The following is a 57671-nucleotide window of genomic DNA, read 5'->3' as shown; positions in this document are numbered from 1 at the left end:
CGCTGGCAGACCGCCCCTTGCAGCCCACCGCCGCCACCCTGCCCGAGTGGCCGCAAGCCATGGCGCTGGCCCGCAGCTTCTGGAGTGCCGCCGCGGCCGATGCGCGCATATCGGCTGGCTTCAGGGCGCTGTGTGCGGGCCACTTGGCCCAACTGGGCGCCTGAAAAGCCACACTTAATTTGCTCCGCGCGGAGCACTTTGTGTGTGCTATGCTCCGGCCCATGTTGTTCACTTTCTGCCCTTACCCACTGCGCCTGAGCGCGCACGCCCAGCCGGGCGGGGCAGCGGTGCACCGCATTACCACCATTACCACCACGGCCACCTGAGTCGTGCAGGTGGCCGTTCCGGCTGCCACCTGGTGTACCTCCCGCAGAGCGAACCGGCCCCGGCAGCCGGGCCCGCAACTGTTCCGGAAGACACACCATGTACCAAGACCATTTCTCCCTTTCTGCCAGCAGCCCCGCCAGTGCCGCGCCCCCAAACATGCCAGCGCCTTTGCGCGTGGGCCTGCTGGGGCTGGGCACCGTGGGCGGGGGCACCCTGGCGGTGTTGCTGCGCAATGCCGACCTGATTGCAGCGCGCGCCGGGCGCCGTATCGAGGTGCGGATGGTGGCGGTTCGCAATCTGGAGCGGGCGCGCTCGGTGCTGGGTGCACACGCTGCCTCGCTGCACCTCACTGACGACGCGCAAGTGCTGGTTCACAGCCCCGAGGTGGATGTGGTGGTCGATGTCATGGGCGGCACCACTCTGGCGCGCACGCTGGTGCTGCAGGCCATTGCGGCGGGTAAACATGTGGTCACCGCCAACAAGGCCTTACTGGCCGAACACGGCAGCGAGATTTTTGCAGCCGCCCAAGCCCGTGGCGTGGTGGTGGCCTATGAGGGCGCGGTGGCGGTGAGTATTCCCATCATCAAAACCCTGCGCGAGGGGCTGACGGCCAACCGCATTGAGTGGGTGGCGGGCATCATCAATGGCACCAGCAATTTCATTTTGTCGGCCATGCGCGAGCGGGGCCTGGGCTTTGCGGCGGCCCTGACCGAAGCGCAGGCTCTGGGCTACGCCGAGGCCGACCCCGCTTTTGATGTGCAGGGCACCGACGCAGCCCACAAGCTCAGCCTGTTGGCGGCCAACGCGTTTGGCACCCTGCCGCAATACGCAGAGGTGCAGGCCGAGGGTATTGAAGACCTGCAAGCGGCCGATGTGGACTTTGCCGCCCGCCTGGGCTACTGCGTCAAGCTGCTGGGTATTGCCAAGCGCCGGGGCCAGGGGCTGGAGCTGCGGGTGCACCCCACTTTGCTGCCCGCAGGCCACTTGCTGGCGCAGGTGCACGGCAGCATGAATGCTGTCATGGTGCAGAGCGATGCAGCCGGCACCACCTTGTTTTACGGGGCGGGGGCGGGCGCGGAGCAAACGGGTTCTGCAGTGATTGCCGACTTGGTGGACCTGGCCCGCAGCGCCAGCCTTTTGCCGCACCAGCGGGTGCCGGCACTGGGCTTTGCCCGCGGTGTGCAGGCCGGTTTGCCGGTGGTGGGCGCCGATGAGGTGGAGAGCGCTTTTTATGTCCGCCTGGACCTGAGCCGCCCTGAGCTTGCTGCGCCCCGGGTGTTGCAGCAACTCGCGGCAGACGGTGTGCGGGTGGAGCGCATGGCGCAGTACCCGCACCCTGCGGACCCCGAGCTGCAGTGCCTGGTGCTGCTCACCGCACCGGTGCGCCTGCGCACCTTGCGGCCCGCGCTGCAAACCGTGGAAGGCTGGCCCGAGGTCATGGGCTTTGCCAGCCTGCTGCGGTTGGGGTTTTAGGCTTTAGGTGGGCGGAACAGGGCGCAGATTTTGTTGCCGTCCGGGTCCCGCAGGTAGGCCAGATAGAGCTGGCCCGAGGCCGCGGTGCGCCAGCCCGGCGGGTCTTCGCAGGTGGTGCCGCCGTTGGCGACACCGGCCGCATGAAACGCATCGGCCTGCTCGGTGCTGCTCATGGCAAAGCCGGTTGTGCTGCCATTGCCGTGGCTGGCCGGCTCGCCATTGATGGGGGTCGTAATGCCAAAGAGCCCGGTGGCCGTGCGGTAGAAGTAGCGGCCGGCCTCGCCGTTGTGGTTGTGCACACCGGGCTTGATACCCAGGGTGCCCAAGAGCGCGTCATAAAACTTGCGCGAGGTTTCAAGATCGTTAACGCCAAGGATCACGTGACTGAACATGGGAGCTCCTGTAAGAGGGGGTTGCGTCAAGGGTTCTACCAGAAACCGCAGTGCAGTGCATCGAGGGGCGCGAGGTGCTATTGAAATAGGAGCTGCTAGCGCAAGCAACATCTGGGCAGAGTGCCAAATCGGCTTACATAGCCATTTTGTATAAAAAGCTTGACTTATATTTCCATGCGAATATAATCAGGGCCAGGAACACGGTGCTACCCCAACACACCCCGTTCCACGGAATCGCCAAGAGATGCTTCTTGATGTCGGTTACCGGCTTATTCGACACCTGTCGACCGCGTTGATCTGCAGAGCAGCAGCCAACCGAATATTTTTGTGCTCACGCCGGCCTCCTAACGTGGCCCGCACCTCTCCCCTTACATGAATCAGTTTTTCGAATCCGCTATCCCCATGGGCAACTACATCGTGTCGCCCGCTACCCAGGAAACCGACACCGGACGGTTCCGTGCCTCCATTGCCGTGCAGCGCAGCCAGAGCAAAGGCGCCTACTGCCGCGTCTTTAACTTCACCAGCGAGTTCGCCTCCCGCGAAGCCGCCCGTGTGTACGCCATTACCCAAGGTTGGCTGGAAACCGGTAGCGCCAATGCGCAAACCTGCTGAAGCAGGCCGCACGCACCTGGCAACCGACATCACCCCATTCCGCCGCCCGCAAAGGCAGCAAACCCGCGCACCCCAGCCCACCGGGCTGACAGCGCACTCACTGAAAGGCTCTCCATGAGCAGCAAAATTTATGTGGGCAACCTGCCCTACTCCGTCGATGACCAAAGCCTCTTGAGCAACTTCTCCGAGTTCGGCGAAGTCACCTCTGCCAAGGTCATGATGGACCGCGACACCGGCCGCTCCAAGGGCTTTGCCTTTGTCGAGATGACCACGCCTGAGTTCGCCCAAGCCGCCATCAATGGCCTGAACGGCCAATCCGTAGATGGCCGCTCCATCGTTGTCAACCTGGCCCGCCCGCGTGAAGACCGCGGCAGCTCGGACGGCTACCGCGGCGGCCGTAGCAGCTACTAAGCGCTCAACGCCCACAAAAAAGCCGGCTCTGGTAGCCGGCTTTTTTGCGTTTGGGGCTTGGCGGGCGGTGATGGGGAGTGGGGCCTTCGTCACAAGCACCCGATAAACTGTGGGAATGACTTTTGAAACGTTGACGATAGACGGCGCGCCAGCCGTTCGCCTGCAGGGTGCCCATGGGGACTCGGTGACTGCTTTGCTGCGAGGCGGGCAGGTGATCTCTTGGATAGACAGCACGGGCGCCGAGCGCCTGTATTGCAGCCCCAACTCCCCGCTGGCCGGTCCGCAGGCCGTGCGGGGCGGTGTGCCGGTGATTTTTCCGCAATTCAGCGGTCGTGGTCCTTTGATGCGCCATGGCTTTGCCCGCACCCGCGACTGGGCGGTGGCCGACTCGCCCGCCGGAGCAGCGCACCCCATGCTGGTGTTGCGCATGCAGCATGCCGCTGCGGAAACCGCCCTGTGGGCCCACGACTGTGTGTGCACCTTGACCGTGACTTTGTTGCCGCACGCGCTGGACATGACCCTGCAGGTGGAGAACACCGGCACCAACTCCCTGGCATTTCAGGCGGCCCTGCACACCTATCTGGAGGTGGGGGCGGTCCAGCGTGCCACGCTGACGGGTGTGTTGCCGGAGGGTGGCATCTTGTCCCTGGAGCAGCCTATCGACACGGTGTTTGAAGCCGTGCCCGGCCCCATGGCGCTGCACAGCCCTGCGAGCCGTCTGGCGCTGGCGCAGACGGGCTTTGCCGATGTGGTGGTCTGGAACCCCGGCCCGCAGGCCGTGTTGGCAGACTTGCCGGCCGGCGACTTTGCCCGCTTTGTGTGTGTAGAGGCAGCCGCTATCGCCGTGCCGGTGGTGCTGGAGCCCGGCGCGCGGTGGCAAGGCAGCCAGGTGCTGCAGGCGCTTGCTTAAGGCCATCGCCACATTTTTTACAATCCGCCCGCGTCACTCTTATTACTGAACCTATTAATGACAACCCAAGACCCCCACTCCAAGACGCCTGCACTGCGCCCCTTGCCCCGTTTTATTTTTGCGAGCCGTTGGCTGCAACTCCCCCTGTACATCGGGCTGATTGCGGCGCAGGGCGTGTATGTATTCCATTTCTGGCTGGAGCTGGTGCACCTGTTGGAAGCGGCCTTCGGCAGCCAGACGGCCCTGCAGGCCTTGGTCACCAGCATTGGCTACAAGTCCGATGCGCCGGTGCCCGCGCTAAACGAGACCATCATCATGCTGGTGGTGCTCGCGCTGATTGACGTGGTGATGATCTCCAACCTGCTGATCATGGTGATCGTGGGCGGCTACGAGACCTTTGTGAGCCGCATGGACCTGGACGGCCACCCTGACCAGCCCGAGTGGCTGAGCCATGTGAACGCTTCGGTGCTGAAAGTGAAGCTGGCGACCGCCATCATCGGCATCAGCTCCATCCATTTGCTCAAGACCTTCATCAACGCCGCCAACTACGACGAGAAGGTGCTGATTGCCCAGACGGCCATCCACATCACCTTCTTGTTCTCGGCGATCGCCATTGCCTACACTGACAAGCTGCTCAACAGCAGCCACCAGAACACCCGCCACTAAGGCGGTTCGGTTTGCAGGCCACAAGGCAGTGGCTTGCTTCTGTTCATTGGGTTTTTGTGTCAAATAGACTTCTAGCCCATATGGAATATGCGCAAGCAGCTACTAAAAACATAGCAAAGTAGCCTCACCAAGGGACGGCAAAGCATGATTCAAGTTCGGGATCTGGTGTTCGATTACCTGGGCCACCGGGCGCTGCACGGGGTGTCGGTCGACATTCCTGCGGGTACGGTGACCGCGCTGGTGGGGCCCAACGGGGCGGGCAAATCCACCTTGATGCGCTGCATGGCGGGGCTGGATACGCCGCTTTCCGGGAGCATCACCGTCGGCGGTATCGATGTTCAGGAACACCCGCGCGAGGTGCACACCCAACTGGGCTATCTGTCCGACTTTTTCGGGCTCTACCAGGAGCTCACCGTCCAGCAGTGCCTGAGCTACGCCGCGGCGTCTCAGGGCATTGCCGATAAACATATTGCCAAGCGGGTGCTGGACGTTGCCCGCTTTCTGAACCTGAGCGACAAGCTACAGAGCCTGGCCAGCAACCTGTCGCGCGGCCAGCGCCAGCGGGTGGCGATCGGTCAGGCGATTGTTCACATGCCCCGAGTGCTGCTGTTGGACGAGCCTGCCAGCGGCCTTGACCCGGAAGCCCGTGCCGACTTGTCTGTCCTGTTCCGGACCTTGCAGGCCAAGGGCATGACGCTGGTGGTGTCCAGCCACATCCTGAGTGAGCTCGACGAGTATTGCACCCACATTCTCTCGATCCGCGAAGGGCGGGTCAGCCGCTTTGCCAGTTTGGCGGCGACCGCCACCGGTAGCGAAGGCGTGGTCAAGGCGCTGCTGCAGGTGCAGCTGGCTGCGCCCGCGCCGCAACTGGCCCAAGCGCTGGCCGCTTATGAAGTGGCGCACTTGGATGCGAGTGGCGCCACACCCACCACGGTCTACCTGCCTGCCGGCGACCTGGCCGCACGCGCGGCCTTGCTGGCCAAACTCACAGCAGCGGGTGTGCCCGTATGTGCCTTTCAGGAAGTACGCACCAGCCTGCAGATGAGCTACGGCCAAGCCGATCCCCACCACGCCTCGGGAGCTGCACCATGAACCCGGAATTCAAGCGCAACCTCTGGTTGGAAATTTCGCCCGCCCGCCTCGCCCTGATGCCCGGCGTGCTGACCCTGATCGCCCTGCTGGCCGTCGCCATGAGCGAGCACAACCCGCGGGACAACCTGTTTATTGCCTGCACGGTGTTGTTCACCGGCCTCACCGTGGGTTGGGGCAGCCTGTTGGTGATGTCCAGCATCAACAACGAAGTGACAGAGCGCACCTGGGACCAGCAGCGCCTGAGCGCACTCACCCCCTGGCAGATGGCCTGGGGCAAGCTATTCGGCAGCACGGCCTACGCCTGGTACGGCGCTCTGCTGTGTGCTGTGGTGGCGGTGCTCGCGGCCTCGACCCTGCCGGGTTTCTTGAGCCGCTGCGTCTGGATGCTGGCAGGTGCCATTGGCGCAGTCGCCCTGCATGCCTGGCTGATGGCCAGCCGCTTGCATACCCTAGACCTGCGTACCGAAAAGTCCAGCAGCACGGCAGGCCGTCTGTTCGGCTTGTTCATGGCCTTGCAGACGCTGCCCATGGTGTTCATGGTGCTGCGCAGCCCGACCGACGAGGTCTTGGCCTCCGGCGGCTGGTGGAGTCTGGGGCTGCCACTGCCTGTGCAGTCGCTGGTGCTGGCCGCCTTGATGCTGGCGCTGGGATTGCTGGCCTTGTGGCGCAGCATGGGCAAGCAGCTGATGGTGCGGTCTACCCCTTGGGCCTGGGCGCTGGGCGTGTTGGCGGTGGGCTGGATGCTGGCCGGCTTCATGCCGGAAGACGCCCGCGATGCCAACCTGATGGTGCCACTGGCCGGTGTGGCGCTGTTGGCCACGTATGCGGCCTTGTTTACCGAGAGCAACAACCGCCTTGTCTGGCAGGCCGTGCTGTTTCACCATGCCCACAGCCCCCGCCGCCGCATGTTGCAGGCCCTGCCTTTGTGGCCGGTGAGCTGGGCCATGGCGGCGCTGTTTGTGCTGCTCTATGGCGTGATGGGCATCAATCCCGACCAGCACCTGGCGTCCTTGGGGAACGTGATGTGGCTGGCCTTGTTGCATTGCTTGCGGGACTGCGGCATCTACCACTTCTTTGCGCTGCGCAACACCACGCGCAAGCCGGCCGGCATGACGCTGCTAACGCTCTTTGTGTTGGGGGTGGTGCTGCCCGGCTTGGTGGCAGGGAGCGCGCCGGAGTTGGCGACCTGGTTTGAACCCTTGTTCGGCCTGCAGCAACTGGTCAAGGGTGGCGCATCGCTGGGTCTGGCGCCCTGGCTGGCCATGGCGGTCCAGCTTGCGGTGGTGGCTGTGCTGCTGGCCTGGCGTTGGGCTGCGGGCGCCAAGCCCGCCCAAACCGGCTAAAGCGGTTTTTGCAGCTTGCTCAGACCACCGGCTGGTGGTCGGCGTCCGGCCGGTGGGCCGGGTCCACGTGGGTCATCAGGTTGAGGACCCGGTGGCGCTTGAGCACGGCGTTGCGCGCGGCCACGGCGATGTTGTGCCCCTCTTCGACGGTGAGTTTGGCGTCCACTTCAATGTGGGCGTCGGCCACCACCATGTCGCCCATCTTGCGGGTTCGCACATCGTGCACACCGGCCACACCGGGGGTGGCCAGCAGGGTCGCGCGGATGGCTTGCACCTCGGCCTCGTCCAGGCCGCGGTCCATGAGATCGTGCAGAGCATCCCACGCAAAGCTCCAGCCCATTTTCCCGACCATAAAACCCACAATCAGCGCGGCAATCGGGTCCAGCAAGGGGTAACCGGCCATGCTGCCCAGAATGCCCAGGCTCACCACCAATGACGAGGCGGCATCCGACCGCGCGTGCCAGGCGTTGGCCACCAGCAGGCTGGACTTCACCGCTTTGGCAGTGCGCAGCATGTAGCGGAACAGCAGCTCTTTGGTGACGATAGCCCCCAGCGCCACCCACAGGGCCGTGGTGTGTGCAGGGGCGATGGTGTCCGGCGACTCCAGCTTTTGCAGTGCCGACCACACCATGCCGCCGCCCACCGCCAGCAGAATCAAGCCCAGTGCCAGCGAGGCTGCGGTTTCGAACCGCTGGTGGCCATAGGGGTGGTCTTCGTCGGCATCTTTCTTGGCATGGTGCCCGGCGAACAGCACCACAAAGTCCGACACGAGGTCGGACAGGGAGTGAATGCCGTCGGCAATCAGCGCCTGGGATTTGGTGAGGGTGCCCACCACCACTTGCGCGGTGGCCAGCACCACGTTCACCACCACACTGACCCAGGTGCTGCGGCTCGCGGCCGCCGCCCGCTCGGCTGCGCTGTGGGGGGCGTGTTCGTCATCTTGATCAGTGAATTGCATGGGGTGCAGTGTGCCTGTCCAAGATGAAGGTGGCCTTAACTCAGGTGCTTGCCGGCAATGCCCGCCAACTCAAACATGGTGACCTGCGGCTTGCCGAACACGGCGAGCAGCTTGGCATCGGCGTTGATGCTGCGCTTGTCCTTGGCGTCCTGCAGGCCGTTGGCCTTGATGTAGTCCCACAGCTTTTTCATGACCTGCGGGCGCGCAATAGGCTCCGCGCCGATCACCGCGGCCAATTCGGCGCTGGGCTGCTTGCCGCTGGCGGCGGTGGTTTTGCGCGGGGCCTTGGGCTTGGCTTCTTTGACGGCTGCGGCCTTTTTTGCAGGTGCTTTTTTGGCTGCAGCCCCCGTAGATGCTGCGCGAGTAGCTCCTGTTTTGGTAGCGGCTGTAGTCTTGGCGGCTGCCTTGAAGGCCGTTTTGCGCGGCGGGAACTTGCTCGGGGCGAATTCGAAGTTCACCTTGCCCTCGGTCGCGTCCCACGCCAGCATGGCTTTGAAGTTGCGGCGGGTGCGCATGCTGACAAACTTGTCCAGCAGGTCGGTCTTGCCGGTGGCCAGCAGCTTTTGCATCTGCTCGCGCTCAATCGGCTGCTGCAGGATGATCTGCCCGCTCTTGAAGTCGCAGCTCGGGGTCGCTTGGGCGTCAGTGGGCACCGACTTTTCGCACACATAGTTCTTGCCGTGCTCAAACACGCTTCCGCCGCACTTGGGGCAGGCCCCCAGCGCGGTTTGTGCGCTGAAGTCGATGATCTCACCGTCTTCTTCACCGGCCTTGTCGTCGCCGAAGTCGAACTCCAGTTTGTAGTTTTTGGCCTCTTCGTCAAACTTGATGACCATCTCGGCCACAAAAGGCCAACCGGCCTTGGAGCGGAAGCCGTCCAGCGGGCCGATGTGCCTGTCGCGCAAGAATTGCTCCACCTCGGCAGGCTCAAAGGTGCGCCCTGCGGGTGACTTGCCGAACGAGAAGCCGCAGCCTTCTTCGGCGCCGGTAGCACCCGTGCAGGTGTAGCGGCGGTAGTTCTCTTTCACGATGCCGCCGCAGTTGGGGCAGGGGGCCGCCAGCGTGGCGTAGTCGCCCGGGATGGTGTCGCGGTCGTATTCCTTGGCCTTTTTGACCATGTGCTCGGTCATGGCGGCGATCTCGGCCATGAACTTCTCGCGGCTGAGCTTGCCTTGCTCCATCTGGGCGAGCTTGTATTCCCACTCGCCGGTGAGCTCGGCCTTGGTGAGTTCCTGCACGTCCAGGCCGCGCAAGAGCGTCATGAGTTGGAAGGACTTGGCGGTGGGAATCAGCTCGCGGCCTTCGCGCAGCATGTATTTCTCGGCAATCAGGCCTTCGATGATGCTGGAGCGGGTGGCTGGTGTGCCCAAGCCTTTTTCTTGCATGGCTTCGCGCAGCTCGTCGTCTTCCACAGTTTTGCCGGCACCTTCCATGGCGCCGAGCAGGGTGGCTTCCGAGTAACGGGCGGGAGGCTTGGTCTTCAAGCCTTTGGGCTCTACCGGGTCGCCTTTGACTTTTTCTCCGGGGGCCACGGGCACCAGGTTCTGACCCTTGTCGCCTTCTTTGGCGTCTTCCACTTCAGCGGCGGCTTCTTTGCCGTAGATGGCCAGCCAGCCCGGTTTGACCAGCACCTTGCCCTCGGTCTTGAAGGCGTGCTGCGCTGCAGTGGTGATGCGGGTGGTGACTTGGTATTCGGCGCTGGGGAAAAACACCGCCATGAAGCGGCGCACCACCAGGTCATACACCTTTTGCTCCGCCTCGCTCAAGCCGCTGGGCGCTTGCAGGGTGGGGATGATGGCAAAGTGATCCGAGACCTTGGCGTTGTCAAACACACGCTTGGTGGGGCGGATGTAGTTGTTGTTGAGTGCGACCAGCGCATGGGGGGCCAGGTGGCGCATGTCGCTGTCGGCCAGCATCTCAAAGGTCTTTTTAACCACCGGCACATAGTCTTCCGGCAGGTTGCGTGAGTCGGTACGGGGGTAGGTCAGGGCCTTGTGGCGCTCGTACAGGCTTTGGGCAATTTGCAGGGTGGTCTTGGCGCTGAAGCCGAACTTGCCGTTGGCCTCGCGCTGCAGGCTGGTCAGGTCAAACAGCAGGGGAGAAGCTTGCGTCGTGGGCTTGCTCTCTTCGGTGACGGTGGCGGCCTGGCCGCGCACGGCGTCGGCGATGGCCTTGGCCTCTGCTGCGGTCCAGACGCGGTCGGCTTTCTTTTCAGCGTCGTCCGCGTCTTTCTTGTGGGCGGGGTTGAACCACTTGCCTGCGTACTCGCCGGCTTGGGCGGCGAAGGTGGCGTGAATTTCCCAGTAGTCGCGGCTCACGAACTTGCGTATCAGCTCTTCGCGCTCCACCACCACCGAGAGCGTGGGCGTCTGTACCCGGCCCACGGTGGTCAGGAAGAAGCCGCCATCGCGGCTGTTGAAGGCCGTCATGGCGCGGGTGCCGTTGATGCCTACCAGCCAGTCGGCCTCGCTGCGGCAGCGGGCGGCGTCGGCCAGGGGTTGCATCTGGGCGTTGGTGCGCAGGTGCTCGAACCCGTCCCGAATCGCTTGGGGCGTCATGGATTGCAGCCACAGGCGGCTCACGGGCTTGCCCAGGGGCTTGGCGCCACCGGCGTACTGCTCGATCAAACGGAAGATCAGCTCCCCCTCGCGGCCCGCGTCACAGGCGTTGACGATTTTGTCCACGTCTTTGCGCTTGGCCAACTTGACCACGGCGTTCAGGCGCGTTTTGGTTTTGTCGACGGGCTTGAGGTCAAAGTGGGGCGGGATGACGGGCAGGTTGGCAAAGCTCCACTTGCCGCGTTTGACATCAAACTCTTCCGGCGCCTGGATCTCCACCAAGTGGCCTACCGCGCTGGAGACGACATAGCTGTCGCTTTCAAAGTACTCGTCATGTTTCTCGAACTTGCCGACGGTGGGCGTGAGTGCACGCACGATGTCTTGGGCGACCGACGGCTTTTCAGCAATAACCAATGTTTTGTTCAAAACGGTGTTTTTCATCTGACTACAATCCAATTCTCGCGTGCGCGCAGGCGCGCACTTGCACACGCAGGCACGCACACATGCGCGCCCATACGATTCACCATACCAAACTTTCCGGCCGTGGCAAAAACCCCAGTGAAATCCTCCACCAGTGTGCCCGCCTCGCCGGCACGGCGCATCCAGACACGGCGCTCCGGAGTCCACGGCAAAGGGGTGTTTGCGCTGCAGGATATCGCCGAAGGCGAAACCATCATTGAGTATGTGGGCGAGATCATTAGCTGGCAGGAAGCCCAGGACCGCCACCCCCACGACCCCAAAGATCCGAACCACACCTTCTATTTCTCGCTCGACGACGGCAATGTGATCGATGCGCTGTTCGGCGGCAACTCCTCTCGCTGGATCAACCACTCTTGCGATGGCAACTGCATCGCTGATGAAGAGGGTGGCCGGGTCTTCATCAAAGCGCTGCGCAACATCCGGGCCGGTGAAGAGCTGAACTACGACTACGGTCTGATTCTCGAAGAGCGCTACACCAAGAAGCTCAAGGCGGAGTACCCCTGCTGGTGTGGCAGCTCCAACTGCCGCGGCACCCTGCTCGCCCCCAAGCGATGACACGCTGGCCCGCTGAAGCCATCTGGGAAGAGGTGTTTGCCGTACTTCCCGGCTTCAGTGTGGAGGTGCTGCCCGAGGTGGACTCCACCAACTCCGAGCTCATGCGCCGAGCGCGTGCAGGCCTGTGTGATCCCGTGTTGCTGGTGGCGGAGCGCCAGACGGCCGGTCGTGGCCGGCTTGGCCGGGACTGGCAGAGCGACACCCAGGGCGTGGGTGCTACGCTGACGTTTTCTCTGGGTTTGCCTTTGCAGCCCGAGGACTGGTCGGGCCTGTCGCTCGCAGTGGGGCTGTCGGTGGTGCAGAGTTTGCACCCCGATTTGCAACTCAAATGGCCCAATGACATCTGGTGGCAAGGCCGCAAGCTGGCGGGCATCCTGATCGAGACGGCGAGTGCCGGTGACCAGCGCTATGCGGTGATTGGCATCGGAATCAACATCATGCCGCGCGACGGTGACGGCTTGCGGACGCCGCCCGCTGCGTTGCAGGAGCTCATGCCTGGTATCGATGCGCCCGAGGTGTTGCAGCGCGTGGCAACGCCGCTGGTGCACGCACTGTTGGCTTTCGTGACGCAAGGGTTTGCGCCTTTGCGGGCGGGCTTTCACGCACGCGATCTCTTGTATGGCCAGGCGGTGGTGTGTACCGACGGCACCCAGGGCACCGCCCGCGGGGTGGACGCCGCCGGGGTGTTGCTGGTGCATACTGAGCACGGAATTGTCAAAATCAATAGCTCCGAGGTGAGTGTGCGCCCGGCGCCCGGGGCCTCTCCTTCTTCATCCTGATCTGTATGTTGCGTCTGATTGTTCTGTTACTGCTCTTGGCCAACGGGGTGTATTTCGCTTGGAGTCACCGTTATCTGGAGATGTACGGCTTTGCGCCGCACACCAGCAACGAGCCTCAGCGACTGCAGCAGCAGATCAAGCCGGAGGCGGTGCAGGTGCTGAGTGCCTCCGACATGAAGAAGGCCGAGGCGCAAGCGCAGGCCGAAGCGGCACCCAAGGAGTGCCTGCAAGCCGGTCCTTTCAGCGATGACGCTGCAGTCGCCTTGCGCAAAGCGCTGGACGCAGCACTTCCCAGCGGCAGCTGGCAGTTGGAGTCCGCCAAGGTGTCGGCTCGCTGGGTGGTCTACATGGGCAAATTCGCAAGTGAGGATTTGCTCACCAAGAAAAAAGCGGAGTTGACTGGCATGGGGATCAAGTCCGAGCCGGTCCACAACTCAGAGTTTCAGCCGGGACTGGTCCTGGCGGGCTTTGAAACCGAAGCTGCTGCCAAGAGCGAGCTGGCCAAGCTGGCACCCAAAGGGATCCGCACGGCCAAGGTCGTGCAGGAGCGGGAAGCGGGTGCGGTGCAGCAACTCAAGCTGCCTGCGGTCAATGAGGCGCTGAAGGCAAAGCTCCAAGAACTCAAACCCGTCCTGCAGGGCCACCCGCTCAAGGCCTGCAGCTAAGTCGGGCCCGGGATCAGCGGTGCCGCGCTGGCCGGCATAAAGCGCAGGGTGAAGGTGGTGCCTGGCGGGGCAGAGCCCGGCTTGGTGTCGTCGACCGCAATTTCAGCATGGTGTTGGCGTGCAATTTCCTGCACGATGGGCAGGCCGAGGCCGGAACCATCTGCCTCGTTACCCAGCGCTCTGTAAAACGGCTGAAACACCAGTTCGCGTTCGGCCAAAGGGATGCCCGGGCCGTTGTCTTCTACTTGCACTACGAGTGCCCCGCTGAAGGGATCCAGCAGGACGCGCGCGGTAATGACGCCCGCGCGCTCTGCCGTGGACGGGGTGTAGTTGATGGCGTTGTCGACCAGGTTGCGCACCATCTCCTTGAGGAGGGTGACGTTGCCCGGAATAGCGACCCCGGGGGTGCCGGCTTCCACGCCCTCATAACCGAGGTCAATGGATTTCTCCAGCGCTTTGGGCACGCAATCGCGCACCACCTCCATCGTAAGTTTGGCCAGGTCGCAGGGTTGGTGCGCCAGCACGGTGCCGCTGCTTTCTGCACGGGCCAAAGCGAGTAGCTGGTTGACAGTGTGGGTTGCGCGGATGCTGGAGCGGCCGATCTGCCGCAGGGACTGTTTGAGATCGTCGGCGCTGGCGCCTTGGCGTTGTGCCAGGTCGGCTTGCATGCGAAGACCGGCCAGCGGCGTCTTGAGTTGGTGGGCTGCATCGGCCAGGAAGCGTTTTTGTGTTGCGATGGAGTCTTTCAGACGCATCAACAAGTCATTGACCGAGGAGACCAGGGGCACCACCTCCAAAGGTACGGCCTCAACATCCAGGGGGCTGAGGTCGTCAGGACTGCGGGCACGGATGCGCTCTTCAAGGCGATTCAGAGGCTTGATCGCTTGCACCAGTGCCAGCCAGACCAGCAACACCGCCAGCGGCAGGATGACGAACTGGGGCAACATCACGCCTTTGACAATTTCGGTTGCAAGGACCGAGCGCTTGTCCATGGTCTCCGCCACCTGAACGAGGGCGGGGCGTGCATCCGGTATGTCGGTGCGCACCCACATGTACGCCACGCGAAGGTCCACGCCTTTGTAGTCGACCTCGCGCATGCGGACTTCGCCGGGCGGCACACGGTCTTCCTCAGGCGGGAGCGGCAGGTCTTTTTCGCCGCTGAGGTATTCGCCCTGGCTGCCCAACACCTGGTAATACACGGTGTCGGCATCGTCGGTGCGGAGCAGTTCGCGGGCGGGCAACGGCAGCACGAACTGTGCGCGATTTTTGTTGACCGTGATGAGCTGCGCCAGAGCTCCGGCGTTGTACTCCAGGGCGCGATCGAAGGGCTTGCCGGCAATGCCTTGGGCGACCAGCCAGGTCAGCACCAGACTCACGGGCCAGAGCAGCAACAGCGGGGTGAGCATCCAGTCGAGGATTTCCCCGAACAGGCTGCGTTGCTCCCGCTGAAAAATTTTCATCCGGCGATTTTTTCGAGGCAGTAGCCCAGGCCGCGGACCGTCGCAATGCGGATCGGACCTTTCTCAATTTTTTTGCGCAAGCGGTGGATGTACACCTCAATGGCGTTGTTGCTCACCTCTTCGCCCCACTCGCACAAACGCTCGACGAGCTGATCTTTGCTGACCAACCGCCCCGCGCGCTGCAGCAGCACTTCCAGCAGCCCCAGCTCGCGCGCGGAGAGCTCGACCATCTTGCCATCGATCGTGGCAACGCGACCTGCCTGGTCATAGGTCAGGGGGCCGTGTTTGATACTGCTACTGCTGGCCCCCATGCCGCGCCGGATCAGCGCGCGGACCCGGGCTTCGAGCTCCTGCAGGCTGAAAGGCTTGGCCATGTAGTCGTCTGCACCATAGTCCAGACCCTTCACGCGCTCATCCACGCTGTCGGCCGCGGTGAGGATCAATACCGGGAGGGAGGACCCGCGTCCGCGCAACTTTTTCAGGACCTCCAAGCCGTGCATTTTGGGCAGGCCGAGGTCGAGAATCAGCAGGTCGAATTCCGTGTTGGTCATGAGTGCCGCATCGGCCTCGGTGCCACTGGCCACATGATCGACCGCTGCGCCTGCGCTGCGCAGTGCCCGCAACAGGCCGTCGGCCAGTACTTGATCGTCTTCAGCTATCAGTATTCGCATGCTTGTCTCCTGGCTGGGCGCGGTGCTGTGCCCGCTTGCCACCATTCTAGGCGCGAGGCGTTCAGCCGCCGCTGTAAGCCTCCAGACCTAGGTGGATGACGGTGGCCACCTCGGCCCCGACGGACTGCTGGAGCTCTTCTTGCGCCTGGACGACTGCATCCTGGTAGGCCTGTAACCAGGCAAGCCCAGTGGCGGTGAAGCGGATGTGTTTGGCCCGTGCGTCTTGGGGGTCGTCTGTGCGCTCGACCATGCCCCAGGCTTCGCACTGATGGACCAGGGTGGTCATGGCTTGTTTGGTCATGCCGGCCCGGGCCGCAAGGTCGGTCAGGCGGCTGCCTTGTAGATCAAGGTGCCGGGTAATGTGAATGTGCGCAGCACCTACCTGCCCTCTCGCCGCTAGGTTGGCCAGACCCAAGGGCGCGGCGGTGTGTCGGGCCATAAGCTCCAGAACCCGGGCGTCAAAGCGGACCAACGCGAGTCGCAACCAGTGTCCCACATGGTGGCTGCGCCAAGTGTCGTTGGAAGTCGAGGTGATCATCCTGTAAATAGTAAAGCAAACTGACTAATTTTGTGCTTGTTTGAATTTAACGACGCGCTTAGACTACTGTTCAAGCATCCAGCCTGTTGTTAATGACATATGGATAAACAGTCATCCCACCCTTGATTTTTCAGGAGATTTCCATGGACGCAGTGAAGAACCCCGCCGCTAACGCCGAGAAGGCCAAAGCCTTGCAAGTCGCGCTGGCACAAATTGAAAAGCAATTCGGCAAGGGTACCATCATGCGTCTTGGCGAGGGTGAGGTGATTGAAGACATTCAGGTCGTGTCCACAGGCTCTTTGGGGCTGGACATTGCTTTGGGCGTAGGCGGTTTGCCCCGTGGTCGTGTGGTGGAAATCTATGGCCCGGAGTCGTCGGGTAAGACCACGCTGACTCTGCAAGTGGTTGCCGAGATGCAAAAACAAGGCGGCCAGTGCGCCTTTGTGGATGCCGAACACGCGCTGGATATCCAGTACGCGCAAAAGCTGGGCGTGAACCTGCAAGACTTGTTGATCAGCCAGCCCGACACCGGCGAGCAGGCGTTGGAAATCGTAGACAGCTTGGTGCGCTCGGGTGCGGTGGACTTGATCATTGTGGACTCGGTGGCCGCCTTGACCCCCAAGGCCGAGCTGGAAGGCGAGATGGGCGACAGCCTGCCCGGCCTGCAAGCCCGCTTGATGAGCCAGGCCTTGCGTAAGCTCACGGCCCACATCAAAAAGACCAACTGCATGGTGATTTTCATCAATCAGATCCGTATGAAGATCGGTGTGATGTTCGGCTCACCAGAGACCACGACCGGCGGCAATGCGCTGAAGTTTTACGCGTCTGTGCGCCTGGACATCCGTCGCACCGGCACCATCAAGAAGGGGGAAGATGCCATCGGCAACGAGACCAAAGTCAAAGTGGTCAAGAACAAGGTCAGCCCTCCGTTCAAAACGGCGGAGTTCGATATTCTCTTTGGCGAAGGCATCAGCCGTCACGGCGAAATCATCGACATGGGGGTGAATGCCGGTATCCTGGAAAAGTCCGGCGCCTGGTACGCCTACCAAGGCGAAAAGATCGGCCAAGGCCGTGACAACGCACGCGAATTTTTGCGCGAGAACCCTGAGTTGTCCGTGGAAATCGAAAACAAAGTCCGCTTGTCTCTCGGTATCCCCTTGCTGCCGGTCGCCGAGCCGGAAGCCAAGCCCAAGGGCAAAAAGGCGGACAAGGTTGAGAAGGCGGAATAATCGTCAGATAGGCTGCTAGCCCTTGTAGATAAAGCGCAAGCAGCTATTGATTTAATAGCAATTATTCGCAGGGGTCAGGCGGTGGCAGTTCAAGCGCTTTCACTCACGGGCAGGGCTTTGCGCTTGCTGAGCACCCGCGAACATTCGCGGGCCGAACTGGAGCGCAAACTCCAGCGGTTTGAAGAAGAGCCCGGTGCCTTGGCCCAGGCGCTGGATGCGCTTGCCGCCAAAGACTTCATCAACGAAGACCGTGTCGTCAGTTCGGTGGTGTATCGGCGGGCCGGCAAGATGGGGGCGTCCCGCATCAAGCAAGAACTCCAGTCCAAAGGGCTCGCGCCGGAGGCGGTGGCAGAGGCGATGGCCGCCTTACGAACGACGGAGCTGGAGCGAGCCCGGGAGGTCTGGCGCAAGAAATTTGGTACACAGCCGCAAGATGCGGCGGAGCGGGCCAAGCAGATGCGCTTCCTGGCCAGCCGGGGCTTTGGCGGCGACACCATCCACCGCGTGGTGTCTGGTGGCGGGCACGACGAAGAACTCTAGCCTTACAAGCCCAACATCAGTTGCAGATTCTGAACCGCGGCGCCGCTGGCACCTTTGCCCAGATTGTCCAGGCGCGCGACCAGCACCGCATGCGCAAAACCATCGGCGGCCGCATCGTTAGCGAAGACGCGAAGTTCGAGTTTGTTAGTGTCTGCCAAGGCCACAGCGTCGAGTTTCAGATCCGGGGTCATCGGCTCCACGCTCACCCACTCACTTCCGGCATAGTGGCGAACCAGTGCATCGTGCAAGGCTTGGGCGGTAGGCTTGCCCGGCAAGGTGTCGAGATGCAATGGCAACTGCACCAGCATGCCTTGGATGAAGTTACCCACGGCAGGCACGAAGAGAGGCCAGCAAGTCAGACCGGTGTATTTCATGATCTCGGGAATGTGCTTGTGCTTGAAGCCGAGCGCGTACAGCTCAAAGGGCGGGGCACTGCCCTGTTCGTAGGCTTCGATCATGGTGCGTCCACCCCCTGAAAATCCGCTCACGGAGGGTAAGCACACCGGATGATCTGCCGGGAGAAGGCCTGCATCGATCAGAGGTCGAATCAGTGCAATAGCGCCGGTGGCGTAGCACCCGGGATTGCTGACCCGACGGGCCTGTATCACGGCGTTACGTTGGGTTGCGGCAAGCTCCGGAAATCCGTACACCCATGTCGGGTCGACACGGTGCGCGGTGGATGCATCAATGATGCGCGGCCCGGGGCGGCCTGTTTCGCGCTCCAGTTCGTCGACCATGGCAACCGTGTCTTTGGCGGCATCGTCGTGCAGGCACAAGATGACGAGGTCGGCTTCTGCAATCAGGGCTCGCTTGGCTTGCGGATCTTTGCGAAGGGCGGGGTCAATACTAATCAACGCCACTTGCGGCATGGTCTGCAGACGCTCGCGGATTTGCAGACCTGTAGTACCGGCTTCGCCGTCGATAAAAATTTTTTTCATGGTGTAAGCAAGGGGCAAATAATGGGCATCAAACTGCGCGCTGCATGGAGCATGACCGACCCGTAATGCCCCAGCTGTAAGCATCGCACCAGTATTGTGCGTCGCAGCATGATACATTCGCGGGTTGATGTGTCCAGTGCCGCGCGGTGATTACATCCCAGTTACCACACGGTGAACATAGTCCTGTCCCAAAGAGAGACGTCATGAAGATTCACGAGTACCAAGGCAAGGAAATCTTGCGTCAATTCGGTGTGCCCGTTCCCCGCGGCATTCCGGCTTTCACAGTGCAAGAAGCGGTGGAAGCCGCTCAAAAACTCGGCGGCCCTGTATGGGTTGTCAAGGCACAAATCCACGCAGGTGGTCGCGGTAAGGGCGGCGGCGTGAAGGTGGCTAAGTCGATTGACGATGTCAAGCGCCTGGCTACCGAGATCCTGGGCATGCAGCTCAAGACGCACCAGACCGGTCCCGAGGGCCAGAAGGTTCGTCGTCTGTACATCGAAGACGGCGCAGACATCAAAAACGAACTGTACGTTTCCCTGGTGACGGATCGCGCTACCCAAAAAGTGGCTTTGATTGCGTCCAGCGAAGGCGGCATGGATATTGAAGAAGTGGCGCACTCCACGCCTGAAAAAATTATCACCGAGATGATCGATCCTTTGACCGGTATCACTACCGAGCAGAGCAAGAAAGTTGCAGCAGCGATCGGCTTGACCGGCGCTTCGGTGGATCAGGCGGTAGACATCTTCGCCAAGATCTACAAGTGCTACATGGACACTGATGCGTCTTTGGTGGAAATCAACCCACTGAACTGCGACAGCAAGGGCAACGTGATGGCGCTCGACGCCAAGTTCAACTTTGACCCGAACGCACTCTTCCGTCACCCTGAAATCGTGGCTTACCGCGATCTGGACGAAGAGGATGCAGCTGAAGTGGAAGCGTCTAAGTTTGACCTGGCGTACATCAGTCTCGATGGCAACATCGGCTGCCTGGTGAACGGTGCCGGCTTGGCGATGGCGACCATGGACACCATCAAGTTGTACGGTGCTGAGCCCGCCAACTTCTTGGACGTGGGCGGCGGCGCAACCCCTGAAAAGGTCACCGAAGCTTTCAAGATCATGCTGAAGAACCCCAAGGTCGAGGCCATCATGGTCAACATCTTCGGCGGCATCATGAAGTGCGACACCATTGCGACCGGCGTGATCACCGCTTGCAAGGCCGTGAACTTGTCGGTGCCATTGGTGGTGCGCATGAAGGGTACCAACGAAGACCTCGGCAAGAAGATGCTGGCCGAATCCGGCCTGCCTATCATCAGCGCCGACAGCATGGCCGAAGCGGCCGAAAAAGTTGTTGCAGCCGTCAAAGCCCGCTAAGGAATCACCATGTCGATTTTTATCAACAAAGACACCAAAGTCATTACCCAAGGCATTACCGGCAAGACCGGCCAGTTTCACACTGAAAAATGCCAGGAATACGCAAACGGCAAAAACTGCTTCGTGGCGGGTGTGAACCCCAAGAAGGCCGGTGAGTCGATTTTCAACATTCCAATCTACTCTTCCGTCAAAGAAGCTGCCGGCCAAACTGGCGCTACCGTCTCCGTGATTTATGTGCCACCTGCTGGCGCAGCTGCGGCGATCTGGGAAGCGGTTGAGGCTGACCTGGACCTGGCGATTTGTATTACCGAAGGCATCCCTGTCAAGGACATGCTGGAAGTGCGCAACCGCATGAAGGCCAAAGAAGCCGCCGGCGGCAAGAAAACCTTGTTGCTCGGACCGAACTGCCCCGGTTTGATCACCCCCGATGAAATCAAGATCGGCATCATGCCCGGTCACATTCACCGCAAGGGTCGCATCGGTGTGGTGTCCCGCTCCGGTACGTTGACTTATGAAGCTGTGGCGCAGTTGACCGAAATCGGTCTGGGTCAATCTTCTGCGGTAGGTATCGGCGGCGATCCGATCAACGGCTTGAAGCACATCGACGTCATGCAAGCCTTCAACGACGATCCTGATACCGATGCGGTCATCATGATCGGCGAAATCGGCGGCCCGGACGAAGCCGAAGCAGCACGTTGGTGCAAGCTGAACATGAAGAAGCCGGTTGTCGGCTTCATCGCAGGCGTAACAGCGCCCCCCGGAAAGCGCATGGGTCACGCAGGTGCCCTGATCTCCGGTGGCGCTGACACTGCGGATGCCAAATTGGCTGTGATGGAAGAGTGCGGTTTCAAGGTCACGCGCAATCCTTCCGAGATGGCGAAGCTCCTCAAGGCGTTGCTGTAAGAAGCGAGAGCCTCCTATCCGTAGGGGGCGCGATTCTGAAAAGCCCGGCGCTGCCGGGCTTTTTTATGGGCGGGGGCTGCCTATCCCGCTTGTTTCGGGTGCGGCATGGGGCCATTTGTCGCAAGGATCCGCCATTCATCCAGCGCATGTTGCCCGCGGAAGAGGCCTTTCTTGTTCTTAAGGTGCGCCTCTGCTATCGTAGGGCGGTCGAATCTTGAATCGACTTCACACCAGCTCATAAGGCACAGCCAGAGCATATTCGGGAGAGAGCGTGGCGGTCAAAAAATCGAAGTTTGCATCTTTCTGGCGGACTGACTGGTTTACTGGTTTGGTGATCGCTTTAGTTGCAATTGTTGTGCTCAGTGCAACTGACTTTTCGACTTCGATGGAACGGCGCTTCTATGACGTTGCCAGCGTATCGACCAACCGCCAGCCCTCCGATCGCATCGCCATCATTGCCATTGACGACCAGAGCATCTCTAATCTGGGGCGCTGGCCCTGGCCACGTAGCTATCACGCCCAACTACTGGACCTGCTAGCGCCTGCCAAGCCGAAGACGATTGTTCAGACCATTTTCTTTTTTGAGCCCCAAAGAGATGCTGGCCTGACCTTCATACAGAAGCTCAAAGCCTTGGTGGAAACCGGCGATGTGAATGCTGCAAATTACGAGGCGATCCAGAAGATCATTCAGGAAGCGGAAACCACGCTGGATACCGACACAGCGCTAGCGCAGAGCCTTCGCACTACAGGGAATGTATTGCTGCCCTCCGTATTTGAGTTGGGAGAGCCGCAAGGTAAGCCGGACACCGCACTCCCGGACTTTGTAGTCAAAAATGCATTTGATGAGGGCGATGCATTTTCACTTTCAGCGCTGCGTGGCCAATTTCCTATCGAGATGCTCGGGCGGGAGGCGGCAGGCGTTGGGCACCTGAATCAGTTCCTGGATCAAGATGGCGCGTTCCGGGAGGAGCCCTTATTGGTCAACTACTTCGGAAAAGCAATTCCGTCGCTTGCGTTGCTGGGTGCCATGAAAAGCTTGAACCTCGCGCCGTCAGACATACGCTTGTTTCCGGGCAACAAAGTCCAACTTGGGAAGCTCAATATCAAAACAGACAACGCTGCGCTGATGTTGCCCCAGTTCTACCCGGATCGTGATGGTAAGCCGGCTTTTCATGTGGATTCTTTTTACGATGTGATGACCGGAAAAATTCCGGCAAGCAAGTACACCGACAAGATTGTGATCATTGGGGCAACGGCGGCCGGAGTCGGGGTCCAGTTTCCGGTCCCGGGTCATCCGGCATTGTCACCGGCGGAGACGATTGCCCACATCACTTCCAGCATTCTGAGCGAGCACTTCATTACACAACCTGATTGGGCGGTCTGGGTGCGCCTATTGGCGTTGTTGATAGTGATCGCCTATCTGATGTGGGGGGTTCGCCAGCTCTCGGCGGTTGCCGCCGCATTGGTAACTGCGTGTTTGTTTGCCGCGCTTGTAGTGGGGGAGTTCAGTCTCTTGGCTGCCGGCGCAGTATGGGTTCAGCTGTTGTTGCCGGCATCGGTTTTGCTGTTGGGGCATATCGGGCTGACGACCAAGCGTTTTTGGATGGTGGAGGCCGGCAAGGTGAAAGCGGACGAAGAGTCCGCTGAAACCAATCGCATGATGGGCCTTGCACTCCAGGGGCAAGGCCAGTTGGATATGGCGTTTGATCGCTACCGGCGCGTCCCCGCTAGCGAGGCGTTGTGGGGTAATTTGTACAACCTTGCTTTGGACTTTGAGCGCAAAAGACAGTTCAACAAAGCACAAGCGGTTTACGAACATATTGCGAGTCAGGAACCGGGTTTCAAGGATGTCGGGCAAAAGCTCACTCGCGCCAAACATATGTCAGAGACGGTCATTCTTGGTGGCAGTGGACATCCCGGCGGGACGATGCTGCTGGACGGCAATTCGCTTGAAAAGCCCATGCTGGGCCGCTATACCGTAGAAAAAGAACTAGGTAAGGGCGCCATGGGCGTGGTGTACCAAGGCAAGGATCCAAAAATCGGCCGCATCGTAGCGATCAAGACGATGGCATTGAGCGAAGAGTTCTCCGGCGATGACCTGGTAGATGCTCGTGAGCGCTTTTTCCGTGAAGCAGAGACCGCCGGCAGGCTGCAGCATCAACATATCGTGACGATTTTCGATGCCGGCGAGGAGCATGACCTTGCCTACATTGCGATGGAGTTCTTGAAAGGTAGAGACCTTGTGGAGCATACGAAGCCGGGCAATCTGCTACCGGTCGCTCAAGTGCTGAGCATCGTAAATCGTGTGGCGCAAGCGCTTGACTATGCGCATCGGCAACAAGTCGTACATCGCGACATTAAGCCCGCCAACATCATGTTTGAGTCGGGTACCGACACCGTGAAAGTCACTGATTTTGGTATTGCAAGGATCACCGATAGCAGCAAGACAAAGACAGGCTTGGTGTTGGGGACGCCCAGTTTTATGTCTCCAGAGCAGCTGGCGGGTAAAAAAGTGGACGGTCGTTCCGACCTCTATTCCCTGGGCGTGATGCTGTACCAGCTCTTGACCGGTGTACTGCCGTTCCGAGGGGAGTCCATGGCCGAACTGATGTACAAAATCGCCAATGAAGATGCGGCCGACATCCGCATTCATCGCAGCGATTTATCGAGTGACATTGCGGAGCTTGTGTCCAACGCTCTGCGAAAAACCCCTGAATCACGCTACCAGACGGGTGCTGATTTTTCATTCGCTATTGCAAAGTGTACGGGTGTTGCCCCGAGTACCCAAGCCCTGGCACAAACGACCGCCGGTAATGCGGGCGGTACGCGTGATTACGTGAATACTGCAGTGCAAAGAACCCAACCATTGGATACCAAGGCTCCGGCCGGGCCCGACATAGAAATATAAATGTGATGATGTACCAATTCCATGCGCAGACGGATCCGGGGCGGTGTCGCGATAACAATGAAGACTCTGTAGCGTTTGATGACCAGGCGCTGGTCGGTGTACTGGCGGACGGCATGGGCGGATACAACGCGGGTGAAATAGCCAGTGGCATGGCGACCGCGTTTATCAAGTCGGAGCTCAGTCGTTGGCTTGTGGAGGCGGGTGCGCAAGCACAGCTCAAAGATATCCGTAGAGCTATGGAAATCTGTGTCGACAATGCAAACCTGGCCATTTACAACTCCGCAAATGCCAACCCCTCTTTTGCCGGGATGGGGACTACCTTAGTCCTAGGAATCATTAAAGATGGCCGCTTGTTGGTGGGGCACATAGGAGATTCACGGTGCTATCGTATCCGCCAAGGTGTCATTGAGCAGATCACCAAAGATCACTCATTGTTGCAGGAGCAGATCGATGCCGGTCTCATCAGTCCAGACCAGGCCGCAGGCTCACCGATTAAGAATTTGGTTACCAGGGCGCTAGGCGTGGAGCAGTTCGTCATGTTGGAAGTCAATGTGTTCAGTATTGAGCCTGGTGATTTGTATCTAATGTGCTCAGACGGGCTTTCCGATATGGTGTCGGATGAAGTAATAGTTAGAATTGTTAGCGAGGGCTCGCGTTTGGAGTCGATGGCAGAGAACTTGGTGTTGGCCGCTAATGAAAATGGCGGAAAAGACAACATCTCTGTTTTGATGATTTCTGCGAGCGAAGCAGCTGAAAAAAAAGGCTTTATTGCCAAGCTGCTCGGGAAATAAAGTCGAAACGCTTTTGAAAAGCAAATACAGGAAAAGGAGTCGATCATGCCGAAAATGATCGTGTCGATCGATGAGGTCGTGATCAAAGAAGTTCAGATCACCAAAGACAGAACAACATTGGGACGCAGGCCCTATAACGATATCGTGATCGATAACCTTGCGGTCAGTGGTGAACATGCAGTCATCCTCATGGCGGGCTCTGATATTTTCCTGGAAGACTTAAACAGCACTAATGGTACTTACGTCAATGGAAAAGCGGTGAAGAAGCAGCAACTTCGGCATGGTGACGGAATTGAAATTGGTAAGTACAAGATCAAATTCATGGCCGACGGTGTGGTTGAAAATTTCGACAAGACTATGGTCGTGCAGGCTCGCCCATCTCCTGTGAGCACTACCCAACCCTTGAACTCCGGCTTTTCCACCGTTTCGGGTGACTCTCAAGGTCTAGGTGCGTTTCACGCCGCGATCAAGGTTCTGTCAGGCGCGGCTTCCGGTAGAGAGGTGCCTTTGACCAAGGTTGTGACGACCATTGGCAAGCCGGGCGTTGCGGTGGCGGCCATCACCCGTCGTCAGCAAGGTTTCGTGGTTCACCATGTAGAAGGCGCAGGCAACCCCACTCTGAACGGTGCACCAATAGGACAAAATCCGCTCCCACTGAAGAATGGTGATCTCGTAGAGTTGGCCGGTACCCAGATGCAGTTCGTTCTGCACTAGGTATTCCGAGGCTTGCGGTAGTCGAATGTTTGGCTACTCAGATGCCGTGAAAGCACTCTTCAAGCATTGGCCCCGTATCGGGGTCACTTTATTGCCATTGTTTTTTGCGTTGCTTCACTCATTGGGTTGGGTGCAGCTCAATGCCCTGCAGCGACTAGATGACATCCTTTACGACACGCGTTTGCGGGCAACTATGCCTGCCACGATGGACGAACGTATCGTCATCGTGGATATCGACGAAAAAAGCCTTGCCCAAATAGGACGTTGGCCTTGGAGCAGGAATGTTTTAGCGGAGTTGATAAATAAGTTGTACGCAGAACAAAACATCGCACTTTTAGGTGTGGATGTGGTGTTTGCAGAGCCTGATAACAGCTCCGGTTTGCAGCAGTTGCGTTCAATGGCGGCGAATGAGTTTAAAGATCAGGCCGCGTTTGTCAACAGACTGGAACAACTGGCACCCACATTGGATTTTGATGCCGTCTTCACGGAGGCGTTAAAAGACAGGCCGATCGTCCTTGGCTACTTTTTCACCAATGATCCGCTGGGGCGCACCACCGGGGCGTTACCCTCACCCATTTTCTCGGATGCTGACCTGGGCGGGCATTTTTTCGATGCGCCGGAGTGGACGGCGTATGGTTCAAATCTCGTGCCCTTCTCGAAGGCGGCACCACGAGCGGGGCATTTCAATTCCTTTACGGATGCCGATGGCGTGGTCCGTTCAGTCCCTCTCGTGGCCAATTACCAAGGATCGTTTTATGAATCACTCTCTTTGGCGATGTTCCGGGCCATTGTGGGTCAGCCACGCGTTCAGCCTTCGTTTTCCAAAGAAGCCTTTCTCCCCAAAGCCTTTAGAGGACTAGATAAATTAGTTTTGTTGCAGGGTGAGAAGAGTTTGGCGATTGCTGTGGACAAGAGAGGGGGAGCACTAATCCCTTTCAGGGGCCCTGGAAATGTTCAGGGCGGCTCGTTCCGGTACGTATCTGCCATCGATGTCCTGCAAAGCAAAATTGCAAAAGGTGAGCTCAAAAATAAAATCGTCTTACTGGGCACCACGGCGCTAGGCCTCTATGACATGCGGGTGACGCCAGTTGGCGAGGCCTACCCTGGGGTCGAGACGCATGCCAACATGGTCTCGGCGTTACTCGATGGACGCATTTTGGTGAAGCCGGATTACGCACTAGGCTATGACTTGGTTTTGCTGATCCTTGCTGGGCTGTTGCTCGCTTTTGGATTGCCGCTTCTGAGTGCGTTGAAGGCGGTACTTTTGAGTTCGGGGGTTCTGGCCACGCTCGTGCTTTTGAACCTCTGGTTGTATCTGGGCTATGGGCTAGTGCTTCCCTTAGCTGGCGCGCTAACGATGACCATCACGGCGTTTGCACTCAATATGAGTTACGGCTACTTTGTTGAGAGTCGCTCCAAAAGGGATTTGGCCAATCTTTTCGGGACCTACGTGCCGCCGGAGTTGGTCGATGAGATGGTGCAAGACCCTGACAGCTACAGCATGCAAGCAATTAACCGCGAACTGACGGTTATGTTTTGTGACATGCGGGGTTTTACGAATATGTCGGAAACCATGGAGCCGCTGAAGTTGCAAGCGATGCTCACCGGAATTTTCAGTCGCATCACAGATGTTATCCGTCGGCACAGAGGAACCATCGATAAGTACATGGGCGACTGTGTAATGGCCTTTTGGGGGGCTCCTGTAGAAACTGAGGAGCATGCGGAATTAGCAGTCCGAGCTGCCATTGAAATTGAGCAAGTGGTTCGCCGGATCAACGAAGAGCACCGCCAGCAAGGGTTGCCAGAAATTGGCGTCGGAATTGGTATCAACACGGGTGTTATGTGTGTTGGAGATATGGGCTCTGATATACGGAGAAGCTACACCGTGATCGGGGATGCTGTGAATTTGGCATCCCGCCTGGAGGGGCTCTCAAAAATATATGGTGTGAGTATTGTTGTGAATGACACAACGAAATTGCTCACCCAAAGAGTGGTCTGGCAGGAGCTGGATAAGGTGCGCGTAAAGGGTAAGGAGCAGGTGGTCACCATCTGGAATCCAATTGCGATCACGACAGATACCAATGCAAGCTTGACCGACGAATTGAAGCTGTGGTCTCAGGTACTGAGGAACTATCGGGCCCAAAATTGGGACCAAGTGGACGTTGGCATACTGAACTTGTTGCGTGTCGCGGGTACCAAGCCCTTGTACCGGCTTTATGCGGATCGAGTCGCCGCCATGCGACATTTGCCCTTTGATGCGAGCTGGGACGGTGCTACGCGGTTTGAATCCAAGTAGCTGCTGAAGTTCATGGGGTGGCAACTTGGTTGTTGGAAATCGCGCTAGCTGAAGCTTAATGAATATGAGAAACGAATCGTCATGAACCCTTCTTCAGTCAACGCAGATAAGTCGTTTTTGAGTGAGCAGGCCTTTTTTGAGTCCCAGAAGCAGCCGCTTAAAAAACGTGGGATGACCTTCGAGGCGCTGTTCTACCGCCAACTCCATCAAGTCACTGCGCGTATCCACGAAACCGCACAGCTGGACCAGATCATGCTGGAGACAAGCCAGGAGATTTGCAAACTACTCAATGCAGATCGGCTGACCTTGTATGCGGTATCGGAAGACGGTGCTTCCATTGTCTCTAAGGTAAAAACCGGTCTCAACACCAGCCGGGAGCTGAAACTACCTATATCTCCGCAAAGTCTGGCCGGCTATGCAGCCTACAGCCAGACCATGTTGAATTTTTCTGATGTGTACGACGAGGAGGCGCTTCGACGGATACATCCATCTTTGAATTTTTTAAAAGAAGTCGACAAGCGATCAGGGTACAGAACCAAGCAAATGATGGTGGCGCCCATTCTCGAAGGCAAGGTACTTCATGGCGTGTTGCAGGTTATTAACAACAAGAGCGATGAACCCTTCGGAGAGTTGGAGCTGGATGGTGTATCAGAGCTCTGCAAAACTTTGGCCACAGCAATCCGCCAGCGCCTGGGTGCAAGTGGTGCGCGACCACGACGCGAGCGTACGCGCTACGACGGCTTGGTCAATGCGGGGTTGATGACAGAAAGTGATCTGCAACAACTCGCCCAAGAAGCGCGGGATGAGGGCCAGCCGCTTGAGACCTTAATTATTAGCAGAACCGGCCTATTGCCGTTGCAGATTGGCGATGGCCTGGCGCAGTTCTTTGGTGTTCCCTACGAGCCTCGAAATAACGGGCGCATACGATCCGAAGCGCTGCACGGGCCGCTAAAGCGGGAATTCTTAGAAGAACAGGGATGGGTGCCGCTGGAGGAGTCTCCTGACGGGTTGGTCATCATGTGCCTTGACCCTGAGGCAGTTAAAGGCTCGCGGGTAGTGCCGCAGGTGTTTCCGCGAATTGGCAAGTTCGCCTATCGTGTCACGACACAGGTCGAGTTCTTGGAGACGCTGTCCCAGCTCTTTGGTGCGACCACGGATACGAGCACGATCGATCAGTTGCTGGCGGACATGGATGGCGGACCCATCGATGATGGCGGCAACGACGAGTCATTGGAGTCCGCCGCTGCGGACAATGAACTGGTGAAGTTTGTCAATAAAGTCATCATTGATGCGTATCACCAAAAAGTTTCTGATATTCACATTGAACCCATGCCCGGCAAATTCAAAACCGGTATTCGGTTTCGGATTGACGGCAGCCTGGTACCGTATGTAGAAGTACCGGCGCACTTCCGGCAGGCCATGGTGACACGGCTCAAAATCATGTGTGATCTCGACATTTCAGAGCGGCGAAAGCCGCAAGACGGCAAAATCAAATTTAAGAAGTATGGCCCACTAGATATTGAACTCCGGGTGGCGACCATTCCCTCTGCTGGCGGCGTAGAAGACGTCGTAATGCGGATTTTGGCAGCGGGAGAGCCCATCCCTCTGGAGAAACTGGGCTTGACTGCCCACAACAAAACCCGCCTAGAGGCAACGGTGAGCAAACCTTATGGTTTGTTTTATGTCTGCGGACCGACCGGCTCTGGCAAAACTACAACCCTGCACTCGATACTCAAGTTCCTCAACACCCCGGACACCAAAATATGGACGGCGGAAGACCCGGTAGAAATTACCCAAAAAGGGCTTCGCCAGGTTCAGATCAACAAAAAGGCGGGAATCGACTTTGCATTGGTCATGCGCGCATTCCTTAGGGCAGACCCTGACATCATCATGGTGGGTGAGTCACGTGACAAAGAAACTGTGTCGATGGGCGTGGAGGCTTCGCTGACGGGTCATATGGTGTTTTCCACTCTACACACCAACTCTGCGCCTGAGTCGATCACCCGCCTCTTAGACATGGGCATGGACCCTTTCAACTTTGCAGACGCCCTGCTGGGTATTCTCGCTCAACGGTTGGCAAAGAAACTGTGTGACTGCAAAGAGGCCTATGTGCCGACGGAAGAAGAACTGCGAATATTCTGCAAGGAATACGCTGAAGAACTGAGAAACACCCACGCTTGGAAAAACAACTACGAGCAAGAGAGCCAAAAGCTCATTCAGCAATGGAAGGCGGCCTATGCCGGCGGGGGCGAGCTTAAGCTGTACCGCTCGGTAGGTTGCGAGAAATGCAACAAGACGGGCTACAAAGGACGTATCGGCCTGCACGAACTCATGGTCGCGGACGATGAACTTAAAAAACTCATTCAAGAGCGTGCCCGGGTGGCGGAGCTGTTCGGCTGCGCAGTTCAGGGTGGCATGCGAACACTAAAAATGGACGGAATGGAAAAAATCCTCATGGGACTGACGGACTTGAAGATGGTGAGGCAGGTGTGCATTAAGTGAAAGGAGTGACAAAATTGTCGTTCTATCGGCAAGCAGGGCTACGGTTTTGTCAAACGTGTCGTAAAAACTGCCTCTAATTGCAGCTTTCAGGCCTTTTGCAGCTGGCATGAAAGCTGCTGATTGCTAAGCCTCTCATTTCCAACTGGAGTTTTTATGAAGCGTTCTATCCAAAAAGGTTTTACCTTGATCGAACTGATGATCGTGGTTGCGATCATTGGTATTTTGGCTGCGGTGGCTTTGCCAGCTTATCAAGATTACACCGTGCGTGCCAAAGTATCTGAAATTGTCTTGGCTGCCACATCTGCCAAGAATGATCTGATTGAAGCTGCAACTGCATCTTCTGCAATGCCTGCAACTGGAAGTTTTACCCCAGTGGCGCAGTCATCCAAGTGGGTTTCCGCCGTTACATATACTCAAGGTAGCGCAACTGTCGGTACGATTACAGTAACAGGTGCTACAGACACAAACTTGGCAGGCAAAATGCTATCTATGGTCGGAACACTGTCTGGTGGCCAAATCGCTTGGGTTTGCCGTCAAGGGACCGCCGCAGGCGCGACTACTACTCCTATCGAAAACAAGTACTTGCCAGCAAGCTGCAAGTAATTTGTAAAAGTTTCTCGACGGAGTTAAAAAAGGTCCTTTGCTGGACCTTTTTTTTTGATGCAACAAATTGAACTGAATGGTTCACGAATGTGTGTATGGTGAGTTGAAGGTCTAATGAATACACGGACACCATTTTCGGGGCTTGGCTTAGTGTGTTGGATCGTAGCCTTGGCATGCACATGGTTACTTCCAAATCATTACATGCCATGGACAACATTTCATGCGGACGCTTGGGTCTCCATGATGATGTTGATGGCATGTGTTGCAGTGCTACGCAGCACTAGTGGCAATATCGGACTGCACGGATTCGCCCTGTTTGGGTTTGCTTTAACGCTTGTTCCATCAATACAATACAGCCTAAATTTAATAGAGTGGTCAGGGACTGTATGGGTAAGTAGCGCTTACCTCTTGGGTTTTTCACTGCTGGTTGCACTCGGTGCCCAATGGGAGCGAGTTGCCCCAAATCAACTAGCCGATGGCCTATTTTTCGCCATCGGCCTGGCTGCACTGATATCAGTTGGGATGCAGATCTATCAGTGGCTGGGCCTTGAGCATCTAGATATTTGGGTTATCAGTGCTGCATCCAGAAGACCTGCTGCTAACCTAGGTCAGCCCAATGACCTCGGTACGCTTTTAATCTGTGGTCTGTTATCCATAGCATGGTGCAAAAGACGCTACCGTATAAGCACCGGAGTGGCGTTGTTTGCGGCTTTTTATTTGATCTTCGGTATCGTCCTAACGAAATCCCGTACTGCGTGGATTGCACTTTTCCTTTTGGCTTTATCAGGCTGGCTGTGGCGCGATTTGCTGGAGAGCCGGCGTCGACTTTGGGTTGCTTTCGCGCTCGCCCTATGTTTTGTGGCTTCCTTCTTTGTCACAGACTACATTGAAGGAAAATTATCGAATTTTTCTCCCGAAGATACGCCTGACATCTTGAGGGTACAAGGAGAGTTGCGACCTACTATTTGGATGATGTTCGTGGACGCGGCACTCCAAAATCCTTTATGGGGCTATGGCTGGAATCAATTGGCAGCAGCCCAACTCTCTATTGCAACAAATCACCCGACTGTCGGAGTAGTAGTAGCTCACTCGCATAATTTGTTTCTCGATTTAGTGCTGTGGGTAGGTATTCCTTTAGGAGCAATGGCTACTATGTATATAGCCGTGTGGCTTTGGAGTTCTATTCGCGCCGTGCGTACGTACGAGAGTATTATTCTGCTTTTAATGATTGTCGTGATTTTGAATCACGCGATGCTGGAGTTGCCGCTCCATCATGCTTATTTCCTCTTTCCGGTTGCATTGGTGATTGGTTCAATCAATATTCGACTCGGGCGAAGTGCAATAGTGTATGTGTCTAAGTATTTTCTGGTCTTGTTTGTTGTCTTGGCGACTGCGATTTTTGTTCTAGTGTCAAGGGACTACTTGCGCATAGAAGCTAGCTATCAGGAGCTTAGGTACGAGTGGGCAGGTATAAAGACCGAGACGCCTCCAAAGCCGCCAGAAGTAGTACTCTTGAATCATCTGGCCGAATACATTAATTTTGCTAGGATAAATCCTTCGCATAATATGAGCGAGCAGATGCTGGATACGATGAGAAAAGTGGCGACAGAATATCCAAATACGGGCGTTGTTTATAAATACGCTACAGCCCTTGTTTTGAATCACAGGGTCGATGAAGCAAAGCTATGGGTAGAGAGGCTATGCAAGGTAGTGCCAGCCTCTAATTGTGATGCGGTGAAACAGGGACTGACACGAAGAGGGTTGATAGATTCTGAGTTCTCGAGGGTCGATTGGTTGAGTCTAGGTAATGAAAATAGGTAGTGCATTTGCGCTACGATGTGCCCGTTTATTTGAAGTCGTCTCATGCGATATATTTTTAATAGGAGGCGCATTCCACTGATTTTTGGATTGTTCATCCATTTTTCCGTTGGGTCACAACATGTTGAGTCAGTCAAGCCGTTTGCTCCGATAGATTATCTTGAATCAGTCCCCATCCAGCAGGAGCGCCGCCTAGGTGACCGCATCGCACGCGACCTCTACCGCGATCCGGATTACATCGATGACCCCGTGATGGGGGACTATTTGCATGCGATATGGCAGCCGCTCATGAGTGCGGCGCGTACGCGTGGCGAAATATCTCCTGAGTTGGATGCAGGCTTTGCTTGGCAATTGCTGCAAGGCAAGGACCGCACTGTGAATGCATTCGCACTCCCAGGGGGGTACTTCGGTATTCATTCGGGACTCGTAGGAATCGTGACCAGTAAAGATGAGTTGGCCTCTGTATTGGCGCATGAACTCAGCCACGTCACCCAGCGGCACATTGCCCGCCTCATGAGTCGCCAGAGCGAGCAAGCGCCTTGGTTGGTGGGGGCCATGATCTTGGGCGCCCTAGCCGCTAGCAAAAACCCGGGCGGAGCCAATGCCGTCATCGTGGGCGGTCAAGCCGCGGCGGCCCAATCGCAACTGAACTTTTCTCGCGACATGGAGCGCGAAGCCGACAGGACCGGCTTTGCCGTTGCGACCCAGGCAGGGTTTGCGCCCCAAGGTTTTGTCAGCATGTTCGAAAAGCTGCAGCAAAACAACCGGAACAATGACTCGGGGAACTTTCCTTACCTGCGTAGTCACCCGTTGACCACAGAGCGCATTGCAGACATGCGATCTCGAATTCCTGAAGGGAGCCCTACAGCCACAACCACAACCACAAGTCTGGAGCACAGCATGGTGTCTGCCCGTGCGCGCGTGTTGTCCAATGCCTCGGTCGACGGCTTGCGGGCTTGGTTTGCAGAGGTAGAGCCTGCCTTGCTGGCGAAGGTTAGCGCCCCGCAAAGGGTTGCTTCACTCTATGGCGCCACCCTTGCGGCCCTGAAGCTGCGGAACTATGAGAGGGCGGCCATCTACCGCGATGCGTTAATGCTTGCGGTCCAAGGTGATGGGCCTGCCCTGCACCAATGGCGCTATCTCAGTGCCGAGCTGGCGGTGGCTGCCGGGCGAAATGATCAGGCTTTGAGTGCACTGGGTTTTGACCGTCCGCCCAAGACGCGCGCTGAGTTGCTAATGTGGGTCGGTCTTCAAGTGGCGTTTGGTCGAGCAGACGCTGCGGCAGATGCCGCCCAACTGTGGGTGCTGGAGCAGCCGCGAGACGCTGCCATGTGGCAGCAACTAGCCAAGGCCCGAAGTGCGCAGGGGCGCACTGTTGCTGCAGTGCGGGCAGAGGCAGAGGTCAACGTGGCGCAACTGGACTACACGGCCGCCTTGGAGCGACTGAAGGCCGCCCAATCCTTGGCAAAAACCAGTTTGAAGGAAGCGGACCACATCGAGGCATCTGTTGTCGACGCGCGGACCCGCCAAGTGGAGCAACTACTTCGGGAACAAGCGGTCGAGCGCTGAGTTGATCACCATACCGGCCGCGGTGTACATCAACGAGCCGAGCAATGCAGCGCTGAAGTCACGCACGGTAAAGCCATCCAGCAAACTTGCTGCCCACCAAAACATCATGGCATTGATGACGAAGAGAAACAGGCCCAAGGTCAGCACAGTGACCGGCAAGGTCAAAACAATCAGCAGCGGCCTGAGCAATGCATTGAACAAGCCCACCACCAGTGCGGCCACCAGTGCAGAGCTGAAACTCTGCACTTGTACACCGCTGTAGAGGTGTGCCACCGCCAACAAGGCAGCGGCGCACAGGAACCATTTTGTTAGAAGCTTCATACGGCCCAGCATAGCACTCGGCCTAACGAGCGCCCTTTAGGCAGCAGCGTCTTCCTTGGCATTCCGCTTCTGGCTCAACCAGCCTGCACCCAGAACGGCCAAAATCGCCAACACATAGACGGCCCAACGGGTCATGCTTTGGGTGCTGCTGAGACCCGTATCGGTCCCGAAGAACGACACCAACCAAGGCTCATGGACCACCATCTTGGCCGCAGTGAAGGCCAGCACTGCCGCACCAATCATGATGATCGAGGGGAAGCGCTCCACCAGTTTCAATACCACGTTGCTACCGAACACCACGATCGGCACGCTGATCAGCAAGCCGATGATGACCAGATCCATTGCGCCATGGGCTGCACCAGCAACACCCAAAACGTTGTCAACACCCATCAAGGCATCGGCCACGATGATGGTCTTCATGGCGCCCCAAAAGGTGCTGGCCGAAGGGCCATCGTGTTCTCCGTCGCCTTGATCAGCCAAGAGTTGGTAGGCAATCCACAGCAGGCCCAAGCCACCTACCAGCATCAGCCCGGGGATCTTTAAGAGCCACACCACGCCCACGGTCATCGCCGAGCGGACCACAATCGCGCCCACGGTTCCCCAAATGATGGCTTTTTGCTTTAGTGCGGGGGGCAAATTGCGAGCCGCCAAAGCGATGACGATGGCGTTATCGCCAGCCAGAACGAGATCGATCAACACAATGGTCAATAAGGCAGACCACCAGGGTGCGGACATGAATTCCATGGAATTTCCTAACAACGACAGGGTAAAGCTGCTGCTGGTGAAGAGGTTAATGCGGCTTTTAGAACCGCGCCAACGACTCCGCCTGCAGAAGGCGCGAATCGAAGGTCTTGCTCAGGAACCCATGCATGGGAACCCCGACAGACCGGAAGCCGGAGCTTCGTATTGACGATCAGTCGAAGCGCTTTCAGGCGCTTGGAGCTACTCCCCTTCGGAGTGAGGCGACTATAACAACAAAACTTGTAGGCGTATAGAGACCAGGGGCATCATCCGCGGTCATTCCAAATCCGTGTGAAAGCTGGCCGGAAAGCCTTAGTGCGGCTGGTTTGTGGATGTGGGTATATCATCCGCCTCCCTTTCGACACAACAGGCGGGTTGACACAGTGGCGGGCATACACATCACCGATATCGAATCGGCCATCAATTTCTGGCGGGCGCGTGAGCCATCTCCAGATGGTGTTTCCCTACCTGCCGCAACCCGTGCGCTGGCGGAGGTCTATGCGCTCCTCGTCTTCTATCACGAGACGGAGGCGGATGAATTCAGCATGCCGGCAAAGGCCCGTGCGGCCTGGCAAACCTGGTACGAGTCGACGCCGGACACACCTTGCATTGCGATCTGTTCCACCAGCCAAGGGGATGAGCTGTGTAAAGGGTGCGGGCGAACCTTTGAAGAGGTGCAACTGTGGCCGGAAATGGGCCCCGCAGAAAAGCGCGCCACCTGGCGTCGCATCACCCTGGATGCCACTTCCTGGCGCTTTAACCGCTATGCCGAGCGGGCCGCAGAGTCGCGCAAGCCTGAATTGCTATAGAAAGCATAGCTACTCGCGCAATATTGACGAGGGCTGGAGCCCTAAAAGGCACTAAATATCGGCTATTTCCAGCGGATGGGCTCGATGTCCACCGTGCTGCTTCCATCCCCCAGCATCAGCACGCCCTCTTGAATAGTGGCCTGCAATTGCATGCTGCGCGCGGCCAGTTTGGCCAGAGCCTGCGACGTGACCGACGGAATGCGCCACACCTGCAACTTGTCCAAGCGGCTCAGCTTGGACTCGATGCCCTTCCACCAGATGTCAGCGGAGTGGGCAAACGGGTAGAGCAGCACGGCGTCGGCCTTGTTGCAGGCCTTGGATATAGGTTTGTCCTCGGGCTGGCCCACCTCGATCCACAAGCGTTTCTGGCCCGTGAAGTCGGTCAGCGATACATCGGGGTCTTCCACATCCGACAGGCCGGCACCAAACGCCAGCGTGCCGTCACCGTTGCAAACGCTTTGCAGTTTGTAGGCATTGAACGCAAGCGCGGCCAGTCGCACCATCATGCGTTCATCGGTCTCGCTGGGGTGGCGCGCCAGCGTCAGCGCGTGGTCGGCGTAGTAGCTGTTCTCGATGTCTGCAATCTGCAGGTTGGCCTTGTAGATGGTGGATTTGAGTGCCATCAGACGCGCTTTGCCAGCTCGGAAGCCTTGCCCGTGTAGCTACCGGGCGTCATGGCCAAGAGGCGCTCTTTCTCCAGCTCTGGGATATCCAGGCCGGCAATAAAGCCCTGCATGAGCTCACGGGTCATGGCCGCACCGCGGGTGAACTTCTTGAGCTGCTCATAGGGCTGCGGCAGGCCAAAGCGGCGCATCACGGTCTGGATGGGCTCGGCCAACACTTCCCACGAGGAGTCCAGATCTTCTGCAATGGCGGCTTCGTTGATTTCCAGCTTGCTCAGGCCGGTCATTAAAGAGCTGTACGCCAGCACCGCGTAGCCGAGAGCCACACCCATGTTGCGCAGCACGGTGGAGTCGGTCAGGTCACGCTGCCAACGGGAAATCGGCAGTTTTTCGCTCAGGTGGCGCAACAGGGCGTTGGCCATGCCGAGGTTGCCTTCTGCATTTTCAAAGTCAATCGGGTTCACCTTGTGGGGCATGGTGGAGGAGCCGACTTCGCCGTCTTTGAGTTTTTGCTTGAAATAACCGAGGGACACGTAGCCCCAGATATCGCGGCTCAAATCGATCAAGATGGTGTTGGTACGCGCGACGGCATCGAACAGCTCGGCCATGTAGTCATGGGGCTCGATCTGGATGCTGTAAGGCTGAAAGGTCAGGCCCAAGCCCAGCGGCTCCGGCGTTTCGATCACTTTTTTGCTGAACGCTTCCCAGTCGAAATCGGGCCAAGCGCTCAGGTGGGCGTTGTAGTTGCCGACAGCGCCGTTCATTTTGGCGAGGATTTTGACGTTGGCAATCCGGTCGCAGGCCGCCTGCAAACGAACGACCACGTTGGCCATCTCTTTGCCTACGGTGGTAGGGCTGGCGGTCTGGCCGTGGGTGCGGCTCAGCATGGGCACGTCCGCGTAGGCGTGCGCCATGTCGCGCAGCTTGAGCACGATTTTGTCCAGGGCGGGCAGCACCACGACGTCACGTGAAGCGCGCAGTTGCAGCGCGTGGCTGGTGTTGTTGATGTCTTCGCTGGTGCAGGCGAAGTGCACAAACTCCCCGGCTTTTTCCAGCTCTGGCCGTGCTTCGAACTTGGACTTGATCCAGTATTCAACCGCCTTCACATCGTGGTTGGTGGTCTTTTCAATGGCCTTGATGGCTTCGCCGTCAGCTTCCGAAAAGTTTTTGACCAAGCCCAGCAAGTAAGTACGCGCTCCGGGGCTGAGGGGCTTGAATTCGTCAAAGCCGGCATCGCTCAAGGCAATGAACCACGCCACTTCCACCTGAACACGGCGGTGCATATAGCCCAACTCGCTGGTGAGCGGGCGCAAGGTGGCGAGTTTGGCGGCGTAGCGGCCGTCCAGCGGGGAAAGGGCAGAAATGGCAGAGAAGGTCATGCCCCGATTGTAGGTTGTGCGCCACGGACGGCCCCATCGGGCTCCCTGACGCCCCCCGCTGGATAGAATCAACCTCCAAGTAACTGCAAAGCGCTCATGAAACTCATCGGATCCACTTCCAGCCCCTTCGTTCGCAAAGTACGCGTCGTCATGGCCGAGAAGAAACTCGATTACGTCCTGATCCAGGAAGACGTCTGGGCGGCCGAGACCCGCATTGCTGAGTCCAATCCTCTGGGAAAAGTGCCCTGCCTGGTCATGGAAGGCGCAGAGGCTATGTTTGACTCCCGCGTGATCGTCGAGTACCTCGACACCTTGTCTCCCGTGGGTAAGTTGATTCCAACCGTCGGACGCGAGCGCGCAGAGATCAAAACTTGGGAAGCGTTGGCCGATGGCTTGATGGAGGCCGCGGTGCTGGCCCGTCTTGAAGCCACCTGGGGCGGACGCAGCGCAGCGCAGCGCAGCCAGGCTTGGATCGATCGGCAGCTGCTCAAAATTCACGAAGCACTCAAAGCCATGGAGCGCGGCCTGGGCGACAAGCCCTTTTGCGCAGGTATTCACCTGACGCTGGCCGACCTTGCCGTGGGCTGTGCTTTGGGCTACCTGGACTTCCGCTTTCCTGAAATCGCATGGCGCGACCAGCACGCCGGATTGGCCAAATTGTTCGACAAGCTCGCGCAGCGCCCCAGCTTCGCCGACACACTGCCGGCCTAGGCGGCATGCGCCTTGCAGGCCCAAATGGGCCGCAAAGCCGCGTGTTTACAACGGATTACACAAATACGCTCGCCAAACAACGCATGATTCTTTACAGTCATGCGCACCATGAAGGCGTATAAAACTGTCTACCAATGCCGCGAATGCGGTGCTACCAGCTATCAAAAAGTCATAGCGCGCTCGCCAGACGGCGCCCTACAAGCGACCGGTGAATACAAGTGCACCGGTTGTCGCAATGTGTTTGCGTCCCTGCGGGCATGGTGGGAGCCGCGTCGCCAAGCGGATTTCCAGAGCAGCACAATGTCGCCGCTCGAGGCCGGCCTGCGCTAAAGCCGCTCAGCTGTTGGCTCGCCGCTTGAGCCAGCGCATCAGCCCACTCACGACGGGCAGTTTTTCGTAGAGCTCTTCGGCAGCATCCCAATAGTCGCGGTGCAAAGTGACTTGGCCCGCCTCATTAAAGAGCAAGTGGGTGGCGCCGTAAATGACCTGATCGGTGCCGCTTGCAAAGCGTACAAACCGGAAGCGGAATTCCCATGTCAAAAAACACTGCTGACCCTGGACAACTTGTTCCGTCACGACAAAGCGGGGCTGCTCCAACGCCACAAACATGTGCTCAAAAATGTGCTGAATCGGGGCGACACCCCGGACGTCATTGAACGGGTCTTTGAACCGCGCGTTTTCCGCATAGATGGTGCTGACATAGGCCGCGCTGTCGGGTGTGAGGTGTTCGAAAAAGTTCACCAGACGCTCCACGGCGTCTGCCATGCCGGTTGGTGATGACAGGGTGGGGTTCATAGGGTGGCACGCCGTACCAGCGCGAAAAACAAACGGTCCGGCAGCAGGCGCAGCAACTGGATCCAGACCGTGAAGCGCTTGGGGAAATGAATGTCGAACTGCCCGCGTGCCCAGCCTTGCAGCATGGCTTGCGCGGCTTGGGCCGGTGTGAGCAGGGCGGGCATGTCAAAGGCGTTGTTGGCCGTGAGCGGGGTTTGCACAAAGCCCGGGCTGATGAGCGAGACCCCCAAGCCCTGGTTGCGCAAGTCGAGGTATAGCGTTTCGGCCAGGTTGACCAACGCAGCCTTGGTCGGCCCGTAAGCCAGGCTGTTCGGCAGGCCGCGGTACCCGGCAACACTGCCCACCAGGCTGATATGTCCGTGCCCCTGCGCGCGCAGTGCGGGTATGACTGCCGCCAACACATGGAGCGCACCGGTGTAGTTCACCGACAGGTGGCGCTCCATGTCGGCCACATCCATGGAGAAGGCGCGCATGGCGTTGTAGTGGCCGGCGCAGTACACGACGCAGTCGAGTGGGCCTTGGGCGAGCACGCTGGCGGTCAGGGCTTGCACCGCACTGGCATCCGACACATCGAGTGGCAGGGCGATGCTGCCGGGGTGGCGCACCACAAAATCTTGCAAGGCCTCGCGCTTGCGGGCAGACACCATGACCACCGCACCCTGCGCGTGTAGCGCAGAGGCCGTAGCTTCACCGATGCCGCTGGACGCGCCCACGAGCCAGACCCGCTTGCCCGCCCATTGGCGCATGGGCGGATTCAGGGGCTGCCACAGAGCAGGCCAGCCGCCGTTTGCTACATTTTTAGTAGCTACTGGCGCACTGTTTACGGGGGCGAAGTGCTTATTTGACATAAATTAGCGCCGTGTGAACGAGAGGGTGACTTCCCCTAGCTTCACGCCGAACTTGCTCATGGTGGCTTTGTTGAGCAAGACCTTGTCGGTCATGAGGTACATCCAGTCGTCAAACCGGACTTCGTAAATGCTGCCGTCCACGGGCAAGCTCAAGGTGTAGGTCCAGTAAAAGGCATTTCCGCGGGCCTGTCCTTCTGCCATGCCGATCACGTCGTCTGCCGTGCCGGTGTAGCGGCCATCGGCCAAACGGGTGAGCCGCCAGATGCGTTTTTGGGTGCTGCCGTCTGAATAGGTGAAGTCCTCATCCAACACGCCTTGGTCTCCTTGCCAGCTGCAACGCATGACGACGGTGAACCGCTTGACCACGCTGCCAGAACGGTCGGTGAAAACGCCGTAGGCATCCAAGGTGCCGTTGAAGTACTCCCGGAGGTCCAGCACCGGCTTGTCATTGCGGTACTGGTCTATCGACTGAGAGGCACAGCCCCCCAGAGCAAGGGCGCTGCCGGTGGCGGCGGCGAGAAGTAGTCGTCGTTTCATGGGGACCTCCGCAAAAAAAGGGTGTAGAGCAGCGCAGCAGCCGCAGCCTTGAGGGCGCAAGGCAGCAGGCAGTAGGCGAATGTCAGGGTCTCCAGGGCTGCGGCATCACGTGCGCCGGGCGAGTAGCCCCACCAAGCCAAGGCCGGCAAGGCGACGCCGGCTGCCAAGGCCAGATTGAGCTTGGTGACGAAATTCCACCAGCCGAAGTAAGCACCTTCGGCCTGACCCTGGTCCCCCTGGCGTGCAATCAGTCCGGCCAGCAGCGCGCCAGGAATGGTCAAGTCCGTGCCCAGTGCTACGCCGGAGAGTGCGCACACCACAACAAAGGGCACCGTGTCGCCCGCACCGAGCCCGGAAGCAAACACAAACACCGCAATCGACAAGCCCATACCGCACAGCCAGGTGCGCACCAGCCCGATGCGGGCCACCAGCTTGAGCCACAGGGGGATGGCCAGGGCGGCGCACACGAAATAGCTGCCGAGAAAAAGCGGCTCATGGGCCGGCGGGGCTTGCAGCCGGTCTTGCACAAAAAACAAGATCAGGGTGGCCGGGATCGCACTGGCAATGCCATTGACCACAAACACCGCCAACAAGGCCCGGAAGTCCCGGCGAGCCAGCGGACGCCACACCGAGTGCTGTGCCGCCGGGCTCCCACTGTGCGCGGCAGCGCTTGTGACGGGCGGGCGAGGCGCCCGGGTCCAGTACGACCAGCCCACCACAATTGCTATAAAAAACAGAGCGGTAGTCGCAGGTAAACCGAGGGCTACAGGCGAAATGGATGCTGTAACGACGCCGGCAAGCCCCAGCCCCTCCCGCCACGCCACAACGCGGCTGCGGTAGGTTTCATCGCCACCGAGCATGGCGCCCCAGCTCTGGTGGCTGATGCTCAAAAAGCTGTAGGCCAGGTAAGTCACCATGAGCGCGGCAGCAGCCCACCACAGCAGGGCGTGGGGCCCACTCACCATCGGAAAAAAGAGCAAGTAAAAACCGCCGCCCAGCAGTACACACGCGATGGCCGCCCGGTGCAGCACCGTCTTGGGACTCCGCTGAAACAGCTGGTCACTCCAACGCCCGAGCAAGGGGTCCATGAGTGCGTCCAGCAGGCGGGCCAACAGGAGCACGCCACCGAGCGCGGCCAGTGGCACCCCAAAAGCTTTGGCGTAGTGATTGGGCAGCACCACGTAGAGCGGGAGTGCCACAAAGGCCAGAGGGAAACCCATCCAGCCGTAGCGAAATCCATCGAGGGGGCTCAAGGCGGCGGGCTTCGTCATGGGGTGAGCCCTGAGAGCAGCTCCGCACGCAGGCGGGGCTCGCTGGTTTTTTCAGACAGCCAGATGCCGAAGAACAGTCGGCTGAACTCCGGGTCCGGAATGGTCGCCCGCAGCTGCCCGTTGTGCCAGAAGCGCGCACCGGTCGACGGTGTGTGTAGCCCGGTGATGCGGTCGCCGCTCGCCACATCGGGAAACGCCCCGCTCATGGTGCGCAGCCACAGTGCCGCGGTGTCGGGGGGAATCGGGCCATTGCGACGCATTTCATCCAAAGAGCGCTGCGCAATGGCTTCGCCCCCAAGGCTGCGGAGGTAGGTGAGCTCCAGGGCGAGGGGATGCTGCCAATACACAGCGGGCTGAAAGCGGGGCAGGGTCCAGAGGCGGGCGTCGTACACATTGAGCCCGAAGAACCGCATCCGCGTGCTGCCGGTCAGGCTGGCGCCCGCAAGGGTACTGGCCAGCTCAGCGGGCGGATTCACGCCATTGGCGACTGCTATCACCGGCAGTGCGCCGCAGGCGGCAGCGCAGGCGCCGGCCAGGAGGCGGCGGCGCTGCAGGTGCGTTGGGTGTAGTGGAGTCATCCGGGTTTGCGCAGGGTGTACTGCACCACGTCGATGTTGTCTTCCAGGAAAGCGGCTTCGCAATACCCGAGGTAAAACTCCCAGATCCGCATGAATCGCTCGTCGAAACCTTTGGACATAACCTCTTCACGCTTGGCGAGAAAAGCGTCGCGCCAGCGCTTCAGTGTTTCCGCATAGTCGTGCCCGAAGGACAGCTCGTTGACCACGTCCAGGCCGGCAGCATGGGCCTGGGCTCTGAATTCGCGCGGGCAAGGCAGGCAGCCGCCGGGAAAAATGTACTGCTGAATAAAGTCGGTGGAGTCGATATAGCGCTCAAACAGCGTGTCATCAATCACGATGCTCTGGATGCAGGCCCGCCCGCCCGGCTTGAGTTTGTCGGCCACCGTGGCAAAGTAGGTCGGCCAGAACTCGCGGCCGACGGCCTCCACCATTTCGATGGAGCAGATGGCGTCAAAAGGCGCGTCTTGAATGTCCCGGTAATCCTGCAGACGCAGGTCGGCCTGCTGGCTCACGCCCAGGCGCTCCATGCGGCTCTGTGCAAACGCCAGCTGCTCGGTGCTGAGGGTGACGCCGGTGATGCTGGCGCGAAACTCGGTAGTAGCCATTTCCGCCAGGGCGCCCCAGCCACAGCCGATTTCCAGCACACGGTCTCCGGCCTGGACTCCGGCCTCTTGCAGCGCCCGCCGGACTTTGGCCTTTTGGGCCGCGGCCATGGGCTGGTTCAACTCGGAGTGGAACAAAGCCGACGAGTAGTTCATGGTGTCATCGAGCCACAAGCTGTAGAACGCATTCCCCAGGTCGTAGTGGGCGTGGATGTTTTTCTGGCTATTGGCTTTGGTGTTCCGGTTCAGCAGGTGTTTGACCCGGTAGAGCAGCCGCCCCACCCAGCTGCCATAAATCACGCTCTCGACTTCCGCGCGGTTTTTGACCAGAACCCGCAGCAAATCGGTGAGGTTGGGGGTGGTCCAGTCGCCCGCGATAAAGCTCTCGGCAAACCCGATATCGCCCGATTTGAGGGCTGCGCTGCAGGGCTTCCAGTTGTGGAGGACGAGGGTGGCATGCGGGCTTGCACTGCCGCCAAACCGGTGTGTGCTGCCGTCGGGGAGCTGGACGCTCAGGCTTCCGTGCTGCAGTTTCTGCAATAACTTGAACACCGTGCGGGCAGCCGCGGGAGTGCCTGCCGGTAAACCCGCCGCAGTAGAAGTGACTGAAGGTGAGGGGGAGGTCAGGGTGTTGCTGTCCATGGCGGTATCTCCGGGCGGTATCACGTGGGGTTGGAAGGGGTAGACCGGCTGGTGAAGGCTGCCGGCGGGGTGGGTTTATGGAAAAAAGGAACGTGTTTGAGCCACAGCTTGAGGGCTTGCCAGTGAATTCTGGCGACCACACCCCAAGTCATGGCCGGATAGCGCCACACCGCGCGACGGATGCTGGCCGCGCTCAAGGTCTCCAAGGTTCCGCTCACGCTGGTGTCGATGAGTGCGCCATCGGCATCGTGGTAGTCGATGCGGGCGACCGTGCGGCGCAGGTCCGGTGTCACCATGAACCGGAAGCGGTAACCGCCCTCGACCGGGCAGAACGGTGAAACATGAAACACCTTGTCTGCCAGCAGCTCACGGCCGAACTGCGGCGTGTCGAGCAGATAGCAATGGCGCTCCCCGAAGGTGTTGTTCACCTCGACCACGATGGTGCGCAAGCTCCCGTCTGCACGGTGGCAGTACCAGAAGCTCACGGGCTTAAAGGCAAAGCCCAGCACCCGCGGATAGCAATGGAGCCACACCTCTCCGGTGGCGTCGGTAATGCCCTCGCCCGTCAGCAAGGCGTCAAGCCAGGCCAAGGCACCGCCTTGGGCGGCGGACCGGCCGTCGCCATGGTCGCTGTCATAGAAGCTCAAGGCGGCAAAGCGGTTGCGTGACAGAGTGCCAGGCCCCGTGCGGTCCAGGGTGCGCATCGGCAACATCAAGAAATAGGTGCCATACGCAAATGCATTGCGCACCGGCCGGTGGCGAGCGTGGCGCACTTCCCCGAAGCCGATCAGGGCGCTGGGTTCGGGGAGGGTGGAGCGTTCCATGGCGCTTCAGTCTGCCATGCCGGCGTGTTGACGGAGCAGGCGCGCGGCTTCCAGGCCGGACTTCAGTCCGTCTTCATGGAAGCCGTACCCGGTCCAGGCGCCGCAGTAGTAAGTGTGTTGTTGCCCTTGCAATGCCGGTACACGGCTTTGCGCCCGGATGGCTTCCAGGTCAAACACCGGGTGTGCGTAGTCAAAAGTCCCGTGGATATGGGCAGGATCAATCTCCGAGACCGGGTTTAACGACACGACGACGCTCTGCGAGAACGGTAGGGGTTGCAACATATTGAGCAGGTAGTGCAGGCAAACGCGGGCATGGTTTTGACCGGCATCCGGGCTGCGCTCGTAGTTCCAGGCCGCCCACGCTTTGCGCTGCGCCGGCAGCACCGCGGTATCAGTGTGCAAAACCGCGCGATTAGGCTGGTAGCGGATAGCACCCAGCGTGCTCTGTTCGGCCAGTGTCGGCTCGGCCAACAGGCTGAGGCTCTGGTCGGAGTGGCAGGCCAACACCACTTTGTCAAAGTGTTCGGTACTTCCGTTTGCGGTAATCCAGACGCCATCGGCGTCACGGGTAATGCGGGAAACCGGTGTGTTGAGGCGCTTGTCTTCGATGTGCGCGGCTATTTTTTCTACATAGTGCCGTGCGCCGCCGGTGACAGTCCACCACTGCGGGCGGTTGCTGACCTGGATGAGCCCGTGGTTGTGGCAGAACCGGATCATGGTGGCAACAGGAAACTGCAACATCTGGTCGGTGGGGCAACTCCAGATGCAGCCCAGCATCGGCAAAAAGTACCAATCGCGGAACTCGGCAGACAGCCGGTGCTGCTCCAGAAATGCTGCCAAAGGCTGCATGAGCTCGGCTTCGGCATTGCGCACCGCAATATCGGTGGCCAACTGGTTGAAGCGCAGCACATCGCGCAGCATCCGCAAGAACCGCGGGTTCACCAGATTGCTGCGCTGGGCAAACACGGTGTCGAGGGAGGAGCCGCTCCACTCCAGTGTTTTTCCGCTTTTTGCGCCGGGCACCTGCACCGAAAACGACATGTCCGACTTGGAGGTCGCAACGCCCAGCTCCGCCAGCAAGGCAATCAAGTTGGGGTAGGTGCGCTCGTTAAACACCAGGAAGCCGGTATCCACGCCGTGTGTGACGGGGCCTTGCGGGCCGGGGAGTGTCATGTCCACGGTGTGCGTGTGGCCACCGAAATATGGGCCGGCTTCAAACAGGGTCAGGTCCGCCAGACCCCGCATGCGGTGGGCGACAGCGAGGCCGGATATGCCGGAACCAATGATGGCGAGTCTCATAAGGATACTTCTGAAAACGTCTCGGTAATTTTGTGACTGATTGGTAATATATCGCAACGAAGAGTTTTTGTGTTCTTTTTTTCGCGCTTTGTGTTCCGGACATAGAAAGTGTCATGTGACCGAAATGTGTCAACTGATTGACACACGTCACGTCTAAAATTTGTGTAGTTTTGAAAGGTTGCCATGCTCTACCCCGAACTCTTTAAACAGCTGGAATCCGTGCGTTGGGATATGGACAAAGACATTCCCTGGGATAGCTTTGTCCCCTCGCAGCTTACGGACGAGCAGGCCGCAACCATCAAAATGAACGCCATTACGGAGTGGGCAGCGCTGCCTGCTACCGAAATGTTTTTGCGTGACAACCGGGGTGACAGTGACTTTTCTGCCTTCATGTCCATCTGGTTTTTTGAAGAGCAAAAGCATTCCCTGGTGCTGATGGAGTACCTGCGGCGGTTCCGGCCCGATCTGGTTCCGACCGAAGAGGAGCTGCATGCGGTCCGCTTTGAGTTTGATCCAGCCCCGGCGCTGGAAACGCTGATGCTGCACTTCTGCGGCGAGATCCGCCTGAACCACTGGTATCGCCGCGCCAGCGACTGGCACACTGAGCCGGTGATTAAAGCGATCTATACCAAGCTCAGTCAGGATGAGGCCCGCCATGGCGGCGCTTATTTGAAATACATGAAGCGCGCCATCGGCAAGTTCGGTTTAGAAGCTAAGTCGGCCTTTGCCAAAGTCGGTGTTTTGATGGCCAGCGCGCGTCGCACCGCACAAGCACTGCACCCGACCAACTTGCATGTGAACAAGTCATTGTTTCCGCTGGACACCATCCAGAGCCGGCTGCCCAACCCGGAGTGGCTGGAGCACTGGCTGGACCGCCAGATTCACTTCGATGCGGCCTGGGAGACCAAGGTGGTGGAGCGAATTCTGCACAACCTCAGCTTGCTGATGGAGCGTAGCTTTACGACCGTGCAGGAGCTCAACAAATACCGCAAAGAGCTGGCCAGAGATTTGGGTGCAGCGCCCGAGGCCTCACCACGGGCGGTCTGATTTCGGGAGTGCTGTGAGCGGCAGCAGCCGCTCCAGGTTGAGCTGCACTTTGACTTCTTTGTGCGCCACGCTGGCCACAATACGATGCTCCCGCATCGTGGTGTCACGGATAGCCGGCTCGATCGTGGGCACGCCGCTACGGTTCAATAACACGGCCACGCGTGGCGTGGTGGTGTTGAGGCCGCGCTGAATCACGACGGCGACCTCGTTTGTCGCCAGCCGCACAAACGAACCCGGCTGGTAAATCCCCACGGCCTTGATGATGGCTGCGCCAGTGTCGTCAATGGCCTGGTTTTCATCAAAGTAACAGGCCTGCATGGCAGCCGCCGGGGAAATCGGCAAGCGCGATGCTCTGGGCGCCAGGCGCGCCGCAAACATGTCTGCTCTGCGGATGAGGCGTGCCATCCGGGCTCCACGGCTCCGCGGAGCCAGTGGACCAGCAGGGGCTCTGTGGTGCTCTTGAATGGCTTGTAACCAATCGGGGTCCACAATACCGATTTGTTGCAAACGTGCGGTAGTTTCCTGCGCGTGGCGTTCGATTTCCGCCCGTTGGGCGCTGCTGGGCGGCTCGACCTGCGTGGCCAGCCGGTCCTGCAGATCGGTCATGCTGTAGTTCATGGTGAGGGCCGCCGCGCCTACGAGCTGTTGGTCGGCCTCCGGCCAATTCAAAACTTCTTTGGCGGCAAGCGTGCACATGACGCTCACCAACATGGCATGGGTCGCGCTGTACATCTGCAACTCGGTCGCTGACAGATAAATCAGCGCGAACAAAGTACCGTCGGGATTGCGCTGGCTATGGCGTCGCAACTGGCGGAGTAAACGATCTAGGCGGTCGCGGAAGCTTGCAGGGTGGGTGTCCCTGAGCAGCGCATTGGAAATGGACTGGAGGTCCAGCCAATCCATCCGGTCATCCTGCTCGGCTTGGCGCTCGGTCAGGGCATCGCCGGAAATTTTGGTGTCGGCGATTTCGCCCAAGGGCTTGTCTTCCCGGACCAGCCCGTACAAGTGGTCAACATAGGCCCTGTGCAAGGCCTCGGAATCGGCCACATTGATAAACAGGCCTCCGCCTCGCTGGGATATTTCTTCCAGGTCCCGCCGCGAAGGAATCACATACGACTTCCGGGCGAGCAGGATGCCGTCCTTGTCCATCAAAGGAAAGGGAAGGGGTGATCCGATACGGATGGAGTCAATATTGATAGCGACAAGGTGCATAGGGCTGGGCGATTATGCAGTTTTCATCGGCTGTGCCGCTGCGCACTTGAATTGGCCGGTGGAACCGGTCCGGCTGATAGGATGAGGGGCATGACCGCTTCCGTTCCCCTCCCTTCATTCCTCGACAAAATCAAACCGGCAGACGAGCTGGCCGATATCTTGGCTGCGCTGCCCCGCCCCTTGGTGTTTACCAATGGCGTGTTCGATGTCTTGCACCGGGGCCATGTCTTGTACCTTGCGCAGGCCCGGGCGCTCGGCGGCAGTTTGATCGTGGCGCTGAATACCGACGCTTCGGTCCGCCGGCTGGGCAAGGGGGACGACCGACCGCTCAATGCAGAGGCTGACCGCGCAGTCGTCATGGCGAGTCAAGCTGCGGTTGATGTGGTGACATGGTTTGCCGAAGACACGCCGGAGGCGTTGATTGCACGCATCCGCCCCGATATTCTGGTCAAAGGCGGGGACTACGATATGGCAAAACTCCCGGAAACCCGTCTGGTGGAGTCGTGGGGCGGCACTGCGCGGGCGCTGCCTTTCGTGAGCGGCTACTCCACCACGGGCTTGGTCAAGAAAATCCGGGCCAGCGCTTCTTAAAAAACGCCTGCCCGAGCCCCGTCTACGCTCCGAACACTTCGTGCCACAGGGCCAAACCGGCCTGTGCCTCCGGTGCCGGAGGCGTATTGGCAATCGTGGTCGGACTCTCATTGAGGCGCGCGGTGTGTTGAATTTGCCGCAGCTCGCGGTAACTTTGCGCCGCTTGCGCACCCACTGAGGGCGGCAGCAGACCGACTTCATCCGCCCGTTGCAGCAGCGCGATGTTGCCCACATTGCCGAGTAAGGCCGGATGAGCGTGCCCATAGCTGAGCACTAGAAACTGCACGGCGAACTCAATATCCACCATGCCACCGGCACTGTGTTTGACATCAAACCAATCGGCAGCCACTGCATGCGCCTGGCGGACCCTGTCTCGCATATGGTGTATCTCGCTCCTCAAGGCCGCCGTGTCGCGCGGACTGCAGAGGACGGCTTGCCGCACTGCCTCAAATCGCTGGGCGAGGGCCGGGCTCCCGAACACGCAGCGCGCCCGCGTAATGGCTTGGTGCTCCCACGTCCATGCGGTGTTGCTGCCCCGTTGCTGCTGGTAGTTGGAATACGCATCAAAGCTGGTGACGAGCAGGCCTGAGTTGCCGTTGGGGCGCAAGGCGGTATCAATCTCGTACAGATCGCCTTCGCCGGTTTTCACCGTGAGCCAGTTGATCAGCTTACGCACCAGGCCCGAATACACCTCGGAGGCGCGTTCGTCCGGGTCGTCGTAGACAAAGACGATATCCAGATCGCTGCCGTAACCCAGCTCTTTGCCGCCGAGCTTGCCGTAGGCGATGATGCCGAACTGGGGCGTTTCGGAGTGGCGGTTTTTCAAGCGGCTCCAGCACCAGCGTGTGGTGACCGCCAGAACCGACTGGGCCAGTGCGCTCAAATCATCAGCAACGGCCTCCACGCTCAAGCGGCCTTCAATATCGCGGGTCAGTGTTCTGAACACTTCCGCATGGTGGGCACGCCGCAGCAAGTTGAGCAGGCTCTCATCGTCATCTTCTCCGCTACCCTGCAGTGCCAGACGGCGGCGTTCCAGATCGGCTTCGAACGAGGGCGCGTCAAAGCGCTCGTCGAGCATGCGACTGTCGGCCAACTCGTCGATCACGCCGGGGTGCTTGAGCAGGTAGCGGGCCGGCCAACGCGCCGCGCCCAACATGTTGAGCAGGCGCTCATGGACCTGCGGCCTTTCCAGCAGCATGGCAAGGTAGCTCTCGCGGCGTAGCAAGGGCTCGACCCAATCCGCCAGCCGGATGGCGGCATCTTCCGTGGTCTTCCCATCCCGGAGCCATTGCGCGGTGCGCAGCACCAGGCGTACCAAGCGGTGCAGCGAATCATCCTTGAGTGCCTGCACCCTGGGGTGGCGCTGCCACTCGCTGATCCGGTTCTTGAAGCTACCCTCAAGTTCTGAGAGTGCAGATTCCAGATCAACCAGCACTGCCTTGGGCTTGCCGCTGCAGCCCTTGCACGTGGGCTCACTGCCGCCCAACAGCGCATCGAACTCCTGGGCCACCACTTCACGGTGGCGGTCCAGTTCGCGCAACAGTGCGCCACTGTCTTCCAGGCCGAGGGTGGCGGCGATCCAGTCCAAGTCTTCTTCTTGCGTGGGCAAGACATGGGTTTGCTGGTCGTCCAGGTACTGAATGCGGTGTTCAGTCTTGCGCAGGAAGACATAGGCCTCCGCCAAGGCGCTTGCACTGCCTTGCGGCATCAATCCGGCTTGCACCAGCCGGGTCAATGCACTCACGGTCGGACGGGTCCGCAACTCTGGGAACTGACCGCCCCGCACGACTTGCAGCAATTGAACCGTGAACTCTATCTCCCGGATGCCGCCGCGCGAGAGTTTGACGTCGTTACTGCGCTCCGGGCGACCTGCACTGCGCTTGGCGGCGTGGTCACGAATCTGACGGTGCAACACCCGCAGTGCATCAAACACGTTGTAGTCAAGATAACGCCTGAACACAAAAGGCACCACGATGGCCCGCAGTTGCAAAGCAGCGGCACCCCCCACCGCAGCCGCAGGTGCGACGACACGGCTTTTCAGCCACGCAAATCGCTCCCATTCCCGCCCCTGGACATGGAAGTACTCCTCCAGTGCGCTGAGCGACACGGCCGCCGGACCCGAGTTTCCGTTCGGCCGCAGGGCCAAATCGACCCGGAACACGAAACCGTGGTCTGTGCTGTCGCCCACCAGGGCATAAATGCCCCGCACCATCTTGGCGAAAAATTCCTGATTAGAAATTTTCCCGCGACCTACGCTGTCGCCGGTCGTCTCGCCATCCAGGTCGTACACATAAATGAGGTCAATGTCGCTGGAGACATTGAGCTCGCGGGCCCCCAGCTTGCCCATGCCGATCACCAGCAACTGGGAGGGCGTTCCCGACTCCGAGAGCGGAACCCCGTGCTGAGCGGTGAGGCTTGTGTAGCTGAGCTGGAAGGCCTGGTCCAGCGCATGCTCGGCCAGGCTGGTCATGGCGGCGGTGACGGCATCTACGCCGGTGTTGCCCTCGCAGTCCAGTGTTGCAAGCCGCTCCAGCACCAGTTGCCGGGTGATCCGCAACGCCGTGCCGTTGTCGTGACCCGGAGCAGTGAGTGATGCCGTTAAAGCCGCAATAGCTGCTTTGCCGGGTAACCCCGGGGGAAGCAAGGCTGATTCTGCGTTGTACCGGCGTCTGATACGCTGAACAAAACGGGCATGCGCCGCGATATCCGGATTCTCAAGGCGGGTCATAATTCCTGACTAGTCCCCATAGCACGATGAACGATTTGATTTCCGCTCCCTCACTCCGGCTCCGGGTGTTCGCAGTCCTGGCAAAGTGGGCGCTGCGATTGCTGGCTATGGGTTGGGTGGCCATCGGCTTGCTGTGGTGCGGGCTGCATTTTCTGATTGTGCCGCGAATTGCAGAATTCCGCCCGTGGGTGGAATCGCAGGCCACGGAAGTACTGGGGTTGCAGGTCCGTATCGGGGATATGCGGGCCCGATCCAACGGCGTCATTCCCTCCATTGAACTGCTGCGCCTCACGGTGTTAGACCAAGCCGGCCGTGACGCACTGGTGTTACCGAGCGTCTCGGCTGCGTTCTCCCCGCGGTCCTTGCTGAGTGGCGGGCTGGAGCAGCTCCACATTGACGGCGCAGAGCTCGACATCCGGCGCTCTGCCGATGGCAAGTGGTGGGTCGCTGGTTTGCCGGTAGACAGCGCTGCCAGCCCGGACAGTGCGGTGGCCGATTGGTTGTTTTCCCAGCCCGAGATTGCCCTGGTTCAGGGTAAGGTGACTTGGACAGACGAAACCAGACCGGTTGAGCCGGTGACGTTTGAGCAAGTAAACCTGGTACTGCGCAATCGCTTGCGCGGGCACGCACTGCGTCTGGATGCCAATCCGCCGGCGCAGTGGGGTGAGCGCCTCAGCCTGCGGGGGCTCTTTCGCCAGCCGCTGCTGTCCCGTCACGAGGGCCAATGGCAACGCTGGGACGGTCAGGTATTTGCAGACTTTCCCCGTGTGAACCTGTTGGAGTTGGGCCGCTATGTGGACCTGGGTGTCCGGCTCGACCGGGGTCAGGGTGGCTTACGCGCGTGGGTAGATGTGGCGAATGGCACCGCCAGTGGCGCGATCGCTGATGTCAGCTTGGCCGGGGTCCACATGACGACGGGGCCCGGGCTGGAGCCTCTGGCCCTGAGCACGGTGTCCGGGCGCTTGGGTTTCAAAGAGGTGGAGGGCGGCCGGGAGTTCAGTACCGAAGCCTTGCAATTCGTCACCGACGACGGACTGCACTGGCCCGGTGGCAATGTGACCTTGCAGTGGTTTGGACAAGCAAAGAGCCAGCCGGAGCGCGGCACGCTGGTGGCTGACAAATTGGACATGGCCGCGCTGGCTCAAATTGCCGGGCGCCTCCCCTTGCAGCCGGAGTTCCGTGCGCAACTGACACGGCTGGCGCCCGAGGGCATGGTGGACGAAGTGCAAGCCAGTTGGACCGGCGCAGCCGCGGCACCGGCAAGCTACAAGGCCAAAGGGCGTGTGAGCCGGCTCCATCTGCCGGCATGCCGGTGCGGGTCAGACAGCTACCCCGGGATACAGGGCTTGAATGCGTCTTTTGAGCTCGACCAATCCGGCGGAAAAGCAAACCTTTCGCTTCAACGTGGTGTCTGGGATGCCTACGGCTTGCTCGATGAGCCCGAAGTGTTTTTCGAGCAACTTTCTGCGGATGTACAGTGGAAGCTGGAGGGGAGCCGGGTACAACTTAGCGGCAGCAATGTGCGCTTCGCCAATGCCGATGGTGCGGGCGAGCTCCAATTCAAATGGACCAGCCCGGCCGCTGGCGTGTTGAGCGCGTTCAACCCCGGGGTGCTGGATTTGCAGGGGACCATGTCGCGGTTGGATGGGGCGCGTCTCTACCGGTACCTACCTACCGCTATGGAGCGAGAGAGCCATGACTACCTGAAAGCAGCGCTGCTGGGGGGCACATTGTCGAATGGCTCGTACAAGGTCAAGGGCGATCTGGCGCGGTTCCCGTTCCGCACGGCACAGCAAGGAGAGTTCCGGATTGCGGCGGCGTTTCAGAACGGGAGTTTTGCGTTCGCCCCGCCGGTGGTGCTTCCCAAAGACAGCCCTCCCTGGCCGGGCTTGACTCAATTGCAGGGTGACTTTTTGCTCGACAAGGACCAGATCCAAGTCAAGCTCACGCGCGGCACGCTGGGCAGCAGCGCCGTGCAAATCGGCAAGGCAGACGTACAGGTCAACCCCCTGTATGACGCGTCTGCCGTCACAGTGAATGCCGAGGCCAAAGGGCCGCTCACCGACATCCTGACCATGGTCAACAGCTCGCCCTTGAACACCTTGTTAGACAAGGCCTTGTCGCAAGCGACGGCGACAGGGGCGGCAGACTACAAATTTAAACTGGCATTTCCCGTGGCCGATGTGGAGAAGGCCACCGTCCAGGGCGCGATTGTTTTGGGCGGCAATGATGTGCAGATTCGCCCCGACACACCCAAGCTCACGCGGGCCCGCGGCACCATCAACTTCAGTGAAACCGGCTTTTCTTTGGCTGGTGCTCAGGCCCGTGCTCTGGGGGGAGATGTCCGTATCGAAGGGGGGCTTTCGGCTGCAACAAACACTGCGGCAAATCCTGCCAAAGCCGTGCCGATGCAACTGCGCTTCAGCGGAACAGTTAGTGCAGACGGGTTGCGCCAAGCCCGTGAGCTGGCGGCAGTGGCGCGCTTGGCCCACTATGCCACCGGCACCGCCAGCTACAACGCAACGCTGGGTTTCCGCTCCGGACTGCCGGAGTTGCAAATCAACAGCAGCCTGGCCGGTTTGGCGCTGAACCTTCCTGCGCCTCTGGGCAAGCCGGCAGAAGCGCTGCTGCCTCTGCGCTTGGAGTTGGCGGCGCTGCGCCCGGCGTCACAGCTTGCCGGAGCACGTTTGCGGGATCGCTTGCAGTTGGACATCGGTCGGGTCGCCTCGGTCGTGTTTGTGCGGGACCAGTCAGGGCCTGAGCCCCATGTGCTGAGCGGCGCGATCGGCGTGGGCTTAACAGCGGGTGAGTCCGCGCCATTGCCGGACACCGGGGTGGTCGCCAACCTCAATATCCCCCGCCTGGATGTTGATGCCTGGATAGCGGTGGTGGACAAACTGGGCGCCGAGCCGGCTGCCGAGCCCGGCAAGCCTGTGGCTGCGGCAACTAGCGCCATGGCGGAATACCTGCCCACCGTGATGGTGTTGCGCTCCAAGGAGCTTGTAGTGTCGGGTCGCCAGCTCAATAACGTGGTGGTGGGCGGCGGGCGTGAAGGCCCCTTGTGGCGCGCCAACCTGGATGCCACCGAGCTCTCTGGCTACATGGAATACCGGCAGCCCTCGGGCGCCAATGCAGGGCGCTTGTATGCACGCCTGGCACGCCTGTCGATTGAGCAAAGCAGTGCCCAGGATGTGGAGTCACTGCTCGACGAGCAGCCCGCGGCCATACCGGCCTTGGATATCGAGGTGGAAGACTTCGTGTTGCGCGGCAAGCGCCTGGGGCGTATCGACATAGAGGCCGTGAACCTGGGCAGTGCCGGTACGCGGGAGTGGCGCCTGAACCGGTTCAACATCCAGACCCCGGAGGCCGACTTCTCGGCCAGCGGCAACTGGGCTGCGATCAACGCATCGGCGGCACCCGCCGGCAAGAGCGTGCGCGAGCGCCGCCGAACGGTTTTGAATTTCAAGCTCGACCTGCGGGACTCCGGCGAACTGCTGAGCCGGCTCGGGATGACCGGTGTGGTCCGCAAAGGCAGCGGCAAAGTCGAGGGGCAGGTCGCGTGGGCCGGCTCGCCGATTACGGTGGACTACCCCAGCATGAGCGGCAAGTTCAATGTGAATGTGGAGACAGGACAGTTTCTTAAAGCCGAGCCCGGTATTGCCAAGCTCTTGGGTGTGTTGAGCCTGCAAAGCCTGCCCCGTCGGCTTATGCTGGACTTTCGCGATGTGTTCAGCGAAGGCTTTGCGTTTGACTATTTCCGGGGCGACATTGCGATCGAGCAGGGTGTTGCCAAAACCAATAATTTGCAAATGAAAGGCGTCAACGCCGCGGTGCTGATGGACGGCCAGGCCGACATCGCCAAAGAAACCCAGAATCTGCGGGTGGTGGTGGTGCCTGAGATCAACGCTGGGAGTGCCTCGCTGATTGCCTCGGCCATTAATCCGGTGGTGGGCCTGAGTACTTTTCTGGCCCAACTGCTGTTGCGTGGTCCGCTGGTGAATGCCGCGACCCAGGAGTTTGTGGTGGACGGCACCTGGCTGGATCCTAAAGTGACCCAGGTGCCACGCAAGCCCTGAACGACGGATACGTTTGAAATAGGGAGTCGAAACATGAAAGTCGCAGCTATCCAGATGGTGTCTACCGGGGACGTGCAGGACAACCTGAAGGTCGCTCATGCTTTGCTGACCGAGGCGGCCCACCAAGGCGTCGAGCTGGCGGTGTTGCCGGAGTATTTTTGCCTGATCGGTCTGCGCGATGCAGACAAGCTGACCATCCAGGAGCCCTTCGGGGCCGGTCCTATCCAGGACTTCGTGGCCGAAACAGCCCGCACGCTGGGCTTGTGGGTCGTTGCCGGGACCCTGCCGCTCGCGGCCAGTCAAGCTGACCATGTGTTCAACAGCTCGCTCGCCTTCAACCCGCAGGGGGAGTGTGTCGCCCGGTACGACAAGATTCATTTGTTCCGGTTCAACAACGGCGCTGAAAGCTACGACGAATCGCGGGTGCTGGAGCGGGGTAGTACACCGACCGTGTTCAGTCTGCCGTCGGGCGACGGCCACACTTGGTCGGTCGGCATGAGCGTGTGCTACGACATGCGCTTTGCCGAGCTGTACCGGGAGTACGCTGCCCGGGGAGTCGACTTGCTCTTGGCACCCAGTGCCTTCACGCACACCACCGGCGAAGCGCATTGGGAGGTATTGCTTCGGGCAAGAGCGATTGAGAACCTCTCTTTTGTAGCCGCCGCCGCCCAAGGCGGCGTGCACCCGAGCGGTCGGCGGACCTGGGGGCAAAGCCTTCTCATCGACCCTTGGGGCAAGGTGCTGGCCGAGCAGGCCGAAGGCCCGGGTGTTGTTCTGGCCGATCTGGACTACCGGCAGCTCCAGCACTGCCGGGCGCAGTTGCCGGCTTTGCAGCACCGGGTTCTTGGTTGATTGCTATTGAAATGATAGCTTATTGCGATTTATCTACGAGGGCTAATGGCCTTTTTCGTCTTTATCTTCTTCCGGGGGGAGTTCCCCGCCTTTGCGTCCGGAAAACATGGTCCACCAGATGATGCCCACAAATATCAGGCCCGCGCCTAGCGCTTCGAGAAGTAGCAAAGTCATGCGTCGGTGGTTGGGGTGGTTGCTAGGGGCTTCCATTGTAGGAATTTTGGCGGCCTGTGGCAGTGCACCTCCTTTGGTACGGGCGCCGGTCGAGCCGGCGCGCACCGCAGCGCCTTCGGCACCTGCAGCAATGGCTCCTGCCGTTGGACCCGCCCTGACACAGTCGCGTAGCCGCTGGGTGCCGGTCGGGTGGGAGACCTTGCCCGGGTGGGGCAATGACAACTTGTTTGAGGCGTGGAACGCGTGGCTGAAGAGCTGCGAAAAACCCCCAGCACCGCTCGCCGCGTTGTGCGCAGAAGTCCGTCGATTGAGTATTGGGACCCCGCAGGAGCAGCTGGAGTGGATGCAGGCCCGGCTCCAGCCCTACCGGGTGGAGACATTGCAGGGCGAGCCCACCGGCTTGTTGACCGGCTATTACGAGCCCACGCTCGATGCCAGCCGCCAAGCAGCCCCGGGCTTTTCGGTACCCCTGTACCAGTTACCGGTGGGAATGGGGCAGCGCAAGCCTTGGTTTACCCGGCAGGAAATGGACACCTTGCCCGAAGCCCAGGCCGCATTGCGCGGCAAAGCTATTGCGTACCTTGCAGATCCGGTGGATGCTCTTGTTTTGCAAATTCAAGGTTCGGGTCGCATCCGCATGGCATCTTCCGATGGCGGGGCCCGGTGGATCCGTTTGGCCTACGCCGGCACCAATGATCAGCCCTATCGCAGCGTGGGGCGTTGGTTGTTGGACCAAGGCCTGATCAAGGACGCGTCGTGGCCCGGCATCAAAGCCTGGTTGGCGCAGAACCCGCAACGCCAGCAGGAAATGCTGTGGGCGAATCCCCGGGTCGTTTTCTTCAAAGAAGAGCCCCTCGGCGAACTCGATGCTGCCTTTGGCCCCAAAGGTGCGCAGGGGGTGGCGCTAACGCCGGGCCGTTCGATCGCGGTGGATCCCGGA

50 protein-coding genes and 1 pseudogene (2 of these 51 cut by a window edge) are annotated in these 57671 nt (G+C 59.4%); 30 read left to right on the top strand and 21 right to left on the bottom strand.

Annotated elements, in window-relative coordinates; all coding sequences use genetic code 11:
• Window positions 1-164: the end of a type II toxin-antitoxin system HipA family toxin YjjJ gene (gene yjjJ / locus QZW03_RS11685; protein WP_296510180.1), read on the top strand. It extends 1186 nt beyond the left edge of the window; 164 of the gene's 1350 nt are visible here — the last part of the coding sequence; the start codon falls outside the window, past its left edge; its stop codon occupies window positions 162-164.
• Between the two features lie 259 nt (window positions 165-423).
• Window positions 424-1800, top strand: a complete 1377-nt coding sequence (locus QZW03_RS11680; RefSeq protein ID WP_296510179.1) for a homoserine dehydrogenase — start codon at window positions 424-426, stop codon at window positions 1798-1800.
• Here the strand turns inward: QZW03_RS11680 and QZW03_RS11675 are convergent.
• Complete coding sequence (locus QZW03_RS11675) at window positions 1797-2192, bottom strand: VOC family protein (RefSeq protein ID WP_296510178.1); 396 nt, start codon at window positions 2190-2192, stop codon at window positions 1797-1799. The genes QZW03_RS11680 and QZW03_RS11675 overlap by 4 nt on opposite strands.
• Window positions 2193-2564: 372 nt before the next feature.
• On the opposite strand from QZW03_RS11675, the gene QZW03_RS11670 reads away from it, so the two are divergent.
• The 6 genes from QZW03_RS11670 (at window position 2565) to QZW03_RS11645 (ending at window position 7226) form a co-directional block, all read left to right on the top strand.
• Window positions 2565-2804 carry a hypothetical protein gene (locus QZW03_RS11670; RefSeq protein ID WP_296510177.1) on the top strand — a complete coding sequence of 80 codons (240 nt, stop codon included), beginning with the start codon at window positions 2565-2567 and terminating at the stop codon, window positions 2802-2804.
• 114 nt (window positions 2805-2918) lie between these two features.
• On the top strand, window positions 2919-3215 hold the full coding sequence (locus QZW03_RS11665) for an RNA-binding protein (protein WP_296510176.1): 297 nt from the start codon (window positions 2919-2921) through the stop codon (window positions 3213-3215).
• A gap of 115 nt (window positions 3216-3330) precedes the next feature.
• Window positions 3331-4125, top strand: coding sequence for a D-hexose-6-phosphate mutarotase (locus QZW03_RS11660; protein WP_296510175.1), 795 nt, complete (start codon window positions 3331-3333; stop codon window positions 4123-4125).
• A gap of 57 nt (window positions 4126-4182) precedes the next feature.
• Window positions 4183-4791 (top strand): TIGR00645 family protein, encoded by a 609-nt coding sequence (locus tag QZW03_RS11655; RefSeq protein WP_296510174.1) that lies wholly within the window; start codon window positions 4183-4185, stop codon window positions 4789-4791.
• Between the two features lie 144 nt (window positions 4792-4935).
• Window positions 4936-5883: an ABC transporter ATP-binding protein gene (locus QZW03_RS11650; RefSeq protein ID WP_296510173.1), complete on the top strand. Its 948-nt coding sequence runs from the start codon at window positions 4936-4938 to the stop codon at window positions 5881-5883.
• Window positions 5880-7226 carry a hypothetical protein gene (locus tag QZW03_RS11645; protein WP_296510172.1) on the top strand — a complete coding sequence of 449 codons (1347 nt, stop codon included), beginning with the start codon at window positions 5880-5882 and terminating at the stop codon, window positions 7224-7226. The genes QZW03_RS11650 and QZW03_RS11645 overlap by 4 nt, the downstream gene beginning before the upstream one ends.
• Window positions 7227-7245: 19 nt before the next feature.
• Here the strand turns inward: QZW03_RS11645 and QZW03_RS11640 are convergent, their stop codons facing one another.
• Window positions 7246-8184, bottom strand: coding sequence for a cation diffusion facilitator family transporter (locus tag QZW03_RS11640; RefSeq protein WP_296510171.1), 939 nt, complete (start codon window positions 8182-8184; stop codon window positions 7246-7248).
• Between the two features lie 35 nt (window positions 8185-8219).
• Window positions 8220-11168 (bottom strand): DNA topoisomerase III, encoded by a 2949-nt coding sequence (locus QZW03_RS11635; RefSeq protein ID WP_296510260.1) that lies wholly within the window; start codon window positions 11166-11168, stop codon window positions 8220-8222.
• 117 nt (window positions 11169-11285) lie between these two features.
• Between QZW03_RS11635 and QZW03_RS11630 the strand changes: the two are divergent.
• The 3 genes and pseudogenes from QZW03_RS11630 to QZW03_RS11620 form a co-directional block, all read left to right on the top strand.
• Window positions 11286-11774, top strand: a pseudogene (locus QZW03_RS11630) (SET domain-containing protein-lysine N-methyltransferase); the annotation flags it as partial.
• Window positions 11774-12556 (top strand): biotin--[acetyl-CoA-carboxylase] ligase, encoded by a 783-nt coding sequence (locus QZW03_RS11625; protein ID WP_296510170.1) that lies wholly within the window; start codon window positions 11774-11776, stop codon window positions 12554-12556. The pseudogene QZW03_RS11630 and the gene QZW03_RS11625, both read left to right, overlap by 1 nt.
• Before the next feature lie 5 nt (window positions 12557-12561).
• A complete protein-coding gene (locus QZW03_RS11620) occupies window positions 12562-13221 on the top strand; it encodes an SPOR domain-containing protein (protein WP_296510169.1) in 660 nt (219 codons plus the stop codon).
• Here the strand turns inward: QZW03_RS11620 and QZW03_RS11615 are convergent.
• From QZW03_RS11615 to QZW03_RS11605, 3 genes are all read right to left on the bottom strand, one after another.
• Window positions 13218-14681, bottom strand: coding sequence for a sensor histidine kinase (locus tag QZW03_RS11615; RefSeq protein ID WP_296510168.1), 1464 nt, complete (start codon window positions 14679-14681; stop codon window positions 13218-13220). The genes QZW03_RS11620 and QZW03_RS11615 overlap by 4 nt on opposite strands.
• On the bottom strand, window positions 14678-15352 hold the full coding sequence (locus tag QZW03_RS11610; protein ID WP_296510167.1) for a response regulator transcription factor: 675 nt from the start codon (window positions 15350-15352) through the stop codon (window positions 14678-14680). Before QZW03_RS11610 ends, QZW03_RS11615 begins: the two co-directional genes overlap by 4 nt.
• 61 nt (window positions 15353-15413) lie before the next feature.
• Window positions 15414-15890 (bottom strand): MarR family winged helix-turn-helix transcriptional regulator, encoded by a 477-nt coding sequence (locus QZW03_RS11605; protein ID WP_296510166.1) that lies wholly within the window; start codon window positions 15888-15890, stop codon window positions 15414-15416.
• Between the two features lie 143 nt (window positions 15891-16033).
• Between QZW03_RS11605 and recA the strand changes: the two genes are divergently transcribed.
• A complete protein-coding gene (gene recA / locus QZW03_RS11600; RefSeq protein WP_296510165.1) occupies window positions 16034-17119 on the top strand; it encodes a recombinase RecA in 1086 nt (361 codons plus the stop codon).
• Window positions 17120-17200: 81 nt separating this feature from the next.
• Complete coding sequence (gene recX / locus QZW03_RS11595) at window positions 17201-17659, top strand: recombination regulator RecX (RefSeq protein WP_296510164.1); 459 nt, start codon at window positions 17201-17203, stop codon at window positions 17657-17659.
• Between the two features lie 2 nt (window positions 17660-17661).
• Here the strand turns inward: recX and argC are convergent, their stop codons facing one another.
• Window positions 17662-18597, bottom strand: coding sequence for an N-acetyl-gamma-glutamyl-phosphate reductase (gene argC, locus QZW03_RS11590; protein ID WP_296510163.1), 936 nt, complete (start codon window positions 18595-18597; stop codon window positions 17662-17664).
• A gap of 203 nt (window positions 18598-18800) precedes the next feature.
• Here argC and sucC point away from each other — a divergent pair, with 203 nt between their 5' ends.
• From sucC to QZW03_RS11540, 10 genes are all read left to right on the top strand, one after another.
• Complete coding sequence (gene sucC / locus QZW03_RS11585) at window positions 18801-19967, top strand: ADP-forming succinate--CoA ligase subunit beta (RefSeq protein ID WP_138512860.1); 1167 nt, start codon at window positions 18801-18803, stop codon at window positions 19965-19967.
• 9 nt (window positions 19968-19976) lie between these two features.
• Window positions 19977-20870 carry a succinate--CoA ligase subunit alpha gene (sucD, locus tag QZW03_RS11580; RefSeq protein WP_296510162.1) on the top strand — a complete coding sequence of 298 codons (894 nt, stop codon included), beginning with the start codon at window positions 19977-19979 and terminating at the stop codon, window positions 20868-20870.
• Window positions 20871-21141: 271 nt separating this feature from the next.
• Window positions 21142-23778 carry a serine/threonine-protein kinase gene (locus QZW03_RS11575; RefSeq protein ID WP_296510161.1) on the top strand — a complete coding sequence of 879 codons (2637 nt, stop codon included), beginning with the start codon at window positions 21142-21144 and terminating at the stop codon, window positions 23776-23778.
• A gap of 5 nt (window positions 23779-23783) precedes the next feature.
• Entirely contained in the window at window positions 23784-24569 is a 786-nt protein-coding gene (locus QZW03_RS11570; protein WP_296510160.1) for a Stp1/IreP family PP2C-type Ser/Thr phosphatase, read from the top strand.
• A 45-nt stretch (window positions 24570-24614) separates the two neighbouring features.
• Entirely contained in the window at window positions 24615-25283 is a 669-nt protein-coding gene (locus QZW03_RS11565) for an FHA domain-containing protein (RefSeq protein WP_296510159.1), read from the top strand.
• Between the two features lie 46 nt (window positions 25284-25329).
• Complete coding sequence (locus QZW03_RS11560) at window positions 25330-27579, top strand: adenylate/guanylate cyclase domain-containing protein (protein ID WP_296510158.1); 2250 nt, start codon at window positions 25330-25332, stop codon at window positions 27577-27579.
• Window positions 27580-27660: 81 nt separating this feature from the next.
• Window positions 27661-30081, top strand: a complete 2421-nt coding sequence (locus tag QZW03_RS11555; RefSeq protein ID WP_296510157.1) for an ATPase, T2SS/T4P/T4SS family — start codon at window positions 27661-27663, stop codon at window positions 30079-30081.
• 153 nt (window positions 30082-30234) lie between these two features.
• Window positions 30235-30684, top strand: coding sequence for a pilin (locus tag QZW03_RS11550; protein ID WP_296510156.1), 450 nt, complete (start codon window positions 30235-30237; stop codon window positions 30682-30684).
• Window positions 30685-30924: 240 nt separating this feature from the next.
• Window positions 30925-32505 carry an O-antigen ligase family protein gene (locus QZW03_RS11545; RefSeq protein ID WP_296510155.1) on the top strand — a complete coding sequence of 527 codons (1581 nt, stop codon included), beginning with the start codon at window positions 30925-30927 and terminating at the stop codon, window positions 32503-32505.
• Window positions 32506-32790: 285 nt separating this feature from the next.
• Window positions 32791-34071, top strand: a complete 1281-nt coding sequence (locus QZW03_RS11540; protein ID WP_296510154.1) for a M48 family metalloprotease — start codon at window positions 32791-32793, stop codon at window positions 34069-34071.
• Here the strand turns inward: QZW03_RS11540 and QZW03_RS11535 are convergent.
• Window positions 34042-34392, bottom strand: a complete 351-nt coding sequence (locus tag QZW03_RS11535; protein ID WP_296510153.1) for a phage holin family protein — start codon at window positions 34390-34392, stop codon at window positions 34042-34044. The two genes, QZW03_RS11540 and QZW03_RS11535, sit on opposite strands and share 30 nt — an antisense overlap.
• 36 nt (window positions 34393-34428) lie before the next feature.
• A complete protein-coding gene (locus QZW03_RS11530; protein WP_296510152.1) occupies window positions 34429-35136 on the bottom strand; it encodes a TerC family protein in 708 nt (235 codons plus the stop codon).
• Window positions 35137-35516: 380 nt separating this feature from the next.
• Here QZW03_RS11530 and QZW03_RS11525 point away from each other — a divergent pair, with 380 nt between their 5' ends.
• Complete coding sequence (locus QZW03_RS11525) at window positions 35517-35942, top strand: DUF3717 domain-containing protein (RefSeq protein WP_296510151.1); 426 nt, start codon at window positions 35517-35519, stop codon at window positions 35940-35942.
• Between the two features lie 62 nt (window positions 35943-36004).
• On the opposite strand, the gene QZW03_RS11520 is transcribed toward QZW03_RS11525, so the two are convergent.
• Window positions 36005-36565, bottom strand: a complete 561-nt coding sequence (locus tag QZW03_RS11520) for a YaeQ family protein (RefSeq protein ID WP_296510150.1) — start codon at window positions 36563-36565, stop codon at window positions 36005-36007.
• Complete coding sequence (gene purB / locus QZW03_RS11515; RefSeq protein ID WP_296510149.1) at window positions 36565-37944, bottom strand: adenylosuccinate lyase; 1380 nt, start codon at window positions 37942-37944, stop codon at window positions 36565-36567. The genes QZW03_RS11520 and purB overlap by 1 nt, the downstream gene beginning before the upstream one ends.
• 96 nt (window positions 37945-38040) lie before the next feature.
• Here purB and QZW03_RS11510 point away from each other — a divergent pair, with 96 nt between their 5' ends.
• Window positions 38041-38655, top strand: coding sequence for a glutathione S-transferase C-terminal domain-containing protein (locus QZW03_RS11510; RefSeq protein ID WP_296510148.1), 615 nt, complete (start codon window positions 38041-38043; stop codon window positions 38653-38655).
• 336 nt (window positions 38656-38991) lie between these two features.
• Here the strand turns inward: QZW03_RS11510 and QZW03_RS11505 are convergent, their stop codons facing one another.
• The 8 genes from QZW03_RS11505 to QZW03_RS11470 all read right to left on the bottom strand — a co-directional run bounded on the left by QZW03_RS11505 (window position 38992) and on the right by QZW03_RS11470 (window position 46051).
• On the bottom strand, window positions 38992-39450 hold the full coding sequence (locus QZW03_RS11505) for a nuclear transport factor 2 family protein (RefSeq protein WP_296510147.1): 459 nt from the start codon (window positions 39448-39450) through the stop codon (window positions 38992-38994).
• Window positions 39447-40196, bottom strand: a complete 750-nt coding sequence (locus tag QZW03_RS11500; protein WP_296510146.1) for an SDR family NAD(P)-dependent oxidoreductase — start codon at window positions 40194-40196, stop codon at window positions 39447-39449. Before QZW03_RS11500 ends, QZW03_RS11505 begins: the two co-directional genes overlap by 4 nt.
• 105 nt (window positions 40197-40301) lie before the next feature.
• Window positions 40302-40835, bottom strand: coding sequence for a DUF3833 domain-containing protein (locus QZW03_RS11495; RefSeq protein WP_296510145.1), 534 nt, complete (start codon window positions 40833-40835; stop codon window positions 40302-40304).
• The gene (locus QZW03_RS11490; protein ID WP_296510144.1) at window positions 40832-42106 is read right to left on the bottom strand and encodes an MFS transporter; all 1275 of its coding nucleotides are present in this window, start codon (window positions 42104-42106) and stop codon (window positions 40832-40834) included. The genes QZW03_RS11495 and QZW03_RS11490 overlap by 4 nt, the downstream gene beginning before the upstream one ends.
• On the bottom strand, window positions 42103-42684 hold the full coding sequence (locus QZW03_RS11485) for a chalcone isomerase family protein (protein ID WP_296510143.1): 582 nt from the start codon (window positions 42682-42684) through the stop codon (window positions 42103-42105). The genes QZW03_RS11490 and QZW03_RS11485 overlap by 4 nt, the downstream gene beginning before the upstream one ends.
• Window positions 42681-43928 carry a cyclopropane-fatty-acyl-phospholipid synthase family protein gene (locus tag QZW03_RS11480; RefSeq protein ID WP_296510142.1) on the bottom strand — a complete coding sequence of 416 codons (1248 nt, stop codon included), beginning with the start codon at window positions 43926-43928 and terminating at the stop codon, window positions 42681-42683. Before QZW03_RS11480 ends, QZW03_RS11485 begins: the two co-directional genes overlap by 4 nt.
• A gap of 20 nt (window positions 43929-43948) precedes the next feature.
• Complete coding sequence (locus QZW03_RS11475; RefSeq protein ID WP_296510141.1) at window positions 43949-44752, bottom strand: DUF1365 domain-containing protein; 804 nt, start codon at window positions 44750-44752, stop codon at window positions 43949-43951.
• 6 nt (window positions 44753-44758) lie between these two features.
• Entirely contained in the window at window positions 44759-46051 is a 1293-nt protein-coding gene (locus QZW03_RS11470; protein ID WP_296510140.1) for an FAD-dependent oxidoreductase, read from the bottom strand.
• A gap of 183 nt (window positions 46052-46234) precedes the next feature.
• Between QZW03_RS11470 and QZW03_RS11465 the strand changes: the two genes are divergently transcribed.
• Window positions 46235-47098, top strand: coding sequence for a ferritin-like domain-containing protein (locus QZW03_RS11465; RefSeq protein ID WP_296510139.1), 864 nt, complete (start codon window positions 46235-46237; stop codon window positions 47096-47098).
• Here the strand turns inward: QZW03_RS11465 and QZW03_RS11460 are convergent.
• Complete coding sequence (locus QZW03_RS11460; protein ID WP_296510138.1) at window positions 47081-48310, bottom strand: hypothetical protein; 1230 nt, start codon at window positions 48308-48310, stop codon at window positions 47081-47083. The two genes, QZW03_RS11465 and QZW03_RS11460, sit on opposite strands and share 18 nt — an antisense overlap.
• A gap of 90 nt (window positions 48311-48400) precedes the next feature.
• On the opposite strand from QZW03_RS11460, the gene rfaE2 reads away from it, so the two are divergent.
• On the top strand, window positions 48401-48901 hold the full coding sequence (rfaE2, locus tag QZW03_RS11455; RefSeq protein ID WP_296510137.1) for a D-glycero-beta-D-manno-heptose 1-phosphate adenylyltransferase: 501 nt from the start codon (window positions 48401-48403) through the stop codon (window positions 48899-48901).
• A gap of 22 nt (window positions 48902-48923) precedes the next feature.
• On the opposite strand, the gene glnE is transcribed toward rfaE2, so the two are convergent.
• On the bottom strand, window positions 48924-51629 hold the full coding sequence (gene glnE / locus QZW03_RS11450) for a bifunctional [glutamate--ammonia ligase]-adenylyl-L-tyrosine phosphorylase/[glutamate--ammonia-ligase] adenylyltransferase (RefSeq protein ID WP_296510136.1): 2706 nt from the start codon (window positions 51627-51629) through the stop codon (window positions 48924-48926).
• 26 nt (window positions 51630-51655) lie between these two features.
• Between glnE and QZW03_RS11445 the strand changes: the two genes are divergently transcribed.
• The 3 genes from QZW03_RS11445 to QZW03_RS11435 form a co-directional block, all read left to right on the top strand.
• Complete coding sequence (locus QZW03_RS11445; protein ID WP_296510135.1) at window positions 51656-55705, top strand: YhdP family protein; 4050 nt, start codon at window positions 51656-51658, stop codon at window positions 55703-55705.
• A 33-nt stretch (window positions 55706-55738) separates the two neighbouring features.
• Window positions 55739-56557, top strand: coding sequence for a carbon-nitrogen hydrolase family protein (locus QZW03_RS11440; protein ID WP_296510134.1), 819 nt, complete (start codon window positions 55739-55741; stop codon window positions 56555-56557).
• Between the two features lie 106 nt (window positions 56558-56663).
• On the top strand, window positions 56664-57671 hold the 5' portion of the coding sequence (locus QZW03_RS11435; protein ID WP_366481627.1) for an MltA domain-containing protein. 204 nt of this gene lie beyond the right edge of the window; the window shows 1008 of its 1212 coding nt (coding positions 1-1008); its start codon is at window positions 56664-56666; its stop codon lies beyond the right edge, outside the window.

The sequence above is a fragment of the Rhodoferax sp. genome (assembly GCF_013297935.1).
Classification (GTDB): domain Bacteria; phylum Pseudomonadota; class Gammaproteobacteria; order Burkholderiales; family Burkholderiaceae_C; genus Allorhodoferax.
This window is presented reverse-complemented; position numbering and strand designations above follow the sequence as displayed.

Coding starts and splice junctions, on each gene's coding strand:
- QZW03_RS11605 (WP_296510166.1), bottom strand. CDS start 15,890: ATGATCACCTCGACTTCCAACGACACTTGGCGCAGCCACCATGTGGGA.
- QZW03_RS11565 (WP_296510159.1), top strand. CDS start 24,615: ATGCCGAAAATGATCGTGTCGATCGATGAGGTCGTGATCAAAGAAGTT.
- sucD (WP_296510162.1), top strand. CDS start 19,977: ATGTCGATTTTTATCAACAAAGACACCAAAGTCATTACCCAAGGCATT.
- glnE (WP_296510136.1), bottom strand. CDS start 51,629: ATGACCCGCCTTGAGAATCCGGATATCGCGGCGCATGCCCGTTTTGTT.
- QZW03_RS11500 (WP_296510146.1), bottom strand. CDS start 40,196: ATGCGCCAATGGGCGGGCAAGCGGGTCTGGCTCGTGGGCGCGTCCAGC.
- argC (WP_296510163.1), bottom strand. CDS start 18,597: ATGAAAAAAATTTTTATCGACGGCGAAGCCGGTACTACAGGTCTGCAA.
- QZW03_RS11655 (WP_296510174.1), top strand. CDS start 4,183: ATGACAACCCAAGACCCCCACTCCAAGACGCCTGCACTGCGCCCCTTG.
- QZW03_RS11490 (WP_296510144.1), bottom strand. CDS start 42,106: ATGACGAAGCCCGCCGCCTTGAGCCCCCTCGATGGATTTCGCTACGGC.
- QZW03_RS11650 (WP_296510173.1), top strand. CDS start 4,936: ATGATTCAAGTTCGGGATCTGGTGTTCGATTACCTGGGCCACCGGGCG.
- QZW03_RS11625 (WP_296510170.1), top strand. CDS start 11,774: ATGACACGCTGGCCCGCTGAAGCCATCTGGGAAGAGGTGTTTGCCGTA.
- QZW03_RS11545 (WP_296510155.1), top strand. CDS start 30,925: ATGATGATGTTGATGGCATGTGTTGCAGTGCTACGCAGCACTAGTGGC.
- QZW03_RS11460 (WP_296510138.1), bottom strand. CDS start 48,310: ATGCACCTTGTCGCTATCAATATTGACTCCATCCGTATCGGATCACCC.
- QZW03_RS11535 (WP_296510153.1), bottom strand. CDS start 34,392: ATGAAGCTTCTAACAAAATGGTTCCTGTGCGCCGCTGCCTTGTTGGCG.
- QZW03_RS11645 (WP_296510172.1), top strand. CDS start 5,880: ATGAACCCGGAATTCAAGCGCAACCTCTGGTTGGAAATTTCGCCCGCC.
- QZW03_RS11670 (WP_296510177.1), top strand. CDS start 2,565: ATGAATCAGTTTTTCGAATCCGCTATCCCCATGGGCAACTACATCGTG.
- QZW03_RS11665 (WP_296510176.1), top strand. CDS start 2,919: ATGAGCAGCAAAATTTATGTGGGCAACCTGCCCTACTCCGTCGATGAC.
- QZW03_RS11505 (WP_296510147.1), bottom strand. CDS start 39,450: ATGAACCCCACCCTGTCATCACCAACCGGCATGGCAGACGCCGTGGAG.
- QZW03_RS11660 (WP_296510175.1), top strand. CDS start 3,331: ATGACTTTTGAAACGTTGACGATAGACGGCGCGCCAGCCGTTCGCCTG.
- QZW03_RS11440 (WP_296510134.1), top strand. CDS start 55,739: ATGAAAGTCGCAGCTATCCAGATGGTGTCTACCGGGGACGTGCAGGAC.
- QZW03_RS11480 (WP_296510142.1), bottom strand. CDS start 43,928: ATGGACAGCAACACCCTGACCTCCCCCTCACCTTCAGTCACTTCTACT.
- rfaE2 (WP_296510137.1), top strand. CDS start 48,401: ATGACCGCTTCCGTTCCCCTCCCTTCATTCCTCGACAAAATCAAACCG.
- QZW03_RS11520 (WP_296510150.1), bottom strand. CDS start 36,565: ATGGCACTCAAATCCACCATCTACAAGGCCAACCTGCAGATTGCAGAC.
- QZW03_RS11470 (WP_296510140.1), bottom strand. CDS start 46,051: ATGAGACTCGCCATCATTGGTTCCGGCATATCCGGCCTCGCTGTCGCC.
- QZW03_RS11530 (WP_296510152.1), bottom strand. CDS start 35,136: ATGGAATTCATGTCCGCACCCTGGTGGTCTGCCTTATTGACCATTGTG.
- QZW03_RS11510 (WP_296510148.1), top strand. CDS start 38,041: ATGAAACTCATCGGATCCACTTCCAGCCCCTTCGTTCGCAAAGTACGC.
- QZW03_RS11475 (WP_296510141.1), bottom strand. CDS start 44,752: ATGGAACGCTCCACCCTCCCCGAACCCAGCGCCCTGATCGGCTTCGGG.
- sucC (WP_138512860.1), top strand. CDS start 18,801: ATGAAGATTCACGAGTACCAAGGCAAGGAAATCTTGCGTCAATTCGGT.
- QZW03_RS11445 (WP_296510135.1), top strand. CDS start 51,656: ATGAACGATTTGATTTCCGCTCCCTCACTCCGGCTCCGGGTGTTCGCA.
- QZW03_RS11680 (WP_296510179.1), top strand. CDS start 424: ATGTACCAAGACCATTTCTCCCTTTCTGCCAGCAGCCCCGCCAGTGCC.
- QZW03_RS11615 (WP_296510168.1), bottom strand. CDS start 14,681: ATGAAAATTTTTCAGCGGGAGCAACGCAGCCTGTTCGGGGAAATCCTC.
- QZW03_RS11540 (WP_296510154.1), top strand. CDS start 32,791: ATGAGTGCGGCGCGTACGCGTGGCGAAATATCTCCTGAGTTGGATGCA.
- QZW03_RS11570 (WP_296510160.1), top strand. CDS start 23,784: ATGATGTACCAATTCCATGCGCAGACGGATCCGGGGCGGTGTCGCGAT.
- QZW03_RS11555 (WP_296510157.1), top strand. CDS start 27,661: ATGAACCCTTCTTCAGTCAACGCAGATAAGTCGTTTTTGAGTGAGCAG.
- QZW03_RS11610 (WP_296510167.1), bottom strand. CDS start 15,352: ATGCGAATACTGATAGCTGAAGACGATCAAGTACTGGCCGACGGCCTG.
- QZW03_RS11640 (WP_296510171.1), bottom strand. CDS start 8,184: ATGCAATTCACTGATCAAGATGACGAACACGCCCCCCACAGCGCAGCC.
- QZW03_RS11620 (WP_296510169.1), top strand. CDS start 12,562: ATGTTGCGTCTGATTGTTCTGTTACTGCTCTTGGCCAACGGGGTGTAT.
- QZW03_RS11485 (WP_296510143.1), bottom strand. CDS start 42,684: ATGACTCCACTACACCCAACGCACCTGCAGCGCCGCCGCCTCCTGGCC.
- QZW03_RS11675 (WP_296510178.1), bottom strand. CDS start 2,192: ATGTTCAGTCACGTGATCCTTGGCGTTAACGATCTTGAAACCTCGCGC.
- recA (WP_296510165.1), top strand. CDS start 16,034: ATGGACGCAGTGAAGAACCCCGCCGCTAACGCCGAGAAGGCCAAAGCC.
- QZW03_RS11550 (WP_296510156.1), top strand. CDS start 30,235: ATGAAGCGTTCTATCCAAAAAGGTTTTACCTTGATCGAACTGATGATC.
- QZW03_RS11465 (WP_296510139.1), top strand. CDS start 46,235: ATGCTCTACCCCGAACTCTTTAAACAGCTGGAATCCGTGCGTTGGGAT.
- QZW03_RS11495 (WP_296510145.1), bottom strand. CDS start 40,835: ATGAAACGACGACTACTTCTCGCCGCCGCCACCGGCAGCGCCCTTGCT.
- purB (WP_296510149.1), bottom strand. CDS start 37,944: ATGACCTTCTCTGCCATTTCTGCCCTTTCCCCGCTGGACGGCCGCTAC.